This is a genomic window from Sulfitobacter sp. F26169L (assembly GCF_026410285.1).
In the GTDB taxonomy this organism is placed as follows: Bacteria; Pseudomonadota; Alphaproteobacteria; order Rhodobacterales; family Rhodobacteraceae; genus Sulfitobacter.
This window is the reverse complement of record NZ_JAPMLP010000004.1, coordinates 392,116-448,348: the sequence shown is the minus strand read 5'-3', so window position 1 is coordinate 448,348 and position 56,233 is coordinate 392,116. Positions and strand designations below refer to the sequence as shown.

The following is a 56,233-nucleotide window of genomic DNA, read 5'->3' as shown; positions in this document are numbered from 1 at the left end:
TCTGCGCAAAATCATGCAAGACAACAACGTCGAAGCTGTTGTTCTGACATCCATGCACGGCGTTGCGTATTATTCCGGCTTTTTGTACTGCGCTTTTGGCCGCCCCTACGCCTGCGTCGTCACGATGGACCGTTCTGTAACGGTTTCCGCCAACATCGACGGTGGTCAGCCATGGCGCCGCAGCGCCGATGAAAACGTGGTCTACACCGATTGGAAGCGTGACAATTACTGGCGTGCGGTCCGCGATATCGTGGGTAACGCAAAGCGCGTAGGCATCGAGGGTGATCACCTGACGCTGGCTCAACACGCAAAGCTGGGTGAGTTTTTGAGCTCGGAAACCGTTGATCTGGCTTCTGCCACCATGGCGCAGCGCATGATCAAATCAGCCGAGGAAATCGCCCTGATCCGCGAAGGTGCGCGCATTGCCGATCTGGGTGGCGAAGCTGTTCGCGACGCGATCCGCGTCGGCGCGCGGGAAATCGATGTGGCCATGGCCGGACGTGACGCGATGGAACTGGAAATCGCCCGCTCGCATCCTGATAGCGAGATCCGCGATTCATGGGTCTGGTTCCAGTCGGGCCTGAACACGGATGGCGCACACAACCCCGTCACCACCCGCAAGCTGGAAGCAGGCGACATCCTGAGCCTGAATACCTTTCCGATGATTTCGGCCTATTACACCGCGCTTGAGCGCACGCTGTTCATCGGCGAGCCGGACAAGGATTCCCTTGCGATCTGGGAAGCAAATGTAGGCGCGCATGAACTCGGCCTGTCGCTGATCAAGGAAGGTGCCACATGTTCCGGCATCTGCGCCGAGATCAACGAATTCTTCGCCGAGCGTGATCTGCTGCAATATCGCTCATTCGGATACGGCCACTCGTTTGGTGTTCTGTCACATTACTATGGTCGCGAAGCAGGTCTGGAGCTGCGTGAAGACATTGATACTGTGCTTGAAAAAGGCATGGTTGTTTCAATGGAGCCGATGTTGACCATTCCCGAAGGCAAAGGCGGTGCAGGCGGTTACCGCGAGCATGACATTGTTGTTCTGGGGGACGATGGACCGGAAAATATCACGAAATTCGGTTACGGCCCCGAACATAATATCGTCGACGCTTAATTGAATTACTGTCGGTGGGCTACAAAACCTGCGGCCCACCGGCCCTGTGATCCGAACTGCCCTATCAGCGCAAAAACGCAGTTCCAGACATCACCAAGGCACCCTGCCCGCTGACTTTCACGCCTGTTATGGCATCGCGCTTTCCCAGCACTTCTACGTCGGCTTGACCTGCACGCCCCATGTCGTGCCCCTGCTCGGCCTTAAAACGCGGCCCATCAATCAGGCTGTGCGCCCAGAGGTAGCTGGCCATGCAACCCGTTGCCGATCCGGTAAACGGATCCTCTGCAGGGCTGGGTGGTGCCATCAACAAACGGCTGAACGTGTCGCCTTTTGCGGTTGCACCGTCCAGCGTGACCCAGAAAGGCTCCATTATATCAATGCTGTCATGGCCCAGCGCCGCCGCATAGGCCGCCAGCGCATCCATGTTCAACGCCACCCGTTCCAGTGCCGCACGATCTTTCACCAAGGTTATGCAAAACGGCAATCCGGTGGAAACAACCTGTGGCGGATGCACGATATCAGATGCACTGATCCCGCCGACAGCCGCAACAAGCGCCGCGTCAACCACCGGGCCAAATTCCGGCGCCCTTTGCGTCATGGTTACGCGGTTGCCCTGCACCTCTACCGGCACCAGCCCCGCCGCTGTTTCCAGAACCAGCGGCCCGTCCCCGATCATCCCGCGTTTGCGCATAGCCACAACTGTGGCAATCGTCGGGTGCCCCGCAAACGGTATTTCACGACTGGCCAGAAAATAGCGCACACGAATATCCGCCACATCCGACGGGCCGGTAAACGTACATTCCACAAGGGAGGTTTCACGCACATATGCCATGCACACTGCATCAGGCAGGCCCGCACCACCATGCACTACGGCACACCCGTTGCCGCCAAACACCGTGTCTGTAAACGCATCCACCCAGTCAAATTCAAGCGCCATTGCCACTCCTGACAAACAAAAAGGGCCGCAATGCCTGCGGCCCTCTCATCATCTGCCACCTGATCACGCGGTCAAGCGCGTTAATGTACCAATACAGGTGCGTAGTTATGTTCACGCGCCAGATCAAACGCCAGTTTGCGATCCCCGACAAGCGCCAGCTGCTGACCCTGCGCATCATGCACTGCATAGAGCTGTTCAAGCCCTTCGGCTTGGTCACGCACCTCGCGGGGCAGATCGGTTACGGCGATAGTCTTGACGTAAACGGTCCGGTCCTGCGGTCCTGTCATTACTAAATCTTCCATTGCTCTTACCCCTTTCGAATGTTGATCGTTTGCACGACCGTTTCAGGCTTGGCTTGGGTTAGATCCACATGCAGCAGACCATTTTCCATCAGCGCTTCGCCCACTTCGACACCGTCCGCCAGAACAAAACTGCGCTGGAACTGGCGTCCTGCAATGCCGCGGTGCAAAAACACACGGCCTTCGCTGTCGTCATTTTGTCTGCCACGGATGACCAATTGGCGGTCCTCGACGGTGATAGACAGATCATCTTCGGAAAAACCGGCGACCGCCAAAGAAATGCGATAACTGCGTTCCGAAGTTTGTTCGATATTAAAAGGCGGATAGCCTTCATTGCCGGATTTTGCGTTGCGTTCCAACACCCGCTCCAGCTGTTCAAACCCCAGCATATGGGGATATGATGCAAGCGTCATTTTTGTCATCTGCGACACGTCCTTTTCATCTCAAGCGACAGTCTTGTGCCGCCCCGATACCGGCAGCGTCACAGATCAAATATGGGAAGTGTTAGTGGACTGCGCAAGGGCTATGCGCCAATGCGGTTACCCTTTATGACTAAAACCTTAAACGTCAGCCAGAATCAGAGCCACCATGACAACACCGAATGATCTATCCATGAAGAACGATGAGGTACTTCGGGTCGAGCTTGAGGTGTTTCGCCGCGAACACCGCGATCTGGACGATGCGATTGCCGCACTCAGCGAACGCAGCACAGCGGATCAATTGACGTTGCAACGGTTGAAAAAGCGAAAATTGCGCCTGAAAGATTATATTGCACGGATTGAGGATCGTCTAACACCGGATATCATTGCCTAAAACGCCAATTTAAACGCTAAAAGCACCTCCCTTACATTGCCCAGCTACATCAGTTGACTATAGTAGCGCCTCTGCCACCCCGGACGAAAAGGCCGCAGCATTATGAGCACTCCTCCCGTTGGTATTATCATGGGGTCCCAATCGGATTGGGCCACCATGCGTGAGGCGGCGTCCCTGCTGGATGAATTGAATATCGCCTACGAAACGCGCATCGTGTCGGCCCATCGTACACCGGACCGTCTGTGGGACTATGGCAAAACAGCTGCTCATCGGGGGCTTCAGGTCATCATCGCAGGCGCGGGGGGGGCTGCGCATCTGCCTGGCATGATGGCGTCAAAAACCCGTGTTCCGGTTATCGGTGTGCCTGTCCAAACCAAGGCTTTGTCCGGAATTGACAGCCTCTATTCCATCCTGCAAATGCCGCGTGGTTATCCCGTCGCTACGATGGCGATCGGTGCTGCGGGTGCCGCAAATGCCGCTTTGATGGCGGCTGGCATCCTCGCGCTGCAAGACCCTGATCTGGCCACACGCCTAGATACGTGGCGCGCTGATCTGTCTGCCTCAATTCCGGAAGTACCCACAGATGACTAACCCCCTCCCCACTGGCGCAACCATCGGCATTTTGGGTGGTGGCCAGCTTGGCCGCATGCTCAGCGTTGCTGCTGCACGTCTTGGCCTTCGCACGCATATCTACGAGCCGGGTAGTAACCCGCCCGCCGCCGATGTGGCAAATGCCGTCACCACAGCAGGCTATGACGACACCGCAGCGCTTACAGCGTTTGCCCAATCCGTTGATCTGGTGACCTACGAGTTCGAAAACATCCCGACCGAAACCCTTGATATCATTGAGGAAATTACCCCCATTCACCCCAACCGGCACGCCCTTGGCACGTCCCAAGACCGGTTGGTCGAAAAAGAGTTCCTCGAAAGCATCGGTCTGAAAGTTGCGCCCTACGCTGACATAACCGATGCTGCCAGCCTTGAGGCCGCGCTTGCGCAAATCGGCACGCCAGCCATCCTGAAAACGCGGCGTTTCGGATATGACGGTAAAGGCCAGTCGCGCCTGACCTCACCCGATGATGCCGCCACCGCCATTGCCGATATGGCTGGCGCACCTGCGGTTCTGGAAGGATTTATCAGCTTTTCCAAAGAAATCTCGATCATCGCCGCACGCAACCCGCAAGGTGACATCGCCTGCTTTGATCCGGGTGAAAATGTGCACCGTGACGGCATTTTGCACACCACCACCGTACCCGCGACCATCCCTGCCAGCCTGCGCACAGATGCAGTACTGCTGGCTGCAAAAATTCTTAACGCGCTCGATTATGTCGGGGTGATGGGGGTCGAACTGTTTGTGACGCCACAGGGGTTGATCGTGAACGAGATCGCACCGCGTGTCCATAACTCGGGCCACTGGACCCAGAATGCCTGTGCTGTGGACCAGTTCGAACAACATATCCGCGCCATTGCAGGTTGGCCTTTGGGCGATGGCAGCAGATATGCAGATGTTGTGATGGAAAACCTGATCGGCGACGATGTGAATGCCATCCCAGCCCTCGCCAAAGAGGCGAACTGTGCGGTTCATCTATACGGTAAGGTCGAGACGAAGGCAGGCCGCAAGATGGGCCACGTCAACCGTATCAAGCGCGCATGAACCGCGCGGCGATATCGCCGCTCATATAGCTTACACGGCCTTGCACCAGCGTTGCAGCCACGCGCAGGCTCTCACGCTCAAGCACCGTGATGTCCGCGCGTTTACCAGCGGTCAAAACACCGCGATCAGACAAGCCCAGAACAGCAGCAGGTCCAGCAGATACCAAGGCCCAAGCGCCCGCCAGATCGCGCATTCCGTTCTGCCAAAGCATTAGCGCGGCGCGACGCGCGCTGGGGTAATGGTAATCAGACGCCAGCGCGTCACAATAGCCCATCGCAATCAGATCTACCGCCGAAACATTAAGATTATGTGACCCGCCCCGCACAACATTGGGCGAGCCCATTACAACGATCCCGCCAGTCTCGGCAGCGGCCTCTGCCGCCTCAAGTGTTTCGGGGAACTCTGCCACACGGACCCCGCGTGCGGCCCACTCAGCGCGATCTTGGGCCGTTTTGTCATCATGGCTGCCCATCACGATACCCTTGGCCGATAACTGCGCACATAGCCAGTCCAGCGCTGTTGGCACTTCGTCCGCGCAAGCCTCCATCGCCTGCATCAATGCAAGGTGGGTTTCAGGGCTGCGCCGCGCCTTCAGCGCCTGTGATACAAGCCGCCGCGGCTGGCGTCCGTCTTGCAGACGGTCATGGGGCAAGTGATCGTTGAACACGATATAGTTCAGCCCCCATTCCGCCATTTTCGCGGGAAGCTCCGCATAAAATTCAAGCTGATATGTCTCAAATCTCAGTTGTCCGCGCAGATCGGTCACCATACTTGGCCCCACATCACGCAAATGGCTGAAAACCTGCTCGGCAAAATCCAGGCTGCGCACGCCACCTTCCCAACTGACAAACTGCGCAAGTGTGGCCGTGGTGATGCCGTTCGCCGCCAGTTCAGCCTCAACCGCGACCAGCCCTTCGGCCATCTGCTTCATCGCGCCGCGCCGTGGTGCCAAATGCCGCTCGAATCCGTCGCCATGCACATCGACAATTCCGGGCAAAACCAGATAGCCGCTGAGATCGACAGGATGCCCGGCAGGCGCATCCACAATTTTGCCATTCGCAAACGACAGTCTGTCGCGATGCAAACCATGCGGCCCAAGGACCTCTGCTCCGGTCAGATCAAGGCTTAGCATCCGGTGCCTCCACCCCTGGCAAACAGCCGCCTTCGGGGCAACCCAACTGCTCCAGAACCGCATCGAGCAATGTGAGTTCGGGATCAAATCTTCCTGTGCGCAAGAATTCGACCGTTTGAGCAATGACGCGCGGATTGTTCATCATAAATGTATGGGTCACGGGAAGGGTTATGTGCGATTTCATTCCCTCGACTTTAGTCGAATAAACCGCGACTTTCCCGTCATCCGGTCCTGGCAACAAGGACGAAAAATAGGGATTGAGCGATTGAGATCCCGCGATCACGCCCAGTTCGAAATTCACCTTGGGTAAACGAAGGGGAAGCGAATCCGGCCCCGTGCCCATCTGCATCCCTGCCGGACCATTGATCCAGTCAAATGCGATCACATCACGCAATTCGTCAATAATTTCGCTGCCCTGATTGGGCGGCCCCAGCATAACAACACGCCCGATCCGCGCAGGCCCCACCTCTGCTACCCACTGGCGCACAAGCAGCCCCCCCATGGAATGGGTGACAAAATCAACTTTCGGAGTACCGCAAGCCGCCACTGCGTCTGGCAAGGTCCGGCTGGTAAGCTCCCCGATCGGCGCTTCTGTCGAGGGGTATCCGGGCCGGACAACGCGCCAGTTTTCGGCCTCTAGCGCGGCTTCCATCAATGCAAATGATGTCTCTGTGCGCGCAAGCCCGTGAAGTAACACAATGCAGCGCGCATTGGCAAAGCTTGCCGTTAGAAACAGGGCACATATGATCGCAATTATTCTCATGCAACGCTATGTAATGACATTCAACAGGCTTGTAAGCCCCCCGACAACGCGTCCGGCAGAAAACCGTACGTAAGGAAAAAGCGCCGATGACACCCACAACGCCGCCGCGCTTAGCTGTGCGTGCGATTATACTGCACCAGAATAGTTTATTGCTGGTTAATGCATGGCCTTCCGGCAAGAGCGATCTGATGTGCGCCCCCGGTGGCGGGGTCGAACGCGGAAGCGCGCTGCCCGACAATCTGGTCCGTGAGGTGTTTGAGGAAACCGGTCTGCGCATCTCTGTCGGCGCGCCCTGCCTTGTGAACGAATTTCACGACCCCGACAGCAGCTTTCATCAGGTCGATGTCTATTTTCGCTGCACGCTGCTGGGTGAGCCGTTTTTGGATCATGAATGGCTTGATACAGAAAAGGTGGTCACAGACCGGCGCTGGGTCACCCGAGAGGAAATGGATGGCGTTCGGGTTAAGCCCGACAGCCTGGCTGCGGTCGCGTGGCAGGATAGCAACGCGCCTCTGTATGATCCGCTGGAGCCGATTACCGTTTAGACGTGACAGCCCAGCCGATACCACCAAGCACCATCAGCGCGGCGAAGATGGTTATCGGTGTCATGGCTTCGCCCAGCAACACGGCACCAGCCGCGATTGCGATAACGGGAACGCATAATTGAACGATTGCTGCTGTGCTAAGGTGCAATTCCCGCAGCACCCGATACCATAACGCGTACCCCAAAGCAGACGTTATCGCGCCGCACACCAGCGACAATGCGATACCGTACAAATTGGCGTCAAATCCTTGACGTAAAAAGAAAACCCCCAGTACCGGTAGGCACAACATGAAGTTTGCAGCGGTTGATGCCAGCGGATCAACCGCACCGCGCCCCGCGATTGTATAAATTGCCCAGCCTACGCCCGCCAGAACCATCAGCACAGCCCCAGCGGGATCAGTAAATCCTTCACCCGCAGGCCATAAGACCAATATTAAACCGGCAAAGGCGACCCCGGTGCCTGCCAGTTGTCGCATTGTCGGGGGCTGATTCGTAATTGCAGAATGGGTGAACATCGTGATTTGTGTCACACCGAACAGGATCAGTGCGCCAAGACCGGCATCTAGTGTGAGGTAAGCCAGCGAAAACCCTGCCATATAGGCGGTCAGGCTGGCCGCCCCGACAATTGTTGCACGGTTTCCTAACGGCAACCAGACACCGCGCAAGTATGCAATTACGCCCAATACCCCCGCCCCTGAGGCCACGCGCAATAGCGCAAATTCCTGCGGCCCGATATGCCCCCCCTCGACCGCAGCGCGGGTCAGTACGGAATTGGCGGCAAAGGCGCACATCGTCAGGGCTGTTAACAGAATCAATCGCATACACCCGACTAGCTTGCCCCGCCTACGGCACCAACTCTAAAACGGGAAGTATTTCCTAATTAAAGCAAAACTCGTCATCCTCGCCCAACGCAGCCAATAACGACTCAAGATCGCTGTGATCCTCTGGGGCAAACACATTGGAGCATGCAGCATGCATTGCTTCCCGAAACTGGTCTTTGAACAATGCGACAACCGTGCCCTGCACTTCGTGAGTCTGTAACGCGGCTGTTAGCCCGTTACGTATAACCTCCTGCTGATGTGCGGTGCGGGCGATCTCTTCGCGATGATCTTGCGCCATCCGGATCGCCCCGATCATCGCAGTGCGAAGGTGATCTGCTGTCATCGCGTCCTTGGTCAGAAAATCATGGCATCCGTTGCGCATGGCGGTGACAGCGGTTTGCATATCTCCTTCACCGGTTATCATTATCGTGGCAACATCGCTGTTCAGCTCGCTCTGTTGGATATGGGCAAGCACATCCAGACCGTCCCCCTGGGGCAAACGGTAATCGATCAGGATCAAGTCAAATTCCTGCTCTGCAATGGCATCTTTCAATTCCGTCACATCGCACACCTCTGTCAAGTCGAGCAGCAGGTTGGTATTCTGGCTCATCCGGCGGATGCGCGCGCGATCAAACGTGCTGTCATCCAGCAGCAGAGTTTTGATTATTCTCGGGAAAGCCCTTTCTTCAGGGCCGATAACTTCGACTGGCAATGACACTTATACTCTCCCACAAAAACTCACCATGGGTAGGATACGGCGCAAGTGCCTATCAAAAGCTAAATGAGGCTTTGAAATGCCGGAGTAAATTAGGAAGTATTAACATCGAAATATTATCAAATCATGCGGGAATGTCGCAGCCGTGTGGCAGCAGCAATTCGACCAGCAGGCCACCACTTGCCGCTGTCGAAAGCATCACCTGCCCGCCGTATTGCGCCGCTATTTTGCGCACATTTGCCAAACCCATCCCCGTGCCTTCAACCTCGTCACGTGGGCGCAGCGTGGTCATGGCGGCCAGCGCCTTACCATGCAGACGCTCGGGAATACCCGGACCGTCATCGCCAACCCCCAACCGTATCATCGCCCCGTCGGTGCGGGTGGTGACCGTAATCATGCCGTTACTCGCGTGGTGATGTTTTACCGCGTTTCCGATTAATGCGCTCAACAACAGCAGCGCGTCCTGCTCGCCCATCATAATGTGACTACACTCAATATCGCGAAAAAGTTGCATGCCATCTCGCAGATGCAATCCACCCAAAACTTCGTCAATGGCGGCTGTTATATCGACGCAGATTACATTTTGCATCCGCCCGACACGGGAATACGTCAGCAGATCGACCAGCATCCGGTCAAGCCTTGCAGTATGGCGGTTCATCAGATCAATCGATTGCGCGACAGAGCCTGTCATCTCAACGCCGGCGTCAGCCAGATCTTCCGCGATCCATTGCGGCAGTTCCAGCAAGGCACGAACGGAGGAGCGCACATCATGGCTCATCAAATAGATAAAATCGTCGATATCCTGCGTCTCATCCGCTGGTGGCGTGCGGGATGAAGAGGCCGGAAGTGCAGCCGTGCGCGTCATAATATACCTTTCGCAGCGTCCTGCAAAAGACATAACACCTGCAAGGTTTCATCACCGTTAACAAAAGCGCCCCTTTCGAACGCAACAAAGGGCCCCCCAAGGAGCCCTTTGCGCTGTCGGTCAGGACAGGATTGCACGATGTCCTGATATAGTCTTTTCCTACAGGAATGACTGCATCAGGGGTCGCTTACAAGCTCTGCTTGCAAGCTTACATCATGCCGCCCATGCCGCCCATTCCGCCCATGTCAGGCATGCCGCCACCGGCGCCTTCTTTGGATGGCTTGTCGGCTACCATTGCTTCGGTTGTGATCAGCAGACCGGCAACAGATGCCGCGTCCTGAAGTGCTGTGCGCACAACTTTTGCAGGGTCGATAACACCGAACTTGAACATGTCGCCATATTCTTCGGTCTGTGCGTTAAAGCCGAAAGTCACATCGTCGCTTTCGCGGATTTTGCCCGCGACAACCGAACCGTCAACACCGGAGTTTTCGGCGATCTGGCGCAGCGGCGCTTCGATTGCCTTGCGAATGATGGCAATACCAACGTCCTGATCGGAGTTCGCACCCTTCAAGCCGTCAAGTGCCTTGCCGCCCTGGATGAGGGCAACACCACCACCAACAACAACGCCTTCCTGTACCGCAGCACGTGTTGCGTTCAGTGCGTCATCAACGCGGTCTTTACGCTCTTTCACTTCTACTTCGGACATCCCACCAACGCGGATCACGGCAACACCACCGGCCAGCTTGGCCACGCGCTCTTGCAGTTTCTCTTTGTCGTAGTCGGATGTTGTCTCTTCGATCTGGTTGCGAATCTGTGTGACGCGCGCTTCGATCTCGGCTTTTGCACCAGCACCTTCAACGATGGTTGTTTCGTCTTTGGTGATGACCACTTTCTTGGCAGAACCCAGCATGTCCATTGTCACGGACTCAAGCTTCATGCCCAGATCTTCGGAGATCACCTGACCACCTGTCAGAATTGCAAGGTCTTGCAACATCGCTTTGCGGCGATCGCCGAAACCGGGTGCTTTGACCGCTGCAATCTTCAGACCACCGCGCAGCTTGTTGACAACCAAAGTTGCCAGCGCTTCGCCTTCAACATCTTCAGAGATGATCAGAAGCGGCTTTTGCGACTGGATCACCTGCTCAAGCAGCGGAACCATTGGCTGAAGCGAAGAAAGCTTCTTTTCGTGCAGCAAGATGATCGCATCTTCCAGCTCGACTGTCATTTTGTCGGAGTTGGTGACGAAATAAGGCGACAGGTAGCCGCGGTCGAACTGCATACCTTCGACAACAACAGTTTCCGTTTCCAGACCCTTGTTCTCTTCGACGGTGATCACACCCTCGTTGCCGACTTTCTGCATCGCGTCCGCGATCTGGCGACCGATTTCCGCTTCGCCGTTTGCCGAAATCGTACCAACTTGCGCAACTTCGTCGCTGTCGGTTACGTCGCGGGCCGCTGCGATGATCGCTTCAACAACTTTGGACGTTGCCAGATCGATACCGCGCTTCAGGTCCATCGGGTTCATGCCCGCTGCAACCGATTTCATGCCTTCTTTTACGATGGCCTGTGCCAGAACGGTGGCGGTTGTTGTACCGTCACCCGCTTCGTCGTTGGTGCGGGAGGCAACTTCCTTGACCATCTGTGCGCCCATGTTCTCGAACTTGTCTTCCAGTTCGATTTCCTTGGCAACAGATACACCGTCTTTGGTGATGCGTGGCGCGCCGAACGATTTGTCCAGAACAACGTTACGGCCTTTGGGGCCGAGGGTTACCTTAACGGCGTCGGCAAGGATGTTCACACCCTTGAGCATCTTGTTACGCGCGTCTGTACCGAATTTGACGTCTTTTGCAGACATATTCAAAGTCTCCTAAAATTGTTTATGATGGATCACGTTTCGTGAGGTGGATTTTCAAATCCGCCCGTCCTTGCTCAGGACAGGATCCCCATGATGTCGCTTTCTTTCATCATCAACATTTCTTCACCGTCGATGGTGACTTCTGTGCCGGACCATTTGCCGAACAGAATTCTGTCGCCAACCTTGACATCCATCTCGATGCGATCGCCGTCTTCGTCGCGCGCGCCTGCGCCTACAGCAACAACTTCGCCCTCGGCAGGCTTTTCTTTTGCGCTATCGGGAATGATCAGCCCGCCAGAAGTTTTCTCTTCGCCCTCTGTGCGTTTTACCAGCACGCGGTCGTGAAGTGGTGTTAATGCCATCTTTGTAGCTCCTTGATGCTCAAAGTTTATCTCTAGGACCGACCCTTCACCTGAAGCGACCGGCCGTTATCACTCACCTAGGTCGAGTGATAACGAGCTGTAGGTATGGACGTCGGCCGCGCGAGTCAACAACCGTGAGAAGATAATTTTACCGGATTGTCCAAGATCCTAGCCAGCGCCCAAAACGCGCCCTGAAACCGCGACCGCATCAGCTCCTGCAGATGTGATGCCGTACACACCCTTTTCGACTTTTTCAAACCAGCCATAATGATTATCGCGCATCATTGTGGTTGCACGGGCGACGCCGGTTTCCTTTGCGACATCGGCACCTTTGCTGGCGCCGGCCTCGAACAGATATACCGCGAGTTTCACCGCATCCTGACGGTAGGCCGTAACCAACCCCGCGCGGGTCTGGCCGCCATCATTCGGATCGCCCTGCCGTCTTGCAAATTCACGCAGCAGCGATGTCTTGCGCTTGACGTTTTTTCGGGGCGTGTAAGGGCCCGGATCACAATGTACTGTCACCAGCCCGTCGTCGAGCCGCACAGTCATCAGGCCCAGCCCCAGACGCCGCGCCAGCGTGGTGTTTGCTTTCACCGCCTTATAGAACGGCTTTCCGGCCTTGTGCGCAACGGCCAGATAGACATCGTCGCATATCTTCAAACGTTCCAGGCATTGATGAAAAAGCGCCAGCGAGAACCCGAGCTTCAGTTCGACCACCACAGGCGGCTCCGCGCCGCGAAGGGCGACCACATCAGCGGCCCCGACTTCGGCTTTTACGATATAGCCCTGCTCCTCCAGAAAGGATTTCACAGGGGCGTAAAGATCGGTTTCGCGCGCATTCATAGTGGGCAGGTTATCATCATTTCCAATCCGGGTGCGACCCCATATGATCGGGCAATGACACGAGATGAGTTGACCGAATTCTGTGCTTCCCTGCCCCATGTCACCCACGTGGTTCAGTGGGGTGATGCGGATGTTTACAAAATCGGCGGCAAACTGTTTGCAGTTGTCGGCATGGCAAACACTGAGGCTACCGTTACCTTCAAGACCACACATCTGGCGTTCGAAATCCTTTCAGACAGTCCCGGGTTGCGCCCTGCGCCGTACATGGCATCACGTGGTCTGAAATGGATACAGCAATATGGCACGCCCGGCTTGCCCGACGACAGCCTGCGCGAGCACATTCGTGCCTCTTACAATATGGTAGCGGGCGGACTGAGCAAAAAGATGCAAAGAGAGTTGGGATTTTTGTAACCGCATGCCCGAAGAACTGCTGTGGGGCGCGTTGAGAAGGCGCGGTTGAGTTTAAGGGTAAAAATGAAGAATAAGGCGTGCTGACGGGAACCGAACCGATCATGTGCGCATGGCCCGTGACACCGGCCGCAATCGTGCTATAACGCGCGAAAATTTGATCTATCGCACTTCAGGAGCAGCCCATGACAACCCTCGTATTCGGCCACAAATCCCCAGACACTGACAGCACCGGCAGCCCGATCATTTGGGCGTGGTATCTTTCGGAAGTTATGGGTGTCGATGCGCGGCCTGCATTGTTGGGCGAACCGAATACCGAAGCGCTGTTCATGCTGGATCACTGGAAACTGGACAAGCCCGAAATCATCAAAGACGTAGCGGACGACCAGCCGGTTGTTATTGTTGACACCAACAATCCCGCCGAACTGCCGGACAACATCAATAATGCGGATATCAAAGCAGTAATTGATCACCATGCGTTGGTTGGCGGCCTCAAGACCAAAGGCCCTGTTCATATCGTAATTGAACCGGTCGCCTGTACAGCGACAATTATGTGGAAAGCCATTGGCAAGCATATGGCCCAAATGCCCGAAAGCATTAAAGGTGCGATGTTGACGTGTATACTCTCCGATACGCTTGAGTTCCGCTCACCCACGACAACGCAAGAGGACAAGGCGATTGCGTGGTCCTTGGCCGAGAGTCTGGACATTGATATTCCTGCCTACGCTGCTGCGATGTTTGCGGCGAAATCCGATGTGTCCTCGTTCTCGGAGGCGGAATTGCTGCGCATGGACAGCAAGGAATATGAAGTGGACGGCAAACAATTCCGTGTTTCTGTTCTGGAAACGACCTCGCCTGCGGCTGTGCTGGACCGCAAGGATGCACTGATGGCGGCCATGCCCGATGTGGCGAGCGAAGACGGCGCGGATCAGGTTCTGCTGTTTGTTGTGGATATTCTGAACGAAGAAGCAACAATGCTGATCCCCAATGAACTGACCAAGACCGTGGCGGAAAAATCATTCGGCGCGACAGTAACAGGCGATACGGTTGTCCTGCCCGGTGTGATGAGCCGCAAGAAACAGATCATTCCGAATCTCAAGGTCTGACCCTGCCCCTACGGCACCACGCTTTCGGGCTCTCCTGGCAACGGGGGAGCCTTTTTCATATCGACAGTCGCTTTTCGAAAACTGGTTTACATTAATCGCCTGAAACAGATCGAGGTGACCAGTTTAACTGCCCGTTTGCAAACTGTCGGCTGCTTTAGAGCCGCGCAGGCACGTGACGGAGGTTCATTCAGCGACGCGCATAAACGCGAGAACGCCCCAAACACGCAGAGCGTGTGCGCCGTGCCCCTTTGCATCTTCGGCCTCCTCCGGTATCCCACGTCAAACACCCCACAGGAGCAGATCCATGACCCGCATCATCAATAGCCTATCAGAGATTTCATCGGACTATGACGCATTATTCGTCGATCTTTGGGGCTGTGTGCATAACGGGGTGAAGGCACTTCCCGACGCGGTTGCCGCATTGCAGGCCTACCGCAAGGCAGGCGGCATTGTGGTATTGGTGACCAACTCGCCCCGCCCCCGTGCGGGTGTCGAAAAACAACTTGTTCATTTCGAGGTTCCACAGGACGCTTATGATGCGATTGCAACATCGGGTGATTCCGCGCGCTCGGCCATGTATCGCGGTGTTGTGGGGCAAAAGGTTTGGCATTATGGGCCGGTAACCGACAGCCGTTTTTTCGACCCGCTTGATATCCTTGAGAATCCGGTCGAAATCACGCGGGTCGCGCTGGAAGACGCCAGCGGCATTGTTTGCACGGGCCCGTTTGATGCGCAGGCGGATCCTGGAACATGGCGCCCCGATCTTGAGTTCGCACTTAACCGCGGCCTGAAACTGCTGTGCGCGAACCCCGATATTATTGTTGATCGCGGAGATGTACGTGAATGGTGTGCAGGTGCTGTCGCAAAGATGTATTCCGACATGGGCGGAGAAAGCCTGTATTTCGGAAAACCCCATGCCCCTATCTATGATCTGGCGCGGCGCAGGTTGCACAAACTGGGCAATACCATTCCCGATGATCGCATCCTGGCCATTGGCGACGGAATTCTTACGGACATAAAAGGCGGCATGGATGAAGGAATTGATTCTCTTTTCATCTCGGGTGGTTTGGCTGCAGCAGAAACCAAAACTGTATCGCAACCCGATCCTGACGCCTTAACCACATATCTGAAAAGCGAAAACTCAAATCCCCCCTTCACAATAGGTCATCTGCGCTGACACATTTAGGGCTTGCTTTTCTGCGCCTGCAAAGTAATTAAGTTCCAATCGGCGCACGCTGATCGTACTATTGTTATCAAGAAGGCAAGCATGTTGGACAACCTTCCACGCGGCACCATCGTTATCGAAGACCTCGAAATCGGAATGTTCCGCTATCTGCGCAAGCAGGTCACCGATGAAGATATCGAGATGTTTGCCACAGTCTCCACCGACCGTAATCCCGTGCATCTGGATGAAGATTACGCACAGGACACAATTTTCCAAGGTCGCATTGCCCACGGCATGCTGACGGCCGGCCTGATCTCGGCTGTGATCGGAGAGCAATTGCCCGGTCACGGAACCGTATATCTGGGCCAGACGATGAAATTTCTGCGCCCCGTACGCCCCGGTGATACGGTATATGCCGAGGTGAAGGTCACCGATATCGACCCCGCCAAGCGTATTGTAAAGATGGATTGCCATTGCGCTGTTGACGGGAAAAAAGTGCTAATTGGCGAAGCGACCGTTCTGGCGCCTTCGCGCAAGTTCGACTGACCTTGCACGCATCTGCGCAGGCGGCTACTCAACGTTTATGCAGATCATCACTGACTATCAGTTTGTAAAAGACACAGATCGCGGCGCAACAGCCGCGATCGGCAATTTTGACGGCGTCCATCTGGGCCATGACTCTGTGATTCAGCTTGCCCACGACGCCGCGCCGGACGCCCCTCTCGGCATTGTTACGTTTGATCCCCACCCGCGCGAATTTTTCGCGCCTGATGCACCTCCGTTCCGGTTGATGAGCAGTGCCGCCCGCGCGTCACGGCTTGCCAAGGTTGGCGTGGAAAAGCTGTATCAGCTGCCCTTTGACGCAGCACTTGCGTCACTTTCGCCCTATGAATTTGCGGAAAAAGTTTTGCACAAAGGTCTTGGGCTAAAGCATGTCGTGGTCGGGGCCGATTTTTGTTTTGGCAAAGGACGGGCGGGAACGGCGGCAGACCTTGTAAGTTATGGGGAGAAGTTGGGCTTTGGCGTAACCATTGCACCGCTGATGACCCGCTCTGAAAAGACCGTGTCGTCCACTGCCATCCGCGAGGCGCTGACCCAAGGGCGCCTGCGGGATGCTGCGGCGATGCTGGGCCACTGGCACCGCATCGAAGGCCCCGTTATCGACGGCGAAAAACGTGGTCGCACGCTTGGCTACCCTACTGCCAATATGTCGATCAACGGGCTGCATCCGCCTGCTTTCGGCGTTTATGCCGTGCTGGTTGATGTGCTGGAAGGCCCCCACAAAGGCAGCTACCACGGCGTTGCTTCAATGGGGGTGCGCCCGATGTTTGGCGAAAACAAAGCGAACCTCGAAACCTTTATCTTTGATTTCAAGGGCGATCTATACGGCACGCCCCTGTCGGTGGCTTTGGTCGAACACCTGCGCGGCGAAGAGAAGTTTGACAGTCTTGACGCCCTTGTCGCGCAAATGGACGCCGACAGCGCCCGCGCCCGTGATATTCTGGCCGCGCTATGAGTGACCCCATAGATCGCCACGGCCTTTCCAAGAAATTTTGGGAACGCAAGCCACTTAAATCCCTGAACAAAAAAGAATGGGAAGCCCTATGTGACGGCTGTGGCAAATGTTGCCTGAACAAACTGGAAGACGAGGACACAGGTGACGTTGCCCTCACAAACGTTGCCTGCCGTTTACTGGATGATGCCACCTGCCGCTGCGCGCAATATGATATCCGTCATCAATTCGTGCCTGACTGCATCGTGATGACGCCGGAAAACATCGACGAACACGCCTACTGGATGCCACAAACCTGCGCCTACCGTCTGCTGTGGAGCGGTGAAAAGCTGCCCGAGTGGCATCCGCTAATCACCGGAACCCACGAAAGCGTTCACAAAGCAGGTGTTTCCATGCGGGGCCGTACGGTCAGCGAATGGGAAACCGCATTTGAAGACTGGGAAGATCACATCATTGAGGAGCCAACCTGATGTTTTTTGCCTCTGACAATTCAGGCCCTGTACACCCGAAAATTATGCAGCGCGTGATGGAAGCCAATTCAGGCTATGCAATGCCCTACGGCAATGATGACATCATGGACGAGGTGCGCTCAGGCATCCGGGAAACATTTGAGGCGCCTGATGCCGCTGTCTATCTGGTTGCAACAGGCACCGCCGCCAACGCGCTGGCGCTGGCCTGTTATACCCAACCATGGCAGACCATCTTTTGCGCCCAGCATAGCCACATCGAAGAAGACGAGTGTAACGCACCCGAATTTTACGCAGGCGGCGCAAAGCTCACGCTGGTCCCGACCGATGACAAAATGACACCCGAAGGTTTATCCAACGCCATTGCGCGCCGCGCAGGCCGCAACGTCCATATCGCACAGGCAGGCCCTGTTTCTATCACCCAGACAACCGAATTCGGCGGCGTGCACACGCTGGAAGAGCTGCGCGCACTTACCGCTGTCGCAAAAGCGGCCGATCTGCCTGTGCATCTTGATGGTGCCCGTTTTGCCAACGCGCTGGTAAAGCTGGGTTGCACCCCTGCCGAGATGACATGGAAATCGGGCGTCGATGTGGTCAGCTTCGGCGGCACAAAGAACGGGTGCATGGGTGTCGAGGCGGTAATCTTTTTCGATCCGCAGAAAGCGTGGGAATTCGAGCTGCGGCGTAAGCGCGGCGCGCATCTGTTTTCCAAACATCGCTACTTGTCCGCACAGATGGCTGCATATCTGGAAGACAGTCTGTGGCAGGACATGGCACGCAGCGCGAATAGCGTCTGCGCCCGTCTGGCAAAAGGTTTGACCACGGCAGGCGCTGAACTGATCAATACGCCTGACGCGAACATAATCTTCACCCGTTTCCCGCGTGCAGTACACCAAAAGCTGCACGCTGATGGCGCAAAATACTACGTGCTGGACGGTGATTATACGTCTGGTCCTGCGGATGAAATGCTTGGCGCGCGGCTGGTCTGTGATTGGTCGATGACAGATGAACTCGTCGACCAGTTTTTAAGCCATTTCTAAAGATCAGCTGCGCGCCAACAGCGCACGCACAGGCGCCACCACAGCATCGGGATGCGTCACGGGCAGCATGTGCCCCGCTCCCTTGATGATAACACGCTCCACGTCCGGCAGACGTTTTTCAAGCGACACCCCGACTTTTGCGCTCATCGGCGGGGATTGGTCCCCCTCGATCAGCAGCACAGGCATATTGGCCCGCGCCATGCGCCTCGGCTGAAGCAGGCCTGCGCTGTCATAATGCAGGCATGCCGCACTGGCGGGTACGTAGTGTACCAGCCCCGCCATGTAATCCTGCATCTTTTTAGGCAGACTATCCCACGGCGTTCCGTCCCCCCAGCCACGGTTAAATACCCGCGCGGCCTCCCGTTCATCACCGGAGGCGAACGCCGCATCCAGCTCTTGGCTGTCTTCTTTATATTGCACTAACAGCTCCGGCTCATCCTCGATCGCGGCAGCAAAGTAGACAGGCTCAATCATCGTGACACTGCGCACCAATTCGGGCGTCTCGACCGCAATACGCAGCGCAACAGTTGCACCGAACGAATGCCCAATTAGATCCATTGGCTCATTGATCAATGCGCGCGCCATATCCGTCGCGACATCGTGGACATTACCAGTCCGGTCCCAAACCCCCGACCGCCCATGGCTGGGCAGATCAAACGCCAGCAAGCTTAGATCATCCTTTAACGCCGCGGCAACGCCGCGCCATGCGCCCGTATGGCCCAATGTGCAATGGATCGCCAAAGCGCGGCGCGGCGCGCCCTCATAGAGGTGTGTATGTGTATAAATACTCACAGTTTTCCCTGCAAAAATAGATCCAGATCGTCTATGTGGTCCTGCCCCCAGAACCGCTGTCCGTCAACCAGATAGAACGGCGCGCCGAAAACACCCGCCTCTACCGCCTCTTCCAGATTACGGGCGTATGTCTCGGCCCCCTGCAACAGGCCACTATCCGCCAGCGCAGGATCGAACCCCGCTTCGCTCAGGCAGCCACGGATCACGTCATCTTGCGCAATGTCTTTATCTTCGGCCCAGACCGCGCGGGTAATCGCATGGACCAACAGGCCCAGGTTTCCTCCACCCGCGTTTTGCGCCGCAATAATTGCGTATGCGGACGGGGCACCATTGGTTGGCCAGTGCGCCGGCTTGAGATTGAATGGCATCCCCAACTTTTTCGCCTGACGGGGGAGCTCCTGCGCACGATATTCGATCCGGCTGATGTGTCGGTCTTGCGGCATCACGCCGCCCGTTCGCCCGAACCCTTGCGCTAGATCGAAAGGCTTGTAGTTGATCGTAGCGCCATGTTTGGCAGCTACATCCTCCAACCGCGTCCCTGCCAGGTAGCAATAGGGTGACAACGTGGCAAAATAATAGTCGATACGGGCCATTTGGTGCTCCTTTAGGGTCTGTTTGCTTTGCCTAACCCTAGGCACATGTTAATCGGTGTTCCAGTGACGATTCTGTTCACCGCTGCCACGGAGCCTCCCGCACATGTCCAATACTTCCGAACCCAAGTTGATTTCCGGCAATGCCAACATGCCGCTTGCAAAAGCAATTGCGCGGCGGATGTCCCTGCACAGGGGGGTGAATGTAGGATTGGTCGATGCGCGGGTCGAACGTTTCAATGATGGCGAAATTTTTGTGGAAGTATTCGAAAACGTGCGCGGCGAGGATATGTTCATCATCCAGCCCACGTCGAACCCCGCCAACGACAATCTGATGGAACTGTTGATCATGGCGGATGCCCTCCGCCGCTCCTCCGCACAGCGTGTCACGGCAGTGCTGCCATACTTCGGCTACGCGCGACAGGATCGCAGAACAAAGGCCCGTACACCCATCACAGCCAAATTGGTGGCCAATATGATGGTCGGCACAGGGATCGAGCGTATTCTTACGATGGACCTGCATGCCGCACAGATTCAGGGCTTCTTCGACATCCCTGTTGATAACCTCTATGCCTCCCCTGTCTTTGCGCTGGACATCAAACACGCATTCAAGGACCAGATGGACGATCTGTTGATCATCTCCCCTGACGTGGGCGGCGTGGCGCGGGCGCGCGAACTTGCCAAACGCCTGAATGCACCGCTTGCGATCGTTGACAAACGTCGCGAAAAAGCTGGTGAAGTATCCGAAATGACAGTTATCGGTGATGTGAAGGGCAAAACTTGCCTTATCATTGACGATATCTGCGACACCGCAGGCACCCTGTGCAAAGCGGCAGAAGTACTATTGGAAAATGGGGCGAAAGAAGTACACGCCTATATCAGCCACGGCGTCATGTCCGGTCCCGCTGTTGAGCGTGTCACAAATTCGGTGATGAAATCACTGGTCATAACCGACAGCATCGCCCCGACGGATGCGATTAAAAAAGCACCTAATATCCGTATCGTTCCAACCGCTCCTATATTTGCACAGGCGATTCTGAACATCTGGAACGGCACATCTGTGTCTTCGCTGTTCGAACAAGATACTCTCGGCCCGATCTATGATGGGATGTACGCAGAGGTTTAATACCCCTCCTCAGCCATGATGCAGTTATCCGATAAACGTCCGGTCCGTCCCAAAGGGAGCGACCGGACGTTTATCGCCTGAAACCTGCCAAGTCAGCCGACATCCCACGCATCAGCATCCTCAAGCTCACCAAACGAGGTCCACGAAATACGAACGCGCGCAACTTTGGTATCACCCCAGGTGCGAAAGACCATATCGAACCCTTTTTCCGTGACTGCTTCTGCCGTCACATCCGCGCGCAATACGGTTCCGGCATCTATATCCCAAAGCGATATTGATAGCTGCACGGTCGGTATGCTTAGATATTTCTCCGAAAACTTGATCCGCCGCCGCCGCTCTCGCTGGCCGCGACCCGTCCACATTTCCCCACCATCTTCGAAGTCTTGGAAAAGAACCTCGTCGCCGCTGTCCACACCTACGATAAAACTGCGCAATTTTTTCATAATCGGAATCCCGTAATAAAAAGCACACCCGCCTAGCCGGATTTTACCCCAATACTGTGGCGTCAGAAATGCGAAAGGCCCCGCTATTCGTGCGAGGCCTCAAGAACTTGGTCACTCCAAGCTTATTGTTTGGCGCTAAGGCCCATGTGTTCCCCCATAGCGACCATATCGGACAGCAGCTTGGCTGCGTCATCAACCGGACCGGGCTCGTTTTCGAACTCTTCTTTCACCTTGGAATAGGTGTTCTTCGCCTCTTCCATGATCTCGTTCATGGTTTCCTGCGTCATTTCCGCCTTTGACAGCGCACGTTCGGCAAGAACCGATACACCTTTCGCAGTGATCTCGGCAAACCCGCCTGTGACCACGTACTGGGTTTGCCCGTCAGGACCATCCACAGTCAGGATACCGGGGCGCAGCGTGGTGATGGTTGGCGCATGATCGGGCATCGCCGTCATGTCGCCATCCATACCCGGAATCTGCACCGAAACCACTTGGGCCGAAGCAAGGCGCCGCTCAGGCGACACCAGATCGAATTGCATCGTGTCAGCCATTACAGAGCCTCCTTACGCAGCAGCGTCAGCCGCCATTTTTTCCGCTTTCGCGATTACTTCCTCGATGCCGCCTACCATGTAGAACGCACCTTCGGGAAGGTGGTCATACTCACCGGCAACAACCGCTTTGAATGACTGCACGGTTTCCGCAAGCGGAACCTGCTTGCCGTCTGCACCGGTAAAGACCTTCGCAACGTCAAACGGCTGGGACAGGAAACGCTCGATTTTACGCGCACGGGCCACGGCCAGTTTGTCGTCCTCTGACAGTTCGTCCATGCCGAGAATGGCGATGATGTCCTGCAAGGATTTGTAACGCTGAAGAACCTGCTGAACATCTGTTGCGACTTTATAGTGCTCTTCACCGATAACCAGCGGATCAAGCAGACGGGACGTGGAACCAAGCGGATCAACCGCAGGGTAGATGCCCTTTTCCGAGATCGAGCGGTCGAGAACCGTTGTCGCGTCGAGGTGCGCAAAGGATGTCGCTGGTGCAGGGTCCGTCAAGTCATCCGCAGGAACATATACGGCCTGAACAGAGGTAATCGAACCGGACTTCGTGGAGGTAATACGCTCCTGCATCGCACCCATGTCGGTTGCGAGTGTCGGCTGATAGCCCACAGCAGAAGGAATACGACCGAGCAGAGCGGACACTTCGGAACCGGCCTGCGTGAAGCGGAAGATGTTGTCCACAAAGAACAGAACGTCAGTACCGGACTGGTCGCGGAACTGCTCGGCCAATGTCAGACCTGTCAGGGCAACACGCATACGCGCACCTGGAGGCTCGTTCATCTGACCGTAAACCAGCGCCACTTTAGACTCTGTGAGGTTGTCCGGCACGATAACGTTGGATTCGATCATCTCGTGGTAAAGGTCGTTACCTTCACGCGTACGCTCGCCCACACCCGCGAAAACGGAGTAGCCGGAGTGCACTTTGGCGATGTTGTTGATCAGTTCCATAATCAGAACGGTTTTGCCAACACCGGCACCACCGAACAGACCAATTTTACCACCTTTGGCATATGGTGCCAGCAGGTCGATAACCTTGATGCCTGTTTCCAGAACTTCGGATGTTGTCGCCTGCTCTGCAAACTCGGGTGCATCCGCGTGGATCGAACGGCGCTCGTCGGATTCAACGGGGCCTTTTTCGTCAATAGGCTCGCCTACAACGTTCATGATGCGGCCCAGTGTCGCGTTACCAACCGGGATCGAGATAGGCTCGCCGTTGTCGGTTACTTTCTGACCACGGACCAGACCTTCGGTGGCGTCCATCGCAATGGTACGTACCGTGTTCTCGCCAAGGTGCTGAGCCACTTCGAGGATCAGGTCTTTGCCCTGGTTCTGCGTGGTCAATGCGTTCAGGATTTCCGGCAGGTTATCCTCGAACTGTACGTCAACGACCGCGCCGATGACTTGGGTGATTTTGCCGACTGCTTTTGCCATGTCGTTTTTCTCCAATATCTTACAGCGCTTCCGCGCCGGAAATGATTTCGATCAGCTCGTTGGTGATGACGGCCTGACGTGAACGGTTGTATTCAATTGTCAGATCTTCGATCATCTCGCCCGCGTTGCGGGTTGCGTTATCCATTGCGGACATGCGCGCACCTTGTTCGGACGCACCGTTTTCCAACAGTGCCGAGAAGATCGCCGTTGCCACACCACGCGGCAGAAGATCAGCGAGGATCGCTTCTTCGGAAGGCTCGTAATCGAACAGAACGTCAGGCGCTTCGCCTTGTGTTGTGTCGATTTGCGCCGGAATGATCTGCAATGCGGTCGGGATCTGGGTGACCACATTGACAAATTCCGAGAAGAATAACGTAGCGACATCGAATTCGCCCTCGTCAAACCGGATCAGAACATCCTTCGCGATGCCCTGCGCATCGGTAAACCCGATGCGCTTGACTTCTGTAAGGTCAACATGACCCACAAAATACTTTCCGAAATCACGCTTGAGCTGGTCGCGCCCCTTTTTACCTACGGTCAGGATTTTCACCTGTTTTCCATCGGCAATCAGCTTTTGTGCATGCGCACGGGCTTTCTTTGCGATGTTAGCGTTAAAGCCGCCACACAGGCCTTTTTCAGCCGTCATCACAACCAGCAGATGCACGTCATCCTTGCCCGTACCGCTCAGCAGTTTGGGCGCGGAATCCGAACCGCCAACAGACGCCGCAAGCGATGACATGACCGCATTGAAACGCTCTGTATATGGGCGGGACGCTTCCGCAGCTTCCTGCGCGCGGCGAAGTTTCGCCGCGGCAACCATTTGCATGGCCTTGGTGATCTTACGAGTGTTCTTCACACTCGCGATCCGGTTTTTAAGGTCCTTGAGATTTGCCATTGGCTTATCTCTCCTTAAGCGAAGTCAGCAGCGAACGCGTCGAGAGCCGCTCTGATTTTCTCTTCTAGTTCACCCTTAACCTTGCGGTCATTGTTGGTGATATCTTCCAGAAGGTCGGCGTGTTTGCCACGCAGATGCTTGAGCAGACCGGCCTCAAACCGGCCAACATCTTTCACATCCACTTTGTCCAGATAGCCGTTGGTGCCTGCGTAGATTACGCAAACGATTTCGGCGTTGGTCAGCGGGTTGTACTGCGGCTGCTTCATCAGCTCTGTCAGGCGCGCACCACGGGCCAGCAACTGCTGGGTAGCGGCGTCCAGATCGGAACCGAACTGTGCAAATGCCGCCATTTCGCGGTACTGCGCAAGCGACAGCTTAACCGGACCCGCAACCGAAGACATTGCTTTTGTCTGGGCTGACGAACCAACACGCGAAACCGACAGACCGGTGTTCACAGCAGGACGGATACCTTGGTAAAACAGTTCTGTTTCCAAGAAGATCTGACCGTCGGTGATCGAAATCACGTTGGTTGGAATAAACGCGGAAACGTCACCGCCTTGGGTTTCGATGATTGGCAGCGCTGTCAATGAGCCGTTGCCTGCATCATCACCCAGCTTCGCAGAACGCTCAAGCAGACGGGAGTGAAGATAGAAAACGTCACCTGGATAGGCTTCGCGTCCGGGCGGACGACGCAGCAACAGCGACATCTGGCGATAGGAAACAGCCTGCTTGGAAAGATCATCATAAACGATCAGGGCGTGGCGGCCATTGTCGCGGAAGTGCTCCGCCATAGCGGTGGCAGAGTACGGTGCGAGGAACTGCATCGGTGCAGGCTCGGAAGCAGTAGCAGCCACAACGATGGAATATTCAATCGCGCCTGTTTCTTCGAGCTTTTTAACCAGCTGCGCAACAGTCGAGCGTTTCTGACCGATCGCGACATACACGCAGTACATCTTTTTGGATTCGTCATCACCGGCGGCTTTGTTAATCTGCGCCTGGTTCAGCATCGCATCAAGCGCGAGCGCTGTTTTGCCGGTCTGGCGGTCACCAATGATCAATTCGCGCTGGCCACGGCCAACAGGGATCATCGCATCCACAGACTTCAGGCCAGTCGCCATCGGCTCGTGTACCGATTTGCGCGGGATGATGCCCGGCGCCTTCACTTCGGCCAGACCGCGCTTTGACGCGCCGATAGGGCCTTTGCCGTCAATCGGGTTACCCAAGCCGTCAACAACGCGGCCCAGCAGTTCGTCACCGATTGGCACGTCCACGATGGAGTTGGTGCGCTTTACGGTGTCGCCTTCTTTGATGTCACGGTCGGAACCGAAGATAACAACACCAACGTTGTCAGCTTCAAGGTTCAGGGCCATACCCTGAATACCACCGGGGAATTCAACCATTTCACCGGCCTGGACATTGTCCAGACCGTACACACGCGCAATACCGTCACCAACGGACAGCACGCGGCCGACTTCGGCCACTTCAGCTTCTTGACCAAAGTTCTTGATCTGGTCCTTCAGGATCGCAGAAATTTCTGCAGCTTGGATACCCATTTATCCGACCTCTTTCATTACATTCTGGAGGGAATTAAGCTTCGAGCGGATCGACGTGTCGATCATCTTGGAGCCTACTTTAACAATCAAACCACCGATGAGAGATTCATCTACAGTCTGGTGCAGTGTCACGGCCTTGCCGGTTGTCTTCTTGAGTGACGCAGCCAGCTTATCGGCCTGTGTCTTGGTCAGTGCCTTGGCAGATGTCACATCCGCTGTCACTTCACCTTTGTCTTCCGCGATAATGTCGCGCAGGGTCTGCACCAGTTGGGGCAGCACAAACAAACGGCGCTTTTGCGCCATCAATGAAAGCGTGTTTGCCATGATCGGCGACAGCTTCATCTTTTTGGCAACGGCGGCAATCGCATCCGATTGTTCTTCGCGTGTGTAGATCGGTGAATGGATCAACGCGCGAAAATCATCGCTGGTCGTCATTGCATCATGCAGGGCTGTCAAATCCGTTTCAACGGCTTTGACTTTGTCGGCCTCTTTGGCCAATTCGAATACAGCAGTCGCATAGCGTTGCGCGATGCCTGTGGAGATCGAAGCTGGTTCGGACACGTCCATCCTCTCATACGTCTGCGCCGGCTTCGTCAGGGTAACGTCACCGGCGTGTTGGCGCGGCCCTAAAACAGACGCTGCGCGATTAAATCTAGGGCGATGTAGCAGACCGATCTAATTGCCGCAACACAGTATAGTGATGTCGCTTTGCGCACATTTCCCCATTTTTCAAGGGTTTGGCCAAACCGCGGCCATTTGGCATACGATAAAATTTCACGCACACCCCTGTTTCACCGGAATTTGACACGATTCTGGCACTTAATAACCGGTCTGACCCCGAAGTTTACAAGGACAATCCCGAAACAAAACTTACTCCCTTTAGCGTTTGTCGCACTAACGGAAACAAATCGCGCCTCAAACCCTTCAAACTGTTGACTTAGCTGCCTCCGTCTATCTTCATTGCAAAGATTGACGTGAAATCTGGGGAAAATCACCATTTCTGCATTTGCGCTGCTCTCACTTCTCGGCCTCGGGCTGTTCCTGCACGTTTTGCCGGACGGCGATACCGAAGACTTCACCGAAGAACCCGTTGATCCGGTTGAACCGCTAGCCCTCGCAGAGCCGGAAGCGCCCGTGCTACCCGCTGCCGCAACACTGGATGAAGCAACGAATGTTGTCACGATTACCACAGACCCGGAAGAAACCGGGACGATTCATATTGTGGCAAGCCGTACCGTAGATGAGGAAAGCACGTATGGCTCTCCTTACAGCTATGACGCCAGCGTTTTATTGGTTCCCGAAGGCGTCGAAATGTCCGAAACTTTGGAAGAAGCCTTTGATCGTGGCGACAACACTTACTACAGCGACTTCATATCGGAACTTGGGATCAGAGAACTGGGACATTGGGCGTTTGACCCCGCAGTCGCTGACGACGAAGCGGGTGCCATACCGGATTTTGTATATTCCGAAGGCGCAGAGCCGGAATTTACACAGATTTACGCGTCCAACTATGGTGACGGTGACCGGCTGGGCGAGATTATCGAAGTCGCAGACGAGGACTCTCTGACCGACTTCTTAGAGGTCGACATAATCCGTCCTGTGGTTGAAGGCACAGCTGGTAATGATACCCTGTCATCATCTCAGGAAGGGTCAGAGGACAGGCTGATTGAAGGGATGGAAACCCTAAGCGGCCTTGCCGGTGACGATGTGCTGTTGCACGAAGGTTACGAATATTCGAACAGCCTCACGCTGGAAGGTGGCATCGGAAACGATACCCTTATCGCCAATGATGGCACATTCGGCCAGCAAACCACACTGGATGGCGGCGCGGGTGATGATGTTTTGCGCAGCGATGTCGAACTGTCGGAGCGCGCATCGGGCAACGGCCCTGACACCTTCATCACCGGAGAGGGCGCGGACCGCATCGAGATCACCACTTTTGGCGCAGGTAGCCTCGACAGTGATAACATTGATCTGGGTCTGGTCGGGCGCGTCACTGACTTCACTCAGGGCGAGGATATGATCCTGATCGACCCGTCACAGCTTGTGGCAGGGTTTTATGCGCCGGACGATGGCAACTTTGACGGCGCTTTCGATGAAATCGACCGGAATGCAGACAGGGATCTGAGAGACGACTTCACGCATGAATTTACCCTGCGCGAAGATGTGGATGGTGCCTATACCGATCTAGACTTCACATTCACCGCAAACCAGAACGGCGCGCAAATGACCGGTACGCTAAGGCTGGAAGGGCTTGTCGATATTACTGAAAGCGATATCGCCTTTGCCCAGCTGGAAACGGCTGCGCCGATGTTCACCCGCATTGGTATCTTCAGCAGTGCCTTCACAACAATCTAAACCGGCTTTGCCTGCGGTTCCATCACGCCAATCGACATACGCGCGCGCTTGCGCTGCACGGTGCCTTTTGGCGGATAGACCAGCTTCGTCGCTTCGACCATAAATGCGCCGCCCGCCATGATCGTGGAGACATTGCGCCCGACACTTTCAAACAGCCCTGCGGATTTCATCCACATCCGCTGGCCTGACGGAAACTGATACAGCGCCCCCACCTGTCGTTCCGGCAAAAACTGGTGCTTGCGCAGTTGCGCGTCCAACTGGCCCGGTGAATAGGGCCGCCCGTAGCCAAATGGTGTGCGGTCGCGTCGCGCCCACAGCCCAGCACGGTTGGGCACAATAAACAGCGCCTTGCCCCCCGGCCCCAACACGCGCCAACATTCTTCCAGCAAATCGGCCTGACGCTCACACGTTTCCAATCCGTGCAACAGCACCAGTTTGTCCACATGCCCCGTTTCAAGCGGCCACAGGGTTTCTTCGGTCAGCACGGATGTGTTGGGCATTCCCGCAGGCCACGGCATGACGCCTTGTGGCCCCGGCATCAGCGTAATCACCCGCCGCGCGTCTTTCAGATAGGGCCGCAGAAGCGGTGCCGCAAATCCGAAGCCAACCACTGTTTGCCCCTTGGCCTCCGGCCAGACCTCCAGCATTCTGTCACGCAGCGATTTCTGCGCCGCACGTCCCAGCGCGCTGCGATAATAGAAATTGCGCAGATCCTGAACATCAAGATGCATTGACAGAGCCCCTTATTGCGCCATTCTCTGTTGTTGTAGCGCAGCAAAGGAGCCTTGCCCATGCCTTCCGAGATGATCGAGACTGACAGCCATATTCTGGTCACCATCCCGTGCCTCTCGGACAATTACGCGTTCTTGTTGCGTGAGAAGGCAACCGGCGAGGTCGCATTGGTTGATGTGCCCGAAGCGGGGCCAATCAAAGCGGAACTAAAGGCGCGCGACTGGTCGCTGAGCCAGATATGGCTGACCCACCACCACTTTGACCACATCGACGGCCTGCCTGATCTGTTGCCTGATTTCCCCGCTCCCGTTTACGGCGCTGCCGCAGACGCGCACCGCCTGCCCGAACTTGATGTATCCCTTGCCGAGGGCGATAGTTTCAATCTTGGAGACACGCGGGTCGAAGTGATTGACGTGTCCGGCCACACCGTTGGACATATCGCCTTTTTTGCCCCTGCTGCAAACGCCGCATTCACCGCCGACAGCCTGATGGCAGGTGGCTGCGGCCGCCTGTTCGAAGGCTCCCCTGCGCAGATGCATGCCAGTTTTCAAAAGATGGCAAGCTGGCCTGATGACACGCTGGTCTGCTCCGGCCACGAATACACCACGGCCAATCTGGAATTTGCGCTGACGGTCGATCCTGATAATGCCGCCCTGCACCAGCGCATCGCAGATACCAAAGCCGCACGGGACGCTGGCCGTTTCACCGTACCATCCCGTCTGGCACTGGAACGCGCGACGAACCCCTATCTGCGGTGCGATAGCCCTGCATTGCGCAAAACGCTGGGTATGCCAGATGCCACCGACGCCGAAGTTTTTGAGAAAGTCCGCAAACGCAAGGACAATTTCTAGCCCCCATGCCCGTTGCGCGGTGGATCGGTCGGGCAAAGTTTTATAGAAAGGTCATCAACTGCCAAGCGCAAAAAAACCTTCACCCACAAGTGTTGCGCCGTTGACCCAAATCAGGTTCTGAACCGCCACAACAACGACCTGTAAAAATAATTGTGATAACTTTATTTCAAAAAAGACTTGAAGCTGGGCGTCGATCAACCAAACTCTAATACAATCAGGCCATGGTTGGACGGCAGGCGCTGTAATATCCGGTGCCGCCCCGACCCCTTTCGAAAAGGAACACGCACGTGCCTTCATTCTCGACCACTCTTGAGCAGTCAATCCACGCAGCACTCGCGCTGGCCAATGCACGCAAACACGAATTCGCCACACTGGAGCATCTGCTGCTTTCGCTGGTGGATGAACCCGACGCACTACAGGTCATGAAAGCCTGTTCCGTCGACGTGAACGAACTGCGCGAAACACTTGTTGAGTTTATCGACGAAGACCTGAGTAATCTGGTCACCGATGTCGAAGGCTCCGAAGCGGTGCCCACAGCAGCATTTCAGCGGGTTATCCAGCGCGCCGCAATCCATGTACAATCATCAGGCCGCACCGAGGTGACGGGCGCAAACGTGCTGGTCGCTATCTTTGCGGAGCGCGAAAGCAACGCCGCCTACTTCCTGCAAGAGCAGGACATGACCCGCTATGACGCGGTTAATTTCATTGCGCACGGTGTTGCGAAAGACCCCGAATACGGCGAAGCGCGCCCTGTTTCAGGTGCGCCCGACCACGAGGAAGAGGCGCAGGGCGTTACCGAGGGCGACAAAAAGGAATCCGCATTGGAAAAATACTGTGTGGATTTGAATAAAAAGTCGCGTGATGGCGATGTCGATCCGCTGATCGGTCGCGATGCGGAGGTTGAGCGGTGCATTCAGGTATTGTGCCGCCGCCGCAAGAACAACCCGCTGCTGGTGGGTGACCCCGGTGTCGGGAAAACCGCAATTGCGGAGGGCCTTGCGCGCAAGATCGTCGCAGGGGAAACGCCCGAAGTTCTGGAAAACACCATCATCTACTCGCTCGACATGGGCGCGTTGCTGGCGGGTACGCGTTATCGCGGGGACTTTGAAGAACGCCTGAAGGCCGTGGTCACGGAACTGGAAGACCATGATGATGCGGTTCTTTTCATCGACGAAATCCACACCGTCATCGGTGCCGGTGCTACGTCTGGCGGCGCAATGGATGCGTCAAACTTGCTGAAACCCGCACTTGCCGGTGGCAAGCTGCGTACAATGGGCTCGACCACTTATAAAGAGTTCCGCCAGCATTTTGAAAAAGACCGCGCATTGGCGCGCCGTTTCCAGAAGATAGACGTAAACGAGCCTTCGGTCGAAGACGCTCAGAAAATCCTCAAAGGCATCAAACCCTATTTCGAGGATCACCACGGCGTAAAATACACAGCCGACGCGATCAAGACATCTGTCGAGCTTGCACATCGCTATATCAACGATCGCAAATTGCCCGACAGCGCGATTGACGTCATCGACGAAGCAGGCGCGGCGCAACATCTGGTTGCACCATCAAAGCGGCGCAAAACCATCGGCACAAAAGAGGTCGAAGCGGTTGTTGCAAAAATTGCGCGCATCCCGCCGAAAAACGTCTCCAAAGACGATGTCATGGTGCTGCGTGATCTTGAAACCTCGCTCAAGCGCGTTGTGTTCGGACAGGATGCGGCGATTGAGGCCTTGTCATCGGCGATCAAACTGGCGCGCGCGGGCTTGCGCGAACCTGAAAAGCCGATTGGCAATTACCTGTTTGCAGGACCAACAGGCGTGGGTAAAACCGAAGTTGCAAAACAGCTGGCCGATACGTTGGGCGTAAAGCTGCTGCGCTTTGATATGTCCGAATACATGGAAAAGCACGCCGTGAGCCGCCTGATTGGTGCCCCTCCCGGTTATGTCGGTTTTGATCAGGGCGGGATGCTGACGGACGGTGTGGATCAGGATCCGCATTGTGTTCTTCTGCTGGACGAGATGGAAAAAGCGCATCCCGATGTCTACAATATTCTGTTGCAGGTCATGGATCACGGCAAACTGACAGATCACAACGGGCGCACAGTGGATTTCCGCAATGTTGTGCTGATCATGACGTCGAATGCCGGCGCGTCCGAGCAGGCGAAAGAGGCGATCGGTTTTGGCCGTGAACGCCGCACAGGCGAAGATACAGCCGCAATCGAACGGACCTTCACACCGGAGTTCCGCAACCGTCTGGATGCTGTGATTTCTTTCGGCGCGCTGCCCAAAGAAGTTATCATGCAAGTGGTCGAGAAGTTTGTTCTACAGCTTGAAGCGCAATTGATGGACCGCAATGTCACCATCGAGTTGAGCAAAAAGGCCACCGAATGGCTGGCGGACAAGGGGTACGATGACAAGATGGGCGCGCGTCCGCTGGGCCGCGTTATCCAGGAGTACATTAAAAAGCCGCTGTCCGAAGAACTGCTGTTCGGTAAGTTGGCCAAAGGCGGTGTTGTAAAGGTTGGCGTCAAGAAAGGCGAACTTGATCTTGTGATCGAGGGTCCCGACAGTCGGCGACTGACCGATGACAAGCCGCCATTGCTTACTGCCGAATAATGAGGCTTGGTCTTCTGGCCTTTATTTCCCTCGCCGTGCCCGCCACGGCGGGGGATTTTTCGTTATCTTCACCGATTGACTGTGATTTGAACGGGCCCTGCTACATCCAGCAATACGTCGATCATGATACCTCTGACGGGGCATCGGATTTCATGTGTTCGGGGCTGAGTTACGACAAACACAAAGGCACTGATTTTGCCTTGCCCGGTTACGATATGATTACCGAAGGCGTCGATGTGCTGGCGTCTGCCACCGGCGTTGTCGCCGGTATACGGGATGGAATGGACGATGCGCGCTATTCCCCTTCCCGCGCCGCCGCCATTGAGGGGCGCGAATGTGGCAACGGTCTGGTCCTGCGCCATCAGGACGGCTGGGAGACACAATATTGTCACCTTCGCAAAGGGTCACTGACGGTGAAAAGCGGTCAGGTTGTAAAGGCCGGAGAGATCATAGGGAAAGTCGGCATGTCGGGACGTGCGGAGTTTCCTCACGTGCACCTTTCCGTGCGAAAAAACGGTGCGGTGGTCGATCCGTTTGATCCAGATGGCAAAATCACCTGCGGCGCGCCGGAAACAGAGACACTTTGGTCAGAGGTCCCGCCCTATCGCGCTGGCGGAATTGTCAGCATCGGTACTGCTTCAGCAGTGCCCGAATTTATCGCCATTCGTGAAAATTCTGTCACACCACCCGATGCGACAAGTGACGCACTGGTGATCTATGCCTTTCTGTTTGGCACGCAGAAAGGTGATATCATCCGCATGACACTGCACGGCCCCGGCGGTACAGTGGTAGAACGCGACACCCTCCTAAAACGCGCGCAGGCACAATCCTTTCGCGCGATTGGCAAGAAACGGCGGGGTGTGCGCTGGCCCGCCGGCGTCTACAAAGGTAAGGCGACACTGCTGCGCAGAGGCAATAAAATTGACAGCCAGAGCCTGACACTGACCCTTCGCTAACCTTATTTTTCAGTGAATTTCAGTTCGATGCGGCGGTTGCGCGCGCGCGCGGCATCTGTGTCGGCTGTATCTACAGGCTGGTACTGCCCAAACCCGTTTGCCGACAGCCGATCCGGTGGAATACCTAGAAAATTGGACATATATTTTACAACGGACAATGCCCTGGCCTGGCTAAGCTCCCAGTTATCGGCAAATTCTCCGGTTCCAGATAGCGGCACATTGTCCGTATGACCATCAACCCGAATGACCCAGTCAATACCCTCAGGAATATCGGCAGCGACATTCTGTAGGATCGATGCAACTTTTGCAATTTCACGGGTCCCTTCCCGCGAAAGGTCTGCACCACCGGGCGGGAAAAGCACTTCGGAACTGAACACAAATCGGTCACCCTCGATGCGCACGCCCTCTTGCGCGCCCAACACCGCGCGCAGTTGACCAAAAAATTCCGAGCGGTACTGCTCAAGGTTTTTGGTTTCCGCCTCCAGCCGCTTTCGCTCAGCTGCCTCCAGTTCAGCACGCCGCCGCTCTTCTGCTGCGACACGCGCCAGTGCGGTGTTAAGCTGTGATCCAAGCGATTGCAGTTCGACCTGCCGCGCAACATCATCAATTTCAGCCTGATCCAGCAATCCTTGCAGGTTGCTCAGCTGGGCGCGCAGGGCCGCTACCTGCTGGTTTAACAGTTCTGTCTGGCGTTGCGCTGCAGCAGAAGTTTCGATTTCCTGCGCCAACTCCTCTCTGGCCTGCGCCAACAGCGCGGCACGACGCTCAGCTTCGCTTTGGGTCTGGTCCACATCGGATTGCGCCTCCAGTTTAGCCGCAAGCGCTGCGGCCAGACGGGTGCGCAAATCCTCAATTTGGTTATCTGTCTCTGTTTCGGCATCGCTCAACTCTGCCTCCAGCGCAGCGATGCGCGCATTTGCGTCCTGAAGGCTGGATTGCAGCTCGGATTCACTGGCTTGCGCATCACTCAGCGCGGCCGCCAGGCGCTGATCCAACTCTTCTTGCGCTGCACGCGCCGCAGCCAGCAGAGTCAGTGTTTCTTCGGCCCGTTTGCGCTGCGCTTCCAGCGAAAGTGTCATCGCCGTCAGTTCCGTGTCCGCGCTCTCCAGCCTATCACGCATCGCCTGGGCCGCAGCAGCATCGGCCAAACGCTGTGCCTCTTGCGCGCTCAGGGCTTCATTTGCGGCATCAACTTCAGCGCTCAGTGTTTCGATCCGGTCTTCAGCGGTTGCATTGCGGGCCCGCAAATCAGCCATCAAAGCCTCAAGTGCTTCGCGCCGCGCGGCCGCCAAACGCGCCGCTTCCTGTTGTGCGTCGATTTCATCACGGCTCGCTGCAAGCGCAAGGTTCAATGCCTCCTGCTCGCTCAACAACGTTGCTTCGCGCGCTTCCAGATCGGCAACCTGCCCTTGCGCTGTGTCGCGGTCTGCAATCAGCGCGGCAACTTGCGCCTCAAAACTGGTGATCTGCGTCTGCGCTTGTGACAGTGCCTGATCCTGCGCGGCCCGCTCGCTTTGTAGTGACGTTATAAGTGCCGCCTGTTCGTCTGCCTGCGATCTGGCCTGCGCCAGCGATGCTTGCAACGCGCCAACACGCGCCTGCAAATTGGTGCTCGTCTGTTGTTCCAGCCCCAATGCCTGCGCAAGTGCGGCCACTTCGGACGATAGCGCGTCCAGTTCCGTCTCTTGCCCCGAAATCTGTTCTGTCAGCACAAATTGGACAACCATGAAGATGGTCAGCACAAACATCAGCACTAGCAACAGGCCGGTCATGGCATCCACAAACCCCGGCCAGATAGACGCCTGAAACCGCGCGCCGGTGCGTCGCGACAAGGCCATAGCTAACGCTCCTTACCGTCGGGTTTGGCGCGTATCCGGCGGGGTTCTGTGCTGCTGCGCGGGTAAGACAGTGCTTTGGCAAGATAAGATAGTTCCTTCCGCAACTCTGCCATGCTTTCCTGCCGGCCCGCTGAAATTTCTTCAAGAATACGCAGCATCTGCACATCAATCGAACGCAGGCGCATACGGCTTTCCGCGTCCATGCCAACACTTTCGTGTGGTTTATCGGCGCGCCGTTCCAGTGCTGCAATCATGCGCTCCTGCCCCTCCGCCATCCGCTCCAGCGCGTCCGACGATCCCCCCTGATCCCCTAACTGCACGGCCATACGTTCGATCGCTACTGCCAGACTGCCAAGCTGTTGTTCAACTTCTGCGCGGCCCGCTTCGGAGCGGCTGAACATATCTTGCATTTGTTCCATCTGCTCGGCCATGTGATCAACCATACCCGCCATAACAGCCTGTTCCGGCGTGCTGTCGTCACCGGCGGCAAAACCGACGCGTGTGATAGAACTCAGCCAGTCTTCAAGCTCTTGATAAAACCGGTTCTGCCCGTGGCCCGCAAACAACTCCAGCAGCCCAACAATCAAAGAGCCTGCGAGCCCCAACAGTGAAGACGCAAAGGCGACCCCCATACCCGACAGTTGCGATTCAAGCCCCGTCATCAGGCGGTTGAACACATCTGTGCTGCCTTCGCCGTCTTGCGGTGCAAGGCTGCGAATTGTGTCGACAATTGCCGGCACAGTCGTCGCCAGCCCGTAGAACGTGCCCAGAAGTCCAAGAAAAATCAGAGTGTTAACGATGTAGCGCGTAATTTCGCGCGCTTCGTCAATGCGGGTTCCGACGGAATCGAGGATAGATCGGGTCGAAGACGCGCTGATCTGCATCCGCGCGCCACGTGTGCGCAACAATGCAGCCAATGGCGCCAGCATTTGCGGCGGTGTATCGTTCGGCGTGTCATCATCCGAAGCGAAGTTTTCGATCCAGCGGACCGAGCCGATCAGCTGCACCACCTGATAAAAACAGGCCACCACACCGATCAGGAAAACAAAGGCGATGAACCCGTTCAGATAGGGGTTGGCCTGAAAAACCGGCAAGACCCGTGGCAGGGCGACAAACGCACCAAAACCTGAAAGGCCCAGAACCAGCAGCATCAGTGTGATCTGCCGGACAGGTTGAGAAAATTGCAATTTCGCCTCGCGGTCTGGTTGCGCCATGCGCGTCCTGCTCCTGACCTTATTGTTTGTGCCGATTAGCCTAACCCGAATTAACTATAACCCCAAGGATTTATACCGCGATCTCTTTTACCCGCTGGGCAAGCCACTCAAGCGCCGGATCATGCAGCCCTACAGACGCAAGATGTTCTGCTGTATTATAAAGGTATTCCGTGTTCGGCCCACGCTGGCCAACCGCACGGGCCATAATCTGCGCCTGTTCTTCCAGCGGCAGACCACCGCAATACTGATTATGCGCCTCGTCAATAACGTAGACAACAACAGTAACCTCGCGCCCGTCGCGCAATTGCACCGACAGCATTTTTTCCAGATAGGCCGACGAGATCAACTCGCGTTCACGCAGGTAGGCCAGTGTTGCCTCCTCGTGGCCATCCGCAACCCGAAGCGCGACACCTTCACAAGCGCTGCTTTCCTGCTCGTCCAACGCAAGAACAAGTCCCGGCTCCGCTTCGCTGCCACGATGGTGTATCGAGCGCATACAAAACGACCGCGCATAGCCGGGCAAGGTTGCAATTACACTTTCTGCAACTTCAAATCCCGGATTCCATAGCAAACTACCATAGCCGAATACCCACATACTCATCTGGTTCTCCCGTGTTGTGCTAGATAAACCCTATGCACACGAAGATGAAAAGAGGGGCAATGCCCATGATACGTCTGGCGATCAAAATTCTTGTCCTGTTGGCGCTGGTCTTGGCCGGATGGTGGTGGGTGGCTACAGGCAGCTTGGATCGCGGTGTGCAGGTCTGGCTTGAAAGTCTTCGCGCGAATGGGATGACAGCGCATGTTAACAGCGTGACACGGGGCGGCTTCCCGTTTCGAATTGCAACCACGCTGAAAGATATCACCCTTAATGGCCCGGCAACTAACACCACTCTTTCTTTGCCAGAGGTGAAACTGTCTGCTCCAATCTACTGGCCGGGCGATGCAATGCTGCGTCTGTCTGACGATCCGGTCGCCATTACAACACCGACAGTAGTTTCCACACTAACATCTAACGGCACCGAAGCCGCTATTCGCCTGCACCCCGGCAGCGCGCTGCAACTGGAGGGGATGTACGCCAGCAGCAGCAATATCGCGTTTGACTTGCCCGAGGGACGGCTGTTTGCCATCGAGACCCTGCAAGCCTACATGGATCAGACGGACCAGCCCCAGACCTACGCTATTGATCTGACCGCCATCGGCTTTGCTTTGGGTGGCGTTCTGACGCAGGATCTTGGCCTACCGCCCAACATGCCCGACACCTTCGAACCGATCATTCTGGATATGATCGTGACATTCGACAAACCGTGGGATCGCAACGGGTTACGCGAAAACCGCCCGCAGCCGCGCAGAATCACGATAGACAAAGCAGAAGCGCTTTTTGCCGATTTCGGGCTGAACGCCAGCGCAGATATCGACGTTGATACAGCCGGAGTACCATCCGGTGTGATCAATGTAAAACTGCGGAACTGGCAACAGATGTTCGATCTGGCAGTTTCCGAATCACTGGTGCCGCGTGACTGGGCATTAACGGCCCAGCGGTTGTTGACTGCGATGTCGGACGGGCAAGGCACGCTGGCGCTGGATATCACGATAGATCAAGGGCAGATGCGCGTGGGATTTATTCCGCTGGGCCCAGCCCCGCGGCTGGTTATTCCCTAGCGACAATAGCTGCCCGAGCGGTAGCGCGCCGTGTCGAAGTGAAAGTGATCAAGGTGGAACCGGTTGGCTTTCGGGCCCAGAACGGTGCCAAAGGGGCCGCAGGCGCCCGCATGCATCCGGCGCAAGGCCTTGCGGCTTCCGCGCGCGTTCCAGCCTCTCAGCACAGTGATTTCACTACCGTCAGCCATTCTGAACGCCGAAATATCAATCGCGCGCCCCTTACCGTGTTCGGAGATCTTGCCTGTCTTGGAATTATTGCGGCGGCGGCAAGCGTAGTGCGCGGCAACCTTGATCTGGCGCAATCCGCCACCTTTTGAAGAAAGCGAAGGCTTTGCGCTGTTGTCGATCCATGATCTCAACGCGCGCGCAGTGCCGCAATCCATCGTGGATTTTCTGCTGAGCGTAACACCCGAAACCGATGAAACACGCACCGCATCATCCACGCCACATCCGGAAATACGGCCGGCCACATCGCCGATCGTCTCTCCCTGAATTGCGATGTCGCCGCACACCGCCCCCGCCGCGAGCCGCTTTTGCTTTTCGCGCTGCTCGCGCCCAGCTTTCGGCGAACGGAATACAGGGCGCAGGGATTTCCAGAAACCACCCTGCCTGTTTTCCAGCGCCGAGCGGTCAATCGTGCCGTCAGCCGAAATTTCTGGCTGGCCCGTTCCGGGGCGTGCTTCGGGGCGGGTGGAACTGTCCGGCCCCGCGCAGGATACAGTTGCCATGACACAAAACAATACTGCCAGTTGTTTCATTGTTTACGTCCTCCGCTGCGGCCAAAATCGGGCGCGTCGGTGTCTTGCCCCGCCTCGATAATACCGCGGCGAATGGCGCGGGTGCGGGTGAAATAATCATGTAGATGTGCGCCGTCACCTTGCCGGATTGCGCGCTGCAAGGCAAATAGCTCCTCTGTAAAGCGGCCGAGAATCTCCAGTGTGGCGTCTTTGTTGGTCAGGAAAACATCGCGCCACATGGTTGGATCGGATGCGGCAATTCGGGTAAAATCGCGAAATCCTCCTGCGGAGTATTTGATCACCTCGCCATCGGTAACGCGGCGCAGGTCATCAGCCACACCGACCATCGTATAGGCAATCAGGTGCGGCGCATGGGACGTTACCGCGACGACCAGATCATGATGCTCCGCCTCCATCTCCTCGACGTTGGCGCCAAGCCCCTCCCAAAAGCTGCGCAGGCGTGCAATGGCATCGGGATTCGAGCCCTCCACAGGCACCAGCAGGCACCAGCGGTTGTCGAACAGCTCCGCAAAGCCCGAGCGTGGACCGGAATGTTCCGTCCCCGCCAGCGGGTGACCGGCGATAAAATGCACCCCGTCGGGCACGTGCGGCATCACCTGCGCGATCACATCACGCTTGACCGATCCTACATCGGTCACGGTTGCGCCCGGTTTCAAAACGGGGGCGATTTGCTCCATCACCTGCCCCATGACACCGACCGGCACGCAAAGCACCACCAGATCGGCACCGCGCACGGCATCGAGTATGTTATCGTACACCACATCACACAGCCCGATTTCACGGGCAGTATCACGGGTTTCGCCAGAACGGGCAAAGCCGGTGATTTCACCCGCCAGATCATTGCGCTTCATCGCCCAGAACATCGACGAAGCGATCAGGCCAAGTCCAATCAGGGCCACACGGTCGTAAATATGTGCCATTGATCAGCCTCCCTTGAACTGGCGCACAGCATGGACAATACGGCGACATCCGCTTTCGTCGCCGACCGTAATGCGAAGACAGGCAGGCAGGTTGTATCCGGCCACGCGGCGCACCAGCAATCCTTGCGATTGAAGGTACAGATCACAGGCTTCGGCTTCTTCCCGCGATGCAAAGCGCGCAAGAATAAAGTTTGCCAGCGACACATCCGACGGTACGCCCATTTCCGCCAGCGCATCTGCCATCCATGTCCGCCAGCGCGCATTTTCGGCGCGGCAGTGGTCGATGTAGGCGACGTCGCGCACCGCTGCTTCGGCAGCAGCAAGGGCCGCAGTGCTGACATTGAACGGGCCCCGCACGCGGTTGAGAACGTCAATCACGTGCGCAGGGCCGTACCCCCAGCCCACGCGCAGACCGCCAAGACCGTAAATCTTTGAAAACGTGCGGGTCATTACCACGTTCTGGCGCGCATCGACCAAGGCTGCCCCGCCGTCATATCCTTCGACATATTCGGCATAGGCGCCGTCAAGTACCAGCAGAGCCTGCGGTGGCAGCGCCTCTGCCAGCCGCGCAATATCGGCGGATCCGATCATTGTGCCTGTCGGGTTATTCGGGTTTGCTAGAAAAACCAGTCGGGTTTTGTCGGTACAAGCGGCAAGGATCGCATCTACGTCGGTGACCCGCTCATGTTCCTTCACCTCTACCGGTGTCGCGCCCGCAGCCAGTGCAGAAATGCGATACATTGCAAAGCCGTGTTCAGTATGGATGACTTCGGTGTCGGGGCCGGCATAGGCCTGACACAGAAACGCGATGATTTCATCAGAACCGGCGCCACAAATTATGCGTTCGGGGTCAAGCCCGTACACCTTTGCGATCGCGCCGCGCAACGCAGAGTGGTCCCCGCTGGGATAACGGTGCATCTCTCGACCCATCCGTTCATACGCTCTGATCGCTGCTTCGGACGGACCGAAAGGGTTCTCGTTCGAGCTGAGCTTGAGCACATTGTCATGACCGGCCACATGCGATGCACCACCCTGATACAGGGCGATATCCATAATACCGGGTTGGGGCGTGATCTGTTGTTTCATATCGGGGCTCTTTGATTGCACAGTGCCTTTTACCCGCTCATTCGCCCTTCAACCACCCGCGAAATTCACCCCCCGCCAACAGTGCCCTTTAAACAGAAAAACGCCCCGCCGGAAATCCGGCAGGGCGCTTGTAAAATATGCTGTGTGCTGGCGAAGATTAGTTCTTCGCGTAGAATTCCACAACGAGGTTCGGTTCCATAACAACAGGGTATGGCACGTCGCCCAGCGCAGGCGTGCGTACAAACGTCGCTGTCATCTTGGAGTGATCGACGTCAAGGTAGTCAGGCACATCACGCTCGGCCAGCTGTGTGGCTTCGATCAGTGCAACCATCTGCTTGGAGCGGTCACGCACTTCGATCACGTCACCCTCTTTTACGCGGTAAGACGGGATGTTAACCAGTTTGCCGTTTACGCGCACGTGACGGTGGTTCACGAACTGGCGTGCCGCAAATACTGTTGGAACAAATTTGGCACGGTACACAACCGCGTCAAGACGGCGCTCGAGCAGACCAATCAGGTTTTCACCTGTATCGCCTTTTACACGCTCGGCTTCGCCGTAAATGCGGCGGAACTGCTTTTCGGTCAGGTCGCCGTAGTAGCCTTTCAGCTTCTGCTTGGCGCGCAACTGGATACCGAAATCGGAAATCTTGCCTTTGCGGCGCTGGCCGTGCTGGCCGGGGCCGTATTCACGACGGTTTACTGGTGACTTTGGACGGCCCCAGATGTTTTCGCCCATACGGCGGTCAATTTTATGCTTGGCAGCGGTGCGTTTGGTCACGGCTGTTCTCCTTCAAATGGCCCCATGCGGGGCGGTAAAGGGCGTTGTCCTCTGCGTTTTCACGCCGACAGGGTTCCTCTCGCGAGGTCCACCAACACCAACAGGTGCGCCTCTACTATGATCTAGAAGACAGTGTCAATGCGCCAGACCGTAAAACAAGGCAATTGTGCAAACGGCAGAAATATCCTGACACAAATTTTATTCGACGCAGTTACTTGGGCTGTCACAAAACCGACAAGGTCGCGCACTTCGCCAAATGACTGATGCTTTGTGAAGTGCTGCCCTGCACGAGGGCACCAAGACTGCCCAAACCGCGCCGTCCGGTCACTATCAGGTCTGCGCCACATTTTTCCGCGTAAGCAACAATCAATTTTGCAGGATCGCCGACCTCCTGATAGGTGTGAACGTCAGTCTGCCCACATTCAGCAGCTACTGCCTCAGCCCTACTCAGCAACTTCTCACCGGCCGCACGTACTTCGCTTTGCGACGGCATGGTCGTTGCAACTGCATAAGCGGAAACCGCCCCCATCGCAAAGGCGACTGTCTGCGGCTGGGGTGTATGCACGAGATGCAATTCAGAACTATATTTCCCCGCAAGATCACACGCCACACGCAGAGCAGCTTCAGACATGTCCGAGCCGTCAATGCCGACAACAATTTTGTTAAACATTTTGTGTCCTTTCAGGAATTGATATGCCTGAGCTTAACAGCTTCCCGCACATGATACATTGACCTGTATCAACTTCGCCCCGGTCGCCTATCTTGCCATTGCTGCGCATTCTTTATGTCTTGGGCAGCCGATCAGATGATCGTTGACCAATCCGCAGGCTTCCATCCAAGCGTACACAATAGTCGGACCGCAGAATTTGAAACCTGCTTTCTTCAGGTCTTTGGATACCCGCTCTGACAGTTCAGTTTTGGGCGGCACATCGGATTGCAGTTCAAACCGGTTTTGCAAAGGCGCGCCACCGACGTAGTTCCACATGAATTTGTCAAAGCCGCCCCGAGCCTCGATCCGCTGCCATGCTCGCGCATTTGTGATCGCGGCCTCGATCTTGCCGCGGTGGCGAATGATCCCTGCATTGCCCAGCAAACGCTGCACATCAACCTCGCCCCAGTTCGCAATCACATCGGGATCAAACCCTTCAAACGCCTCACGGAATGAGTCTCGCTTCTTCAGGATCGTGATCCAGCTTAGCCCCGCCTGGAATCCGTCAAGGATCAGCTTTTCCCACAAGGCGCGGCTGTCATATTCCGGCACCCCCCATTCGGCATCGTGATAATCGATATAAATCGGTTCGGGTCCCGCCCAGTCACATCGCGTGGGGTCTTGTCTATCTGTCATGCAGCCCTCCTTCATTCGCTACATTTGGCACAAAATTAGACGTTTAACATCTTATTAGCGGCTGAGGCCCAATGTTCTGAAAACGCGCAGCGCAGAACAAAGGATGCTCCCGTGAAAGGCAATTCCAAACGCCAGATGGCCGATATTCCGGCTGGTGCCTACAATCCGCTTGAATTTGCCGTCACACGGCAGGCGCAAAGCACGGTGGACATGGTGAAAGAGGCGATTTCACACAATCAAACCCTGCTCGCGTTCCAGCCGGTGATGCGCACAAGCGCGCAACATCAGGTCGGATTTTACGAGGGTCTGATTCGCGTGCTGGACCCGACAGGGCGGGTTATTCCGGCGGGTGACTTTATGAATAAAATTGAAGACACGGAAACGGGCCGCGAGATTGACGTGCTGGCGTTGCGCCACGGGCTGAACAACCTCAGGAAAAACCGTGCTTTGCGGCTGTCGATAAACATGTCCGCACGGTCGATCGGCTATAAACCGTGGATGAATTGCCTCAATCGCTTCCTGAATGAAACGCCCGAACTGGGAGAGCGACTTATTCTGGAGATTACCGAAGCCTCGGCAATGATGGTGCCAGAATTGGTAACATCCTTCATCCACAGGCTTCAACAGAAAGGTATCTGTTTTGCGATGGATCATTTTGGTTCCGGCTCGATGACGATCCGGTACTTCAAAGATTTCGATTTCGACATCCTCAAAATCGACGGACAGTTCATTCGCGGTATCTCAAAATGCCCTGACTTATTGGCGTTGACGCGCGCGCTTCATGCGATTGCGCAGGAACTGGGGATGCTCACGGTGGCAGAGTCGGTCGAAACCGTCGACGATGCGGCGGTCGTGACACAAATCGGGATAGACTGCCTGCAAGGCTATTACTTTGCCGCACCAACGACACAGCCGGACTGGCTGCGCCCACCCAAAACCGAGAGGCGCGCCTGACCCGTCCACTCTCACCTTGCTTGCCGCGCCGCACGCCATGCGGTATCTAAGCGACCAAGGTGGAGACGGTGCGGCGCGATCTTTCGTGGAATTGGCCTGATGTTCTCCACTGTTTGTCATATCAAGAGGACAGTTTTACATGACCAATGTCGTTATCGCCTCCGCTGCCCGTACTGCCGTTGGCAGCTTCGGCGGCTCTTTTGCAAATACCCCTGCTCACGATTTGGGCGCTGCAATGCTGAAAGAAATCGTATCGCGCGCGGGTATCGAAGCTGCCGAGGTGTCCGAAACCATTCTGGGGCAGGTACTGACCGCCGCACAGGGTCAGAACCCGGCTCGTCAGGCGCATGTCAACGCGGGCCTGCCGATCGAATCCGCGGCATGGTCTGTCAACCAGGTCTGCGGGTCCGGTCTGCGCGCCGTTGCGCTTGCGGCTCAGCACATCCAGTTGGGCGATGCCGATATCGTTGCGGCGGGCGGTCAGGAAAACATGACCATGTCACCCCACGCACAGAACATGCGCGCCGGTCAGAAAATGGGCGATATGAAGCTTATCGACACAATGATCAAAGACGGCCTGTGGGATGCATTCAACGGCTACCACATGGGCCAGACCGCCGAAAACGTGGCCGCCAAGTGGGAAATCAGCCGCGACCAACAGGATGAATTCGCCGTCGCGTCCCAAAACAAAGCCGAAGCCGCGCAAAAAGCAGGCCGTTTCCAGGACGAGATTTTTGCCTACACTGTTCCGGGTCGCAAGGGTGATACGATTGTCGACGCAGATGAATACATCCGCCACGGCGCGACGATGGATGCGATGGCAAAACTGCGCCCTGCATTTACCAAAGACGGTTCCGTCACTGCTGCAAACGCATCCGGCCTGAACGACGGCGCGGCAGGCGCCCTATTGATGAGCGCGCAAAACGCTGAAAAGCGCGGCATCGAGCCTTTGGCGCGGATTGCGTCATATGCCACCGTCGGCCTTGACCCCACCATCATGGGTGCAGGCCCGATCTATGCATCGCGCAAGGCACTGGAAAAGGCCGGCTGGAAAGCTGACGATCTGGACCTTGTCGAAGCCAACGAAGCGTTTGCCGCACAAGCGTGCGCGGTGAACAAGGACATGGGCTGGGATCCGGCGATTGTTAACGTCAACGGCGGTGCAATTGCAATCGGCCACCCTATCGGCGCATCCGGCGCGCGCATCCTCAACACCTTGCTGTTCGAAATGAAGCGCCGTGGCGCCAAAAAGGGTTTGGCGACTTTGTGCATCGGTGGCGGGATGGGTGTTGCTATGTGCCTCGAACGCCCTTAAACAGGTCGGGCGCGCAACATTGTTGCGCGTCAACGCCTTAACCGGCAATAACGTTATTATCGGGAGAATGAAATGTCGCGTGTCGCACTTGTTACCGGAGGCAGCCGCGGAATCGGCGCAGCAATTTCCAAGGAATTGAAAGAAAAAGGGTATACTGTTGCAGCAACCTACGCTGGCAACGACGAGGCCGCTGCTGCCTTCACGGAAGAAACGGGCATCAAAACGTATAAATGGAACGTCGCCGACTATGACAGCTCCAAAGACGGGATAGCGAAGGTCGAAGCCGATCTTGGCCCGATCGAGGTTGTCGTTGCCAATGCGGGCATCACCCGTGACGCACCGTTCCACAAAATGACACCCGAACAGTGGCACGAAGTGATCGACACAAACCTGACTGGCGTTTTCAATACGATCCACCCCATCTGGCCCGGCATGCGCGAGCGTAAATTTGGCCGCATCGTCGTGATTTCATCCATCAACGGACAGAAAGGACAGTTTGCGCAGGTAAACTATGCCGCAACCAAAGCGGGTGATCTGGGCATCGTAAAATCGCTGGCCCAAGAGGGCGCGCGCGCCAACATCACCGCCAACGCCATCTGCCCCGGATACATCGGAACAGATATGGTTATGGCCGTACCGGAGAAAGTGCGGGAAAGTATTATCGCACAGATACCCGCAGGCCGTCTGGGTGAGCCAGAAGAGATCGCGCGCGCGGTTTCCTTCCTTGTTGCCGACGACGCCGGCTTTATCAACGGCTCCACCATTTCGGCCAATGGCGCGCAATTCTTCGTCTGATCCATAGACCTGCTTCAGAACGTATCGGGGCCGGTGGAAATATCCACCGGCCCCGCTTATTCCGTAAGACGGCGTGCACACCGCCAGCGGAAAACCTAACGCCGCGCGGGATTGCGCAGCCACGCAAAGAACTCTGCAATCATGCGGCCACGTACAGCATGTGCATTATCGATTGCGGCTCGTGCTGCGGGATTTGTGGTTACTTCAAACATTTTCCACCTCCTGACGGGGATCACCTTCGGATCAGTTGACCTTTTCTGGCCTCAATCTGACCTGAAAACAAAAAACTGACAAACGAGACTTTCCAACCAATCAGATAAGATTTACTTATGTGAAGATGTCCAGCCGCCTGCCTCCGCTTACCGCCCTGCGTGCCTTTGACGCTGCCGCACGCCATATGTCGTTTGCGTTGGCAGCCTCCGAATTGAACGTGACGGCCGCTGCGCTTTCGTTCCAGATTAAGTCACTTGAACAACATCTTGGGGCGCCGCTGTTTCACCGCCTCAACCGCGCGGTAGAGTTGACAGAAGCCGGCCTTGCCCTGCGTCAAGGCGCGGCGGAGGGGTTTCAGACACTGGAAGCCGCATGGCGCGCAGCATTGCGCACCCAAGACACCAAGACGTTAACCATCACCGCAGGCCCCGCATTCACTGCAAAATGGCTTGCGCCACGCCTGTTCGAATTCGCCCAAGCCCATCCCGACGTTGAACTGCGCTTTGCCGCGTCGCTACAGCGTGCGGATCTAACACGCGACAATGTTGATGTGGCAATCAGGTTCAGCAAGACCGCCACGCCGGATCTGTATTCGATCCCGCTGGCCGAAGAATGGGTGATGCCGGTTATGACGCCCGCACTGGCCGCGCAATACCCGACCCCCGAAAGCCTGAAAGAAGCCCCCATTATATTTGACGACTCAATCCGCATAATAACGCCTCGCGTGGGCTGGACGGAGTGGTTTGCGGCTGTGGGCCTCCCGTACTCGCCCACGCTGGGGCCGCGGTTTTCGCAGGCAGATCACGCCATCGACGCCGCGCTGGCGGGTGCCGGCGTGGTACTCGGCCGTCATGCGTTGATTGTAAAAGACATCGCAGATGGACGGCTGGCAGCCCCTTTCCCGACCGCACTTGCCACAGGCGCACATTTCAGTTTCCTGTGTCTGAAAGGCATGGAAAGCCGCCAGCAGATTGCTGTATTTCGTGACTGGATGCTGGACGAATTCAGAAAAACCGATCACATCACAAAATCCCTGACCATAGTGGAGCTACCCGAAACATGAGCCGGACCAGCGCAACCGCCATCGGCTTTGTCGCCGTGTTACTCTGGGCGCTGTTGGCGCTTTTCACTGTCGGGTCCGCCCCAACCCCGCCCTTGTTGCTCAACACACTCAGCTTTGGCATTGGCGGGGGTGTCGGGCTGGTCTGGGCGTGGGCAACGGGCAGTGCCGCGCAAATGCAAGCGGTTCCGCTGCGCGTCTATGCCTTTGGCGCGATTGGTCTGCTTGCCTATCACCTGCTTTACTTTTCGGCGCTCAGGCTCGCTCCTGCCGCCGAGGCGGGCCTCATTGCATACCTCTGGCCCCTGCTTATTGTCGTCTTTTCGGGGCTGCTGCCGTCGGAAAGGTTGCGCGCAGGGCATATCATCGGTGCGCTATTGGGTTTTGCAGGGGCGGCGATCATCATTTCAGGTGGTGGCGCGGGATTGAGCGGTGAATATCTGTCCGGCTATTTGCTCGCGTTACTCGCGGCATTCACTTGGACAGGGTATTCGGTGCTTTCGCGTATGGTCGGCTCGGCCCCGACTGCCAGTGTGGCGATCTTTTGCCTTGTGACATCAGCTTTATCGCTGCCGCTCCACCTGATCTTTGAAGAAACCGTCCTCCCATCAACGGTTGTCGGATGGGCCAGCATTGCTGGCCTGGGGCTGGGGCCCGTCGGCTTTGCATTTTACGTCTGGGATATCGGATGCAAGAGGGGTGACATCCAGCTTTTGGGCACCAGCTCTTACGCCGCCCCCTTGCTGTCAACACTTGTGCTTGTTCTGGCGGGTATTGCCGAACCCAGCACGACCCTGCTCTGGGCGGCGATGCTGATCACCGGCGGCGCGCTGATTGCAGCGCGCGCCAGCTTTGCGTCGGAATAATCTAGTCTGACAGTTTTGTAATCTGTTCTTTCAGACGCATCTTTTGCTTTTTCAAGTCGGCTATTTTCAGGCCGTCGACGCCGGGCGCACGTTGAGCTTGTTCAATCGCCTCGCTCATGTCGTGGTGCTTTTTCTTCAACGTCTCAAGATGTGCATTTATGGACATACTTCCTCCGGTTGCTAAATCTGCAAGTTCACTCAAGCATGATCCACATATGAAGTCACGCCGCTATGCAGCATAACGCCATTGTCGGTAAACAATTGCTTAACGCAGATCAGAAATTCAGCGGCGCACCTGCACGCAAGGCGTCCCGAACGGGCGCGGTGTATTGATCCCCGTCCTGATGGTGGTCGCCGCGGTGCAAAATCAGCGGGGCGGACAAGCGAAAATCCGCCCGACCGGACTTGCGAGCGCGCAGGATTACCCGCTCGGCTGCGCGGCCTGTACGCGCCGCGATGGGCAGGACCTCTATACTGCCCATGTCGCTTGGCAATGCTGCCAGCAAATCGGGCAGACGCTCTGCACGGTGGATGACATGCAGATATCCTTTCGGGGCCAGCCGTTTCGCGCCAGTCTTGATCCATAACGCCAGCGGCGTCTGCTCGCCCAGTGCCGCCTCGCGTGCGGGATCATTCGCCGCGATGGACGCATCGCGCCGCCAGTAGGGCGGATTGGCAAGGACGTGGTCGAATTGCCGCTGCCGCAACGTCAACGGCATGGCCGCAATGTCTGCGGTTACCACCTCAAGCGCCGCCCCGCCGTTGCGCGCGGCAAGTGCGGCATAGGCTTCTTCACGCTCGACCCCGGTCAGGCTCAGGCCGGACACACGCGCGCCCAAACACAAGATCGCGGCACCCACACCGCAGCCCAGTTCCAGCACCCGCTGGCCTGAAACCGCTGGTATAGTGGCCGCAAGCAACACAGGATCGACGCCCGCGCGATACCCGCGTTGTGGTTGCAGCAAATGCAACAGCCCGCCCAGAAAGGCGTCACGGCTCAGCTCTTCGTCACTCATAAGCCCAGCGGAATGTCATTATCACGCATTACACGCGTCGCCGCATCATGATCATCTGCGCGCACCATGAGGCGGCGCGGGAAAATTCCGATGCCGCCTTCGAGGATGCTCATATTTACGTCCATCTGAAAGCAGGCTATATCCTCGCCCTGCAATAGAGCTGAAGCAAATGCGATGATCGTAGGATCTGTACTGCGTAAAAGTTCTTTCATAGCAGTGATGTAATCCGGGGCCGGTCCCCTTGTCGAGCGCTAGGATGTTGAAAGATGACCAGTGAGAAGAGCCAAAAACCCCACGACCGCCTCGCCGCTGCCCTGAGCAGCGATCTGGAGGCTGTCAGCGCCCTCATTCGTGAGCGGATGGCGTCAGAACACGCGCCGCGTATTCCCGAGGTGACAGCTCATCTGGTTGAGGCTGGCGGCAAACGCCTGCGCCCGATGCTGACGCTCGCTGCGGCAACAATTTGCGGGTACACCGGCCCCTATCACATCCATCTGGCCACGACGGTTGAATTCATCCACACCGCCACATTGCTACACGATGATGTCGTGGACGAAAGTGCGCAGCGCCGTGGCCGCCCTACGGCTAACCTGTTGTGGGACAACCAGTCATCGGTGCTGGTGGGTGATTATCTGTTTGCACGCAGTTTTCAGTTGATGACCGAACCCGGCTCGATGCGGGTCATGCGTATCCTGTCCAACGCTGCCGCCACCATCGCAGAGGGTGAGGTGCTACAGCTTACGGCCGCGCAAAATCTGGCAACAGATGAGGGCGTTTACCTGCAAGTGGTGCGCGGCAAAACTGCCGCTCTGTTTTCCGCCGCAACCGAAGTCGGCGGTGTCATCGCAGACGCCCCCGAAGCGCACGTAAAGGCGCTGTTTGATTATGGCGATGCACTGGGCATCGCATTCCAGATTGTTGATGACCTTCTGGATTATCAGGGGCAGGCAGATGCAACCGGTAAAAACATCGGTGATGATTTCCGCGAGCGTAAGCTGACCCTGCCCGTGATCAAGGCGGTTGCCTTGGCCGATAAAGAAGAGCGCGCATTCTGGAGCCGCACAATCGAGCGCGGCAAACAAGGAGATGGTGATCTGGAACAAGCTTTGGCGCTCCTGCACAAACACGACACTCTGCGCGCGACACAGGACGATGCGTTGGGCTGGGCAAACAAGGCAAAACAGGCACTGGCCCCCCTGCCCGAACATGAGATCAAGGACATGTTGGTTGATCTGGCCGACTACGTGGTCAGCCGAATAAGCTGATCAACCTTCCTGACGCAACCCACCAGTCGGGATGGGCCTGCGCAATGCGTGCGGCGGCTGTTGATGCACTTTCTGCGTAAAGGCCGAAACATGTTGCGCCGGAGCCTGACATCCGCGCGATGAGCGCATCATCCAATGCCTCCAGCACTGTATCGATTTGCGGCGCAATCACACGCGCCGGTTTCTCCAGATCATTACGCTGGCAACGCAGCCAGTCACAAAATTCAACCGCATTTGAAAATGTCGGTAATTCGCCCGACATGGGCGGATTTCGCTTGCTGTTCAGCGCATCGAAAACCTGTTTGGTCGGGACAATTACTTTTGGATTAACCAGAACAACCTGAATATCTGGAATTGGCTTAAGCGTCTCAAGCACATCACCTATGCCCGCCATACGCTGTGGTATGGAGCGCAGGCACACAGGTACATCAGCGCCCAGCGCGATTGCGTCCACACCGGCCCCGAACGCGCGCAGAACCGCTGCCGCATCGGCAGAACCGCCGCCGATTCCGGCTCCGTGCGGCAGGTTCTTCTCCAACCGGATCCTGCCACACCATCCGGCGAGGTCGGCCGCCTGCCAGACCAAGTTACGCGCGTCTGTCGGCACACCCTTTGCAAACGGGCCGGAAACATCGATGCGCATATCCGGTGCCGAATCAAACCACAGCCGATCGCCTATGTCGGCAAAGGCGACCAGACTGTCCAGCAGGTGATATCCGTCATCACGCTGGCCGGTTACATGCAGCGAGAGATTGATTTTGGCGGGGGCAAACGCCTCAGTCGTCATTGGCAACCTTTAGCGGTTTTGCGCCTTCTTCTTTTAGCACCGCATCCAGACCGATTTCCAGCTTGCGGCGAATGCGGTCAGGGTCGGCTTCGGTATCGGTCTGGGTAAACTTGATGAATGATAGCGCGCGTTTCCATTGAAACCGTGCTTCGCGGGTGCGTCCAACGGCCCAGTACACATCGCCCAGATGATCATTGACCACCGGATCGACGGCTTCCAGCTCTACGGCGCGTTCCATCTGCACGACGGCCTCGTCATAGCGGCCAAGCCGATAATACACCCAGCCAAGACTGTCGACGATATAGCCGCTGTCGGGGCTTGCAGCGACAGCGCGCTCGATCATCTCCAGCGCCTCATCCAGCTTGCGCTGCTCTTCCACCAGCGAGTAACCCAGATAGTTCAACACCTGCGGCTGATCGGGGTTGATCGCCAGCGCGGCACGAAAATCTTCTTCGGCTGCCACGGAATCCCCATCGCGGGAGTAGGCAATACCGCGCGAAAAATGCAAAATCCATGCGCGGGAATCGTCGTCATCGGTCAATTCCAGCGCGCGGGTATACGCGGCAATCGCGGCCTGATCCTCATCCTGCGCGCGCAAGGTGTCACCCAGCGTTGAATGTACCACAGCAAGATCACCATGAGTGCGCGCAAGTTGCTCCAGCACCTCAATCGCCTGATCGGCCTTTTCAAGACGCCGCAACGCAGCGGCACGGCCCAGTTCCGCCACATGGTAGGCTGGATCGTCGGCACTGACGCCGCGGTATTCGTCAATCGCCAGTTTGTACTGGCCCAGATCTTCCAACAAGTTGGCTGTCATCAGCAGTGCATCCACATGCTCAGGGCGCAAATACCGCGCTACACGGGCGTATAACAGCGTGTAATAGTCGCTCGCCTGTTCAGCGCGCAGCAAGGCAGCAAAAGTATAAAAGACTTCGGCCAATCCTGCGCGCGCAGTCGGGGCGTGGGTAAAGGGCAGTTTCTCGCCTGCATTCAGCTTTTCGATCAGGATGTCCAGTTCGGGGTCGGTGGCGCCATTGAATGTCTCGTCAATCAGCTTGACTGCATCCGCGTTGCGCCCCAGCTGGGACAATACCTCGGCATAAGCCATCACACCGCGCCGCGTGCGCGCCGCAGCGCCCAGCGCGTCACTTTCAAACAGCGCAACAGAGTCGGCGTAACGGCCGACAGTCCCTAGCGCCAAAGCCTTATGCAGTGAGACAACACCACGCATTCCCGCATCCGTTGATATCGCGTCAAACTGGGCGAGCGCCGCGTCTACATCGTCGGTGCCAACCAGCGCCCATGCCTTGACCAACCCGTCCAGCCACGGGCTGATCCCTTCAGTCTGGACTTCCTGTGCAGCCAGTTCGCTGTACTTCCCATCGTTAACAAGGTTCGCGGTCATCACCATGCGCGCCACCTGAGAGCGTTGGCCAGCCGCCAAAATCGCTTCGCTGAGTGGTAGCGCTTTCTCTACCTCCCCAAGGGCCAGATAGGCCAACGCTGCACCGTCCTTCAGTTCCAAGTTGTCGGGATCGCGTGCAAGCGCGGTGGCAAAATACTGCGATGCAACGGCGTAGTCATTGCCCGCCGCCGCGCTGCGCCCCGCCAGATAGGCGCCCGCAAGCGAGTCAGCAAAGGTGGGCGCAGGGGTTGCCATAGCCAATGCCAGCCCAAGAGCCACCGCGCTTACAGATGTCAGAAAAATTCGCATGTGCTCTAGCCTCGTTATTTTGAGCTTCAAGCTATCATTTTTATGCGTCCGCGCAATGGCGCAGACCGACCGGACAAGGCGAGGTTTTGCCCAATCCGGTCACGTTGTCGCGCGTTGGCGTGTTTTACAGCATCAATTCGAAGGTATCACTGCCAATGCCCAGCGTGATGCTATCATGAGCGGCTCCATCCACCAGCGCCCAGATGATCTGGCCCGTCGGCTTATAGATCACAAACGCCTCGTCCGTGGCGTCATCTCCGGCGCCTGCCGTGTTTGTGGTATTCACCTGAAACTGCGCCAGAGTCGCGTCACCACCGAATTTCAGAATATCATCCGCAGAAAAATCCTGAATCCAGTCGCTGCCGTGATCATAGATGCCAATATGAAAGAAGGTATCCGCGCCAGTGCCACCGTTCAGCCGATCATATCCAAAGCCGCCGTTGATAAAATCATCACCCGCGTTGCCAAAAATAACATCGCCAAGGGCACCGCCGGACAGATGGTCATCACCGCTGTTTCCCACCACAGTATCACCGCCAAAACCGCCGATGATCGTATCGTTGCCGCCACCGCCGTTCAGGTCATCGTTGCCGTAACCGCCGTCAATACTGTCATTCCCGCTCTCGCCATAAACGACATCCCTGAGGTCGTTGATTTCCCAATCATCACCGCCGCCGATTATCCTATCATCTCCATCGCCAGCTTGAATTGTGTCGCTACCCAATCGGCCAAAAATCAAATCGGCCTCTGCGGTGCCCGTCAGAAGATCATTCTCATCAGTTCCGTTAAAATATGTATTCAACACTGTAATAGGAGGCATTTCTATTAATTCAGCCATACCTTCCTGATCAGTGTAGGTGATTTGAAGGGATAATTCTTGAGGTTCCCCATACGCCCGATCAGGAATGTAACTTTGGCCACCGTTCAGAAAAGTGCCAACTGGAGCTGGTCCCCCGTTGATTAGCCACTGATATCGAAAAGGACCAAGACCATCCAAATCCTGAATATCAGAAACATCAACGGAAATTTCCCTTCCCGGAACCGCATCACCGATATAGCTGACCTCACCAGTCGGGCGGTCATTGTTTTTGATGGTCACCTCGACCAGTTTCGAATTGCTACCATTCCTGAAAGAAACTCCGGAAAGCTGGACCGAAACAAAGAAAGTCTCATCCTCTTCGGCCAAATTGTCAGCGAATGTTGCAAAGGGCATCGAGATTGTTCGCCCCGTTGTGCCAGTAGTCGATACAGATACAGAACCGTGACCGGCTGTGACTGAATAGTCCTCGGCAGAGGCCGTCCCCATCTCTGTGACAGCCTCGTATTGGTACTGAAAAGATATTTCGCGAATTTCTTCAACGCGCAGATATAATGCCCCTTCGTGCCCTTCTGCGACTTCGAGATCCTCAATCAAATGTGCAACTGCCACGGATTTTACCTTCCCAAAATAAAATTTGGGAAAGATTAAACATAAACTGACAGGGCAAGTAAACGATCTTGGTCAACACACAAATAAGGGCGTAGCATTTGCCGCTACGCCCCTTCCATGACCGGCTTGGATGAAGTTTACATATTCGGATAGTTCGGACCGTCCCCGCCTTGTGGCGTGGTCCATACAATGTTCTGCGCAGGGTCTTTGATATCGCAGGTTTTGCAATGCACGCAGTTCTGGAAGTTGATGACAAAGCGTGGATCCTTGCCCGCCTCTTCGACAAACTCATACACCCCCGCAGGGCAATAGCGCGCTGACGGGCCCGCGTATTTCGGCAGGTTCACTTCCACCGGTACGGACGCGTCTTTTAGCGTCAGGTGGGCTGGCTGGCTTTCTTCATGGTTGGTAAATGAAAACGCAACGTTGGTCAGGCGGTCAAAGCTCAGCGTGCCGTCCGGCTTTGGATAGTCTATCTTTTCGTGCTTTTCGGCAAGTTCGGTCACTTCGGCGTCGGATTTGCCGTGGCCTAATGTGCCCAGCAGAGAACCACCGAACAGCGTGTTGCACCACATGTCAAATCCGCCAATCGCCAGTGACGCGGTAAGGCCGTATTTCGACCACAGCGGCTTGACGTTGCGCACCTTGTACAGGTCTTTGCCAATTGCGCCATCGCGGACTTCTTTTTCATAGTCGGGCAGTTCATCACCAGAACGGCCTGCCTTGATCGCCGCATGAGCCGCCTCTGCTGCTGCCTTGCCGGACAGCATCGCATTATGGTTGCCCTTGATACGGGGCACGTTGACCATCCCGACCGAACAGCCCAGCAGCGCGACACCGGGTGCAACCATTTTCGGCATCGACTGGTATCCGCCCTCGGTAATGGCGCGGGCGCCATATGCGACACGTTTACCGCCCTTCAACAATTCGGCCACCATAGGGTGATGTTTGAACTGCTGGAATTCCATATAGGGGAACACATGCGGATTTTTGTACCCTAGGTGGACCACAAAACCGACGTAAACCTGATTGTTCTCAAGATGATAAATGAAGGATCCGCCGCCGGCTTTCTTGCCCAGCGGCCAGCCCATGGTGTGGGTCACAGACCCCTCTTTATGCTTGGCAGGGTCAATCTCCCAGATCTCTTTCATTCCGAGGCCGTATTTCTGCGGCTCCTTGCCCTTGGCAAGGTCGAACTTTTCAATCACCTGTTTAGACAGGCTGCCGCGCACGCCTTCGCCAAGGAAAACGTATTTGCCGTGCAACTCCATCCCCGGCTCATAGCTGTCGCCTTTGGTGCCATCGGCGCTGATCCCGAATTCACCCGCGACAACGCCTTTGACTTCGCCATTGTCACCATAGACGATTTCCGAACAGGCCATACCGGGGAAGACTTCCACGCCCAGCGCCTCGGCCTGCTCTGCCATCCAGCGGCAAACATTGCCCATGGATACGATGTAATTGCCGTGGTTGTTCATCAGCGGGGGCATTGGAAAGTTCGGGATACGGATTTCGCCGGAAGCGCCGAGCATATAGAAATTGTCCTCAACCACCGGAACATTCAGCGGTGCGCCTTTCTCTTTCCAGTCGGGCATCAACGCATCAAGCCCGCACGGGTCTAGCACTGCACCCGACAGGATGTGCGCCCCCACTTCGGAGCCTTTTTCCAACACGACCACATTGCAATCGGCATCCAATTGTTTCAGACGGATCGCCGCTGACAAACCCGCAGGGCCTGCCCCTACGATTACAACATCGTATTCCATCGCTTCGCGTTCAATCTCGGCCATAGCAGGCGCTCCCTATCCGTGAAAAACCGTTTTATCTGAGGTATCGGTTGCCATGGGTGTTTGCAATCACGACGAGGCGTTAAATTACTCTTGAGCAGCTGTTTTTGGTC

At 56.2% G+C, this 56,233-nt stretch carries 61 protein-coding genes (1 of these 61 cut by a window edge); 24 read left to right on the top strand and 37 right to left on the bottom strand.

Annotation, left to right across the window (positions count from 1 at the left end; translation table 11 throughout):
- Positions 1–1,117: the 3' portion of an aminopeptidase P family protein gene (locus OS189_RS11625; RefSeq protein ID WP_267167475.1), read on the top strand. Its footprint begins 107 nt before the window's first position; only the last 1,117 of its 1,224 coding nucleotides appear in the window; its start codon lies beyond the left edge, outside the window; its stop codon occupies positions 1,115–1,117.
- A gap of 64 nt (positions 1,118–1,181) precedes the next feature.
- Here the strand turns inward: OS189_RS11625 and OS189_RS11620 are convergent, their stop codons facing one another.
- The 3 genes from OS189_RS11620 to OS189_RS11610 form a co-directional block, all read right to left on the bottom strand.
- Positions 1,182–2,054 (bottom strand): PhzF family phenazine biosynthesis protein, encoded by an 873-nt coding sequence (locus OS189_RS11620; protein WP_267167474.1) that lies wholly within the window; start codon positions 2,052–2,054, stop codon positions 1,182–1,184.
- An 80-nt stretch (positions 2,055–2,134) separates the two neighbouring features.
- The gene (locus OS189_RS11615) at positions 2,135–2,356 is read right to left on the bottom strand and encodes a DUF1150 family protein (RefSeq protein WP_267167473.1); all 222 of its coding nucleotides are present in this window, start codon (positions 2,354–2,356) and stop codon (positions 2,135–2,137) included.
- Between the two features lie 5 nt (positions 2,357–2,361).
- Positions 2,362–2,775: an Hsp20 family protein gene (locus tag OS189_RS11610; RefSeq protein ID WP_267167472.1), complete on the bottom strand. Its 414-nt coding sequence runs from the start codon at positions 2,773–2,775 to the stop codon at positions 2,362–2,364.
- A gap of 166 nt (positions 2,776–2,941) precedes the next feature.
- Between OS189_RS11610 and OS189_RS11605 the strand changes: the two genes are divergently transcribed.
- The 3 genes from OS189_RS11605 (at position 2,942) to OS189_RS11595 (ending at position 4,820) form a co-directional block, all read left to right on the top strand.
- A complete protein-coding gene (locus OS189_RS11605; protein ID WP_267167471.1) occupies positions 2,942–3,166 on the top strand; it encodes a YdcH family protein in 225 nt (74 codons plus the stop codon).
- 102 nt (positions 3,167–3,268) lie between these two features.
- On the top strand, positions 3,269–3,757 hold the full coding sequence (purE, locus tag OS189_RS11600) for a 5-(carboxyamino)imidazole ribonucleotide mutase (protein WP_267167470.1): 489 nt from the start codon (positions 3,269–3,271) through the stop codon (positions 3,755–3,757).
- Positions 3,750–4,820, top strand: coding sequence for a 5-(carboxyamino)imidazole ribonucleotide synthase (locus OS189_RS11595; RefSeq protein ID WP_267167469.1), 1,071 nt, complete (start codon positions 3,750–3,752; stop codon positions 4,818–4,820). Before purE ends, OS189_RS11595 begins: the two co-directional genes overlap by 8 nt.
- Here OS189_RS11595 and OS189_RS11590 read toward each other — a convergent pair.
- Together OS189_RS11590 and OS189_RS11585 are read right to left on the bottom strand one after the other, a co-directional pair.
- Positions 4,807–5,952, bottom strand: a complete 1,146-nt coding sequence (locus OS189_RS11590; RefSeq protein ID WP_267167468.1) for an alpha-D-ribose 1-methylphosphonate 5-triphosphate diphosphatase — start codon at positions 5,950–5,952, stop codon at positions 4,807–4,809. The genes OS189_RS11595 and OS189_RS11590 overlap by 14 nt on opposite strands.
- Entirely contained in the window at positions 5,939–6,715 is a 777-nt protein-coding gene (locus OS189_RS11585) for an esterase/lipase family protein (RefSeq protein WP_267167467.1), read from the bottom strand. The genes OS189_RS11590 and OS189_RS11585 overlap by 14 nt, the downstream gene beginning before the upstream one ends.
- Positions 6,716–6,801: 86 nt before the next feature.
- On the opposite strand from OS189_RS11585, the gene OS189_RS11580 reads away from it, so the two are divergent.
- A complete protein-coding gene (locus OS189_RS11580; protein WP_267167466.1) occupies positions 6,802–7,260 on the top strand; it encodes an NUDIX domain-containing protein in 459 nt (152 codons plus the stop codon).
- On the opposite strand, the gene OS189_RS11575 is transcribed toward OS189_RS11580, so the two are convergent.
- The 6 genes from OS189_RS11575 to OS189_RS11550 all read right to left on the bottom strand — a co-directional run bounded on the left by OS189_RS11575 (position 7,250) and on the right by OS189_RS11550 (position 12,723).
- A complete protein-coding gene (locus OS189_RS11575) occupies positions 7,250–8,080 on the bottom strand; it encodes a DMT family transporter (protein ID WP_267167465.1) in 831 nt (276 codons plus the stop codon). The genes OS189_RS11580 and OS189_RS11575 overlap by 11 nt on opposite strands.
- A 55-nt stretch (positions 8,081–8,135) precedes the next feature.
- Complete coding sequence (locus tag OS189_RS11570) at positions 8,136–8,798, bottom strand: response regulator (protein WP_267167464.1); 663 nt, start codon at positions 8,796–8,798, stop codon at positions 8,136–8,138.
- A 121-nt stretch (positions 8,799–8,919) separates the two neighbouring features.
- On the bottom strand, positions 8,920–9,660 hold the full coding sequence (locus OS189_RS11565) for a sensor histidine kinase (RefSeq protein WP_267167463.1): 741 nt from the start codon (positions 9,658–9,660) through the stop codon (positions 8,920–8,922).
- A 208-nt stretch (positions 9,661–9,868) separates the two neighbouring features.
- On the bottom strand, positions 9,869–11,515 hold the full coding sequence (groL, locus tag OS189_RS11560) for a chaperonin GroEL (RefSeq protein WP_267167462.1): 1,647 nt from the start codon (positions 11,513–11,515) through the stop codon (positions 9,869–9,871).
- A gap of 74 nt (positions 11,516–11,589) precedes the next feature.
- Positions 11,590–11,877, bottom strand: coding sequence for a co-chaperone GroES (locus OS189_RS11555; protein ID WP_267167461.1), 288 nt, complete (start codon positions 11,875–11,877; stop codon positions 11,590–11,592).
- A gap of 168 nt (positions 11,878–12,045) precedes the next feature.
- Complete coding sequence (locus tag OS189_RS11550) at positions 12,046–12,723, bottom strand: DUF2161 domain-containing phosphodiesterase (RefSeq protein ID WP_267167460.1); 678 nt, start codon at positions 12,721–12,723, stop codon at positions 12,046–12,048.
- Between the two features lie 54 nt (positions 12,724–12,777).
- Between OS189_RS11550 and OS189_RS11545 the strand changes: the two genes are divergently transcribed.
- From OS189_RS11545 to OS189_RS11515, 7 genes are all read left to right on the top strand, one after another.
- On the top strand, positions 12,778–13,134 hold the full coding sequence (locus OS189_RS11545; RefSeq protein WP_267167459.1) for an MmcQ/YjbR family DNA-binding protein: 357 nt from the start codon (positions 12,778–12,780) through the stop codon (positions 13,132–13,134).
- Between the two features lie 182 nt (positions 13,135–13,316).
- The gene (locus OS189_RS11540; RefSeq protein ID WP_267167458.1) at positions 13,317–14,237 is read left to right on the top strand and encodes a manganese-dependent inorganic pyrophosphatase; all 921 of its coding nucleotides are present in this window, start codon (positions 13,317–13,319) and stop codon (positions 14,235–14,237) included.
- Positions 14,238–14,541: 304 nt separating this feature from the next.
- Positions 14,542–15,414 carry a TIGR01459 family HAD-type hydrolase gene (locus OS189_RS11535; protein WP_267167457.1) on the top strand — a complete coding sequence of 291 codons (873 nt, stop codon included), beginning with the start codon at positions 14,542–14,544 and terminating at the stop codon, positions 15,412–15,414.
- Positions 15,415–15,504: 90 nt separating this feature from the next.
- Positions 15,505–15,948, top strand: a complete 444-nt coding sequence (locus OS189_RS11530) for a MaoC family dehydratase (RefSeq protein ID WP_267167456.1) — start codon at positions 15,505–15,507, stop codon at positions 15,946–15,948.
- Between the two features lie 37 nt (positions 15,949–15,985).
- On the top strand, positions 15,986–16,918 hold the full coding sequence (locus OS189_RS11525) for a bifunctional riboflavin kinase/FAD synthetase (protein ID WP_267167455.1): 933 nt from the start codon (positions 15,986–15,988) through the stop codon (positions 16,916–16,918).
- Positions 16,915–17,385, top strand: a complete 471-nt coding sequence (locus OS189_RS11520; protein WP_267167454.1) for a YcgN family cysteine cluster protein — start codon at positions 16,915–16,917, stop codon at positions 17,383–17,385. Before OS189_RS11525 ends, OS189_RS11520 begins: the two co-directional genes overlap by 4 nt.
- On the top strand, positions 17,385–18,422 hold the full coding sequence (locus tag OS189_RS11515) for a threonine aldolase family protein (RefSeq protein WP_267167453.1): 1,038 nt from the start codon (positions 17,385–17,387) through the stop codon (positions 18,420–18,422). Before OS189_RS11520 ends, OS189_RS11515 begins: the two co-directional genes overlap by 1 nt.
- A gap of 3 nt (positions 18,423–18,425) precedes the next feature.
- Here the strand turns inward: OS189_RS11515 and OS189_RS11510 are convergent, their stop codons facing one another.
- Together OS189_RS11510 and OS189_RS11505 are read right to left on the bottom strand one after the other, a co-directional pair.
- A complete protein-coding gene (locus OS189_RS11510) occupies positions 18,426–19,214 on the bottom strand; it encodes an alpha/beta fold hydrolase (protein ID WP_267167452.1) in 789 nt (262 codons plus the stop codon).
- Entirely contained in the window at positions 19,211–19,807 is a 597-nt protein-coding gene (locus OS189_RS11505; protein WP_267167451.1) for a 2-hydroxychromene-2-carboxylate isomerase, read from the bottom strand. The genes OS189_RS11510 and OS189_RS11505 overlap by 4 nt, the downstream gene beginning before the upstream one ends.
- Before the next feature lie 103 nt (positions 19,808–19,910).
- On the opposite strand from OS189_RS11505, the gene OS189_RS11500 reads away from it, so the two are divergent.
- Positions 19,911–20,930: a ribose-phosphate pyrophosphokinase gene (locus OS189_RS11500; RefSeq protein WP_267167450.1), complete on the top strand. Its 1,020-nt coding sequence runs from the start codon at positions 19,911–19,913 to the stop codon at positions 20,928–20,930.
- Positions 20,931–21,022: 92 nt separating this feature from the next.
- Here OS189_RS11500 and OS189_RS11495 read toward each other — a convergent pair whose 3' ends face one another.
- The 6 genes from OS189_RS11495 to OS189_RS11470 form a co-directional block, all read right to left on the bottom strand.
- Entirely contained in the window at positions 21,023–21,373 is a 351-nt protein-coding gene (locus OS189_RS11495; protein ID WP_267167449.1) for an H-type lectin domain-containing protein, read from the bottom strand.
- Positions 21,374–21,495: 122 nt separating this feature from the next.
- Positions 21,496–21,924: a F0F1 ATP synthase subunit epsilon gene (locus OS189_RS11490; RefSeq protein ID WP_267167448.1), complete on the bottom strand. Its 429-nt coding sequence runs from the start codon at positions 21,922–21,924 to the stop codon at positions 21,496–21,498.
- A gap of 12 nt (positions 21,925–21,936) precedes the next feature.
- On the bottom strand, positions 21,937–23,364 hold the full coding sequence (gene atpD / locus OS189_RS11485; RefSeq protein ID WP_267167447.1) for a F0F1 ATP synthase subunit beta: 1,428 nt from the start codon (positions 23,362–23,364) through the stop codon (positions 21,937–21,939).
- 19 nt (positions 23,365–23,383) lie between these two features.
- Positions 23,384–24,259, bottom strand: coding sequence for a F0F1 ATP synthase subunit gamma (locus OS189_RS11480; RefSeq protein ID WP_267167446.1), 876 nt, complete (start codon positions 24,257–24,259; stop codon positions 23,384–23,386).
- A 14-nt stretch (positions 24,260–24,273) separates the two neighbouring features.
- Complete coding sequence (atpA, locus tag OS189_RS11475) at positions 24,274–25,812, bottom strand: F0F1 ATP synthase subunit alpha (protein ID WP_267167445.1); 1,539 nt, start codon at positions 25,810–25,812, stop codon at positions 24,274–24,276.
- Positions 25,813–26,373 carry a F0F1 ATP synthase subunit delta gene (locus OS189_RS11470; protein ID WP_267167444.1) on the bottom strand — a complete coding sequence of 187 codons (561 nt, stop codon included), beginning with the start codon at positions 26,371–26,373 and terminating at the stop codon, positions 25,813–25,815.
- Positions 26,374–26,862: 489 nt separating this feature from the next.
- Here OS189_RS11470 and OS189_RS11465 point away from each other — a divergent pair, with 489 nt between their 5' ends.
- Positions 26,863–28,170 (top strand): calcium-binding protein, encoded by a 1,308-nt coding sequence (locus OS189_RS11465; protein ID WP_267167443.1) that lies wholly within the window; start codon positions 26,863–26,865, stop codon positions 28,168–28,170.
- Here the strand turns inward: OS189_RS11465 and OS189_RS11460 are convergent.
- Positions 28,167–28,901 carry a methyltransferase domain-containing protein gene (locus OS189_RS11460; RefSeq protein WP_267167442.1) on the bottom strand — a complete coding sequence of 245 codons (735 nt, stop codon included), beginning with the start codon at positions 28,899–28,901 and terminating at the stop codon, positions 28,167–28,169. The genes OS189_RS11465 and OS189_RS11460 overlap by 4 nt on opposite strands.
- A gap of 60 nt (positions 28,902–28,961) precedes the next feature.
- Here OS189_RS11460 and gloB point away from each other — a divergent pair, with 60 nt between their 5' ends.
- Positions 28,962–29,753, top strand: coding sequence for a hydroxyacylglutathione hydrolase (gene gloB / locus OS189_RS11455; RefSeq protein ID WP_267167441.1), 792 nt, complete (start codon positions 28,962–28,964; stop codon positions 29,751–29,753).
- Positions 29,754–29,807: 54 nt separating this feature from the next.
- On the opposite strand, the gene OS189_RS11450 is transcribed toward gloB, so the two are convergent.
- On the bottom strand, positions 29,808–30,050 hold the full coding sequence (locus OS189_RS11450) for a hypothetical protein (RefSeq protein ID WP_267167440.1): 243 nt from the start codon (positions 30,048–30,050) through the stop codon (positions 29,808–29,810).
- On the opposite strand from OS189_RS11450, the gene clpA reads away from it, so the two are divergent.
- On the top strand, positions 30,041–32,362 hold the full coding sequence (clpA, locus tag OS189_RS11445) for an ATP-dependent Clp protease ATP-binding subunit ClpA (protein ID WP_267167439.1): 2,322 nt from the start codon (positions 30,041–30,043) through the stop codon (positions 32,360–32,362). The two genes, OS189_RS11450 and clpA, sit on opposite strands and share 10 nt — an antisense overlap.
- Positions 32,362–33,318, top strand: a complete 957-nt coding sequence (locus OS189_RS11440; protein ID WP_267167438.1) for a M23 family metallopeptidase — start codon at positions 32,362–32,364, stop codon at positions 33,316–33,318. The genes clpA and OS189_RS11440 overlap by 1 nt, the downstream gene beginning before the upstream one ends.
- Positions 33,319–33,320: 2 nt before the next feature.
- On the opposite strand, the gene OS189_RS11435 is transcribed toward OS189_RS11440, so the two are convergent.
- From OS189_RS11435 to OS189_RS11425, 3 genes are all read right to left on the bottom strand, one after another.
- On the bottom strand, positions 33,321–35,156 hold the full coding sequence (locus OS189_RS11435; protein ID WP_267167437.1) for a peptidoglycan -binding protein: 1,836 nt from the start codon (positions 35,154–35,156) through the stop codon (positions 33,321–33,323).
- A 2-nt stretch (positions 35,157–35,158) separates the two neighbouring features.
- Entirely contained in the window at positions 35,159–36,370 is a 1,212-nt protein-coding gene (locus OS189_RS11430; RefSeq protein WP_267167436.1) for a biopolymer transporter ExbB, read from the bottom strand.
- 70 nt (positions 36,371–36,440) lie between these two features.
- Positions 36,441–36,971, bottom strand: a complete 531-nt coding sequence (locus OS189_RS11425) for a gamma-glutamylcyclotransferase (protein WP_267167435.1) — start codon at positions 36,969–36,971, stop codon at positions 36,441–36,443.
- A 65-nt stretch (positions 36,972–37,036) separates the two neighbouring features.
- Here OS189_RS11425 and OS189_RS11420 point away from each other — a divergent pair, with 65 nt between their 5' ends.
- On the top strand, positions 37,037–38,032 hold the full coding sequence (locus OS189_RS11420; protein ID WP_267167434.1) for a DUF2125 domain-containing protein: 996 nt from the start codon (positions 37,037–37,039) through the stop codon (positions 38,030–38,032).
- Here OS189_RS11420 and OS189_RS11415 read toward each other — a convergent pair.
- The 6 genes from OS189_RS11415 to OS189_RS11390 form a co-directional block, all read right to left on the bottom strand.
- Positions 38,029–38,790, bottom strand: coding sequence for an extensin-like domain-containing protein (locus OS189_RS11415; protein ID WP_267167433.1), 762 nt, complete (start codon positions 38,788–38,790; stop codon positions 38,029–38,031). The genes OS189_RS11420 and OS189_RS11415 overlap by 4 nt on opposite strands.
- Complete coding sequence (locus tag OS189_RS11410) at positions 38,787–39,710, bottom strand: prephenate/arogenate dehydrogenase family protein (RefSeq protein WP_267167432.1); 924 nt, start codon at positions 39,708–39,710, stop codon at positions 38,787–38,789. Before OS189_RS11410 ends, OS189_RS11415 begins: the two co-directional genes overlap by 4 nt.
- A gap of 3 nt (positions 39,711–39,713) precedes the next feature.
- Positions 39,714–40,796, bottom strand: coding sequence for a histidinol-phosphate transaminase (gene hisC, locus OS189_RS11405; protein ID WP_267167431.1), 1,083 nt, complete (start codon positions 40,794–40,796; stop codon positions 39,714–39,716).
- A gap of 157 nt (positions 40,797–40,953) precedes the next feature.
- On the bottom strand, positions 40,954–41,574 hold the full coding sequence (gene rpsD / locus OS189_RS11400; protein ID WP_267167430.1) for a 30S ribosomal protein S4: 621 nt from the start codon (positions 41,572–41,574) through the stop codon (positions 40,954–40,956).
- A 223-nt stretch (positions 41,575–41,797) separates the two neighbouring features.
- Positions 41,798–42,244: a universal stress protein gene (locus OS189_RS11395; RefSeq protein ID WP_267167429.1), complete on the bottom strand. Its 447-nt coding sequence runs from the start codon at positions 42,242–42,244 to the stop codon at positions 41,798–41,800.
- Positions 42,245–42,331: 87 nt separating this feature from the next.
- Positions 42,332–42,919 carry a DNA-3-methyladenine glycosylase I gene (locus OS189_RS11390; protein ID WP_267167428.1) on the bottom strand — a complete coding sequence of 196 codons (588 nt, stop codon included), beginning with the start codon at positions 42,917–42,919 and terminating at the stop codon, positions 42,332–42,334.
- A 111-nt stretch (positions 42,920–43,030) separates the two neighbouring features.
- On the opposite strand from OS189_RS11390, the gene OS189_RS11385 reads away from it, so the two are divergent.
- The 5 genes from OS189_RS11385 (at position 43,031) to yddG (ending at position 48,122) form a co-directional block, all read left to right on the top strand.
- On the top strand, positions 43,031–43,873 hold the full coding sequence (locus OS189_RS11385) for an EAL domain-containing protein (protein WP_416237474.1): 843 nt from the start codon (positions 43,031–43,033) through the stop codon (positions 43,871–43,873).
- Positions 43,874–44,012: 139 nt separating this feature from the next.
- Positions 44,013–45,188, top strand: a complete 1,176-nt coding sequence (locus tag OS189_RS11380) for an acetyl-CoA C-acetyltransferase (protein ID WP_267167427.1) — start codon at positions 44,013–44,015, stop codon at positions 45,186–45,188.
- 72 nt (positions 45,189–45,260) lie between these two features.
- A complete protein-coding gene (gene phbB / locus OS189_RS11375; RefSeq protein WP_267167426.1) occupies positions 45,261–45,983 on the top strand; it encodes an acetoacetyl-CoA reductase in 723 nt (240 codons plus the stop codon).
- Between the two features lie 337 nt (positions 45,984–46,320).
- Positions 46,321–47,259: a transcriptional regulator GcvA gene (gene gcvA, locus OS189_RS11370; RefSeq protein ID WP_267167425.1), complete on the top strand. Its 939-nt coding sequence runs from the start codon at positions 46,321–46,323 to the stop codon at positions 47,257–47,259.
- Positions 47,256–48,122, top strand: a complete 867-nt coding sequence (gene yddG, locus OS189_RS11365; RefSeq protein WP_267167424.1) for an aromatic amino acid exporter YddG — start codon at positions 47,256–47,258, stop codon at positions 48,120–48,122. Before gcvA ends, yddG begins: the two co-directional genes overlap by 4 nt.
- Position 48,123: 1 nt before the next feature.
- Here the strand turns inward: yddG and OS189_RS11360 are convergent, their stop codons facing one another.
- The 3 genes from OS189_RS11360 to OS189_RS11350 all read right to left on the bottom strand — a co-directional run bounded on the left by OS189_RS11360 (position 48,124) and on the right by OS189_RS11350 (position 49,350).
- Complete coding sequence (locus OS189_RS11360; protein WP_267167591.1) at positions 48,124–48,288, bottom strand: YdcH family protein; 165 nt, start codon at positions 48,286–48,288, stop codon at positions 48,124–48,126.
- 109 nt (positions 48,289–48,397) lie between these two features.
- The gene (locus OS189_RS11355) at positions 48,398–49,138 is read right to left on the bottom strand and encodes a tRNA1(Val) (adenine(37)-N6)-methyltransferase (RefSeq protein WP_267167423.1); all 741 of its coding nucleotides are present in this window, start codon (positions 49,136–49,138) and stop codon (positions 48,398–48,400) included.
- A complete protein-coding gene (locus OS189_RS11350; protein ID WP_267167422.1) occupies positions 49,135–49,350 on the bottom strand; it encodes a putative signal transducing protein in 216 nt (71 codons plus the stop codon). The genes OS189_RS11355 and OS189_RS11350 overlap by 4 nt, the downstream gene beginning before the upstream one ends.
- Before the next feature lie 54 nt (positions 49,351–49,404).
- Between OS189_RS11350 and OS189_RS11345 the strand changes: the two genes are divergently transcribed.
- Positions 49,405–50,403 carry a polyprenyl synthetase family protein gene (locus tag OS189_RS11345; protein WP_267167421.1) on the top strand — a complete coding sequence of 333 codons (999 nt, stop codon included), beginning with the start codon at positions 49,405–49,407 and terminating at the stop codon, positions 50,401–50,403.
- On the opposite strand, the gene OS189_RS11340 is transcribed toward OS189_RS11345, so the two are convergent.
- The 4 genes from OS189_RS11340 to OS189_RS11325 form a co-directional block, all read right to left on the bottom strand.
- The gene (locus OS189_RS11340; protein WP_267167420.1) at positions 50,387–51,190 is read right to left on the bottom strand and encodes a 4-(cytidine 5'-diphospho)-2-C-methyl-D-erythritol kinase; all 804 of its coding nucleotides are present in this window, start codon (positions 51,188–51,190) and stop codon (positions 50,387–50,389) included. The two genes, OS189_RS11345 and OS189_RS11340, sit on opposite strands and share 17 nt — an antisense overlap.
- Positions 51,180–52,904, bottom strand: a complete 1,725-nt coding sequence (locus OS189_RS11335) for a tetratricopeptide repeat protein (protein ID WP_267167419.1) — start codon at positions 52,902–52,904, stop codon at positions 51,180–51,182. The genes OS189_RS11340 and OS189_RS11335 overlap by 11 nt, the downstream gene beginning before the upstream one ends.
- 124 nt (positions 52,905–53,028) lie before the next feature.
- Complete coding sequence (locus tag OS189_RS11330) at positions 53,029–54,333, bottom strand: calcium-binding protein (protein ID WP_267167418.1); 1,305 nt, start codon at positions 54,331–54,333, stop codon at positions 53,029–53,031.
- A 137-nt stretch (positions 54,334–54,470) separates the two neighbouring features.
- Complete coding sequence (locus tag OS189_RS11325; RefSeq protein ID WP_267167417.1) at positions 54,471–56,123, bottom strand: electron transfer flavoprotein-ubiquinone oxidoreductase; 1,653 nt, start codon at positions 56,121–56,123, stop codon at positions 54,471–54,473.
- Positions 56,124–56,233 lie beyond the last annotated feature (110 nt).

Coding starts and splice junctions, on each gene's coding strand:
- OS189_RS11620 (WP_267167474.1), bottom strand. CDS start 2,054: ATGGCGCTTGAATTTGACTGGGTGGATGCGTTTACAGACACGGTGTTT.
- OS189_RS11615 (WP_267167473.1), bottom strand. CDS start 2,356: ATGGAAGATTTAGTAATGACAGGACCGCAGGACCGGACCGTTTACGTC.
- OS189_RS11610 (WP_267167472.1), bottom strand. CDS start 2,775: ATGACAAAAATGACGCTTGCATCATATCCCCATATGCTGGGGTTTGAA.
- OS189_RS11605 (WP_267167471.1), top strand. CDS start 2,942: ATGACAACACCGAATGATCTATCCATGAAGAACGATGAGGTACTTCGG.
- purE (WP_267167470.1), top strand. CDS start 3,269: ATGAGCACTCCTCCCGTTGGTATTATCATGGGGTCCCAATCGGATTGG.
- OS189_RS11595 (WP_267167469.1), top strand. CDS start 3,750: ATGACTAACCCCCTCCCCACTGGCGCAACCATCGGCATTTTGGGTGGT.
- OS189_RS11590 (WP_267167468.1), bottom strand. CDS start 5,952: ATGCTAAGCCTTGATCTGACCGGAGCAGAGGTCCTTGGGCCGCATGGT.
- OS189_RS11585 (WP_267167467.1), bottom strand. CDS start 6,715: ATGAGAATAATTGCGATCATATGTGCCCTGTTTCTAACGGCAAGCTTT.
- OS189_RS11580 (WP_267167466.1), top strand. CDS start 6,802: ATGACACCCACAACGCCGCCGCGCTTAGCTGTGCGTGCGATTATACTG.
- OS189_RS11575 (WP_267167465.1), bottom strand. CDS start 8,080: ATGCGATTGATTCTGTTAACAGCCCTGACGATGTGCGCCTTTGCCGCC.
- OS189_RS11565 (WP_267167463.1), bottom strand. CDS start 9,660: ATGACGCGCACGGCTGCACTTCCGGCCTCTTCATCCCGCACGCCACCA.
- groL (WP_267167462.1), bottom strand. CDS start 11,515: ATGTCTGCAAAAGACGTCAAATTCGGTACAGACGCGCGTAACAAGATG.
- OS189_RS11555 (WP_267167461.1), bottom strand. CDS start 11,877: ATGGCATTAACACCACTTCACGACCGCGTGCTGGTAAAACGCACAGAG.
- OS189_RS11550 (WP_267167460.1), bottom strand. CDS start 12,723: ATGAATGCGCGCGAAACCGATCTTTACGCCCCTGTGAAATCCTTTCTG.
- OS189_RS11545 (WP_267167459.1), top strand. CDS start 12,778: ATGACACGAGATGAGTTGACCGAATTCTGTGCTTCCCTGCCCCATGTC.
- OS189_RS11540 (WP_267167458.1), top strand. CDS start 13,317: ATGACAACCCTCGTATTCGGCCACAAATCCCCAGACACTGACAGCACC.
- OS189_RS11535 (WP_267167457.1), top strand. CDS start 14,542: ATGACCCGCATCATCAATAGCCTATCAGAGATTTCATCGGACTATGAC.
- OS189_RS11530 (WP_267167456.1), top strand. CDS start 15,505: ATGTTGGACAACCTTCCACGCGGCACCATCGTTATCGAAGACCTCGAA.
- OS189_RS11525 (WP_267167455.1), top strand. CDS start 15,986: ATGCAGATCATCACTGACTATCAGTTTGTAAAAGACACAGATCGCGGC.
- OS189_RS11520 (WP_267167454.1), top strand. CDS start 16,915: ATGAGTGACCCCATAGATCGCCACGGCCTTTCCAAGAAATTTTGGGAA.
- OS189_RS11515 (WP_267167453.1), top strand. CDS start 17,385: ATGTTTTTTGCCTCTGACAATTCAGGCCCTGTACACCCGAAAATTATG.
- OS189_RS11505 (WP_267167451.1), bottom strand. CDS start 19,807: ATGGCCCGTATCGACTATTATTTTGCCACGTTGTCACCCTATTGCTAC.
- OS189_RS11500 (WP_267167450.1), top strand. CDS start 19,911: ATGTCCAATACTTCCGAACCCAAGTTGATTTCCGGCAATGCCAACATG.
- OS189_RS11495 (WP_267167449.1), bottom strand. CDS start 21,373: ATGAAAAAATTGCGCAGTTTTATCGTAGGTGTGGACAGCGGCGACGAG.
- OS189_RS11490 (WP_267167448.1), bottom strand. CDS start 21,924: ATGGCTGACACGATGCAATTCGATCTGGTGTCGCCTGAGCGGCGCCTT.
- atpD (WP_267167447.1), bottom strand. CDS start 23,364: ATGGCAAAAGCAGTCGGCAAAATCACCCAAGTCATCGGCGCGGTCGTT.
- OS189_RS11480 (WP_267167446.1), bottom strand. CDS start 24,259: ATGGCAAATCTCAAGGACCTTAAAAACCGGATCGCGAGTGTGAAGAAC.
- atpA (WP_267167445.1), bottom strand. CDS start 25,812: ATGGGTATCCAAGCTGCAGAAATTTCTGCGATCCTGAAGGACCAGATC.
- OS189_RS11460 (WP_267167442.1), bottom strand. CDS start 28,901: ATGCATCTTGATGTTCAGGATCTGCGCAATTTCTATTATCGCAGCGCG.
- gloB (WP_267167441.1), top strand. CDS start 28,962: ATGCCTTCCGAGATGATCGAGACTGACAGCCATATTCTGGTCACCATC.
- OS189_RS11450 (WP_267167440.1), bottom strand. CDS start 30,050: ATGAAGGCACGTGCGTGTTCCTTTTCGAAAGGGGTCGGGGCGGCACCG.
- OS189_RS11440 (WP_267167438.1), top strand. CDS start 32,362: ATGAGGCTTGGTCTTCTGGCCTTTATTTCCCTCGCCGTGCCCGCCACG.
- OS189_RS11435 (WP_267167437.1), bottom strand. CDS start 35,156: ATGGCCTTGTCGCGACGCACCGGCGCGCGGTTTCAGGCGTCTATCTGG.
- OS189_RS11430 (WP_267167436.1), bottom strand. CDS start 36,370: ATGGCGCAACCAGACCGCGAGGCGAAATTGCAATTTTCTCAACCTGTC.
- OS189_RS11425 (WP_267167435.1), bottom strand. CDS start 36,971: ATGAGTATGTGGGTATTCGGCTATGGTAGTTTGCTATGGAATCCGGGA.
- OS189_RS11420 (WP_267167434.1), top strand. CDS start 37,037: ATGATACGTCTGGCGATCAAAATTCTTGTCCTGTTGGCGCTGGTCTTG.
- OS189_RS11415 (WP_267167433.1), bottom strand. CDS start 38,790: ATGAAACAACTGGCAGTATTGTTTTGTGTCATGGCAACTGTATCCTGC.
- OS189_RS11410 (WP_267167432.1), bottom strand. CDS start 39,710: ATGGCACATATTTACGACCGTGTGGCCCTGATTGGACTTGGCCTGATC.
- hisC (WP_267167431.1), bottom strand. CDS start 40,796: ATGAAACAACAGATCACGCCCCAACCCGGTATTATGGATATCGCCCTG.
- OS189_RS11395 (WP_267167429.1), bottom strand. CDS start 42,244: ATGTTTAACAAAATTGTTGTCGGCATTGACGGCTCGGACATGTCTGAA.
- OS189_RS11390 (WP_267167428.1), bottom strand. CDS start 42,919: ATGACAGATAGACAAGACCCCACGCGATGTGACTGGGCGGGACCCGAA.
- OS189_RS11380 (WP_267167427.1), top strand. CDS start 44,013: ATGACCAATGTCGTTATCGCCTCCGCTGCCCGTACTGCCGTTGGCAGC.
- phbB (WP_267167426.1), top strand. CDS start 45,261: ATGTCGCGTGTCGCACTTGTTACCGGAGGCAGCCGCGGAATCGGCGCA.
- gcvA (WP_267167425.1), top strand. CDS start 46,321: ATGTCCAGCCGCCTGCCTCCGCTTACCGCCCTGCGTGCCTTTGACGCT.
- yddG (WP_267167424.1), top strand. CDS start 47,256: ATGAGCCGGACCAGCGCAACCGCCATCGGCTTTGTCGCCGTGTTACTC.
- OS189_RS11360 (WP_267167591.1), bottom strand. CDS start 48,288: ATGTCCATAAATGCACATCTTGAGACGTTGAAGAAAAAGCACCACGAC.
- OS189_RS11355 (WP_267167423.1), bottom strand. CDS start 49,138: ATGAGTGACGAAGAGCTGAGCCGTGACGCCTTTCTGGGCGGGCTGTTG.
- OS189_RS11350 (WP_267167422.1), bottom strand. CDS start 49,350: ATGAAAGAACTTTTACGCAGTACAGATCCTACGATCATCGCATTTGCT.
- OS189_RS11345 (WP_267167421.1), top strand. CDS start 49,405: ATGACCAGTGAGAAGAGCCAAAAACCCCACGACCGCCTCGCCGCTGCC.
- OS189_RS11340 (WP_267167420.1), bottom strand. CDS start 51,190: ATGACGACTGAGGCGTTTGCCCCCGCCAAAATCAATCTCTCGCTGCAT.
- OS189_RS11335 (WP_267167419.1), bottom strand. CDS start 52,904: ATGCGAATTTTTCTGACATCTGTAAGCGCGGTGGCTCTTGGGCTGGCA.
- OS189_RS11325 (WP_267167417.1), bottom strand. CDS start 56,123: ATGGCCGAGATTGAACGCGAAGCGATGGAATACGATGTTGTAATCGTA.